The organism is Glycomyces luteolus (genome assembly GCF_027622875.1).
Classification (GTDB): domain Bacteria; phylum Actinomycetota; class Actinomycetes; order Mycobacteriales; family Micromonosporaceae; genus Glycomyces; species Glycomyces luteolus.
The window spans coordinates 1-56357 of the sequence record NZ_JAPZVP010000004.1 but is presented as its reverse complement, the minus strand read 5'-3'; the positions used below and the strand labels follow the sequence as shown (position 1 = coordinate 56357).

Sequence of the window (56357 nt, the reverse complement as noted above, 5' to 3'; positions counted from 1 at the left end):
CCGACGTCAGCCGCGCCTTCCGCACCCGCGTGCTCGACCCGCTCCTCGAATACGACGCCCGCCACCGCTCCGACCTGCTGCCGACCCTGCGGCGCTTCCTCGAATGCGACGGCTCCTGGCGCCAGTGCGCCGCGAGCCTCCACCTGCACGTCAACACCGTCCGGTACCGGATGCGCCGGGTCGAAGAGCTCACCGGCCGCGACCTGCGCAACCCCCTCGACCGGATGGACCTCACCCTCGCGGTGAGCCTGGAGTGAACATGGTCCCGAAGGGGGACCATGGAAGGGGGGAACACATGAAGAACACCGCGGGGCTGGTGCTCGCCGCGGGCGCCGGACGGCGCTTCGGCGGACCGAAGGCCCTGGCCGAGTTCGACGGCCGCAGCCTGCTCGACCGGGCCGTCGCGACCCTGCACACGGGCGGGTGCCGCCAGGTGCTCGCCGTGCTCGGCGCCGGCGCGGGGCAGGCGCTCGCCGCCGCCACCGAGGCGTTCACGCCCGTGCTGAACCGGCGGTGGGGGCAGGGGCTCTCGACGTCGCTGAAGGCCGGGCTCGCCGCCGTCCCGGAACGGTACGACGGGGTCGTCGTGACCCTCGTCGACCAGCCGCGCATCGTCCCCGAAGCGGTCCGGCGCGTCATCGCCGCCGCCGAGGAGGGCGCGGGCATCGCGGTCGCCGTCTACGCGGGGCGGCGCGGCCACCCGATGTACTTCGCGCGCGAGCACCTCGACGCGATCGCCGCCGGTGCCGCGGGCGACCGCGGGGCGCGGGACTTCCTCGCCGCGCATCCGGGACTGGTGCGGGAGGTCGAATGCCCGGGCGACCCGATCGACGTCGACACGCAGGCGGACCTGGAGGCGCTCACGCGCCGCACGTCGCCTCCGAAACTGGTGGGCCGCTGCTGATCCCGAGCTAAGGAAGGCCCGGTCGAGCTCCGCACCACTGCCAGCGCCGTCAGTGGTGCGGTCACCCCTGGGAGGCGAACCAGAGGTCGATCTCGCGCTTCGCCGACTCCTCGGAGTCGGAGGCGTGGATGAGGTTCTGCTGGTTCGACACCGAGAGGTCGCCGCGGATCGTGCCCGGCTCGGCCTTGCGCCCGTCCGTCGCCCCGGCCAGCTTGCGCACCACCGGGATCGCCTCGTCGCCCGAGACCACCAGGCTCACCAGGGGCCCGGAGGTCATGAACGTCTTCAAGCCCTCGTAGTACTCGCGGCCCACGTGCTCGGCGTAGTGCGCGTCCGAGAGCGCCGCGTCCATCGTCCGCAGCCGCAGCTGCTCGATGCGCAGCCCCTTGCGCTCCAGGCGGGACAGGACCTCGCCGATGAGCCCGCGCCGGACCGCGTCGGGTTTGATCAGGACGAGCGTGCGCTGTTCGGCCACGGGAGGACTCCTCGAAAGTGTCGGTCGGATTCTGGCTGCCATCGTAAGGGATGTTGTGTCCGTTGCATCACCCACGTACGATTCACGTTGCAACCCGGTTCTCCCAGTTGTGGATGAGGTGTCCCCGATGGCACGTGGCAGCCAACCACCAAGGCCCGCCCCCCGGGCTTCGAAAGCGCCCAGCAGGGGCGGCGCGAAAGGCGGGGCCGCACGCGGAGGCGCGAAAGGCGGCGCCCAGAAGAAGGCCGCCCAGAGCGGCGTCCGCAAGGCCGCGCCCGGCAAGGCGATGCCCCGCACCGGAGGACGCCAGCCGGCGGGCCGGGGCGCGACGGCAGAGCAGCTGCGCCAGCAGCGGCTCATGCTCGACCAGCAGCGCCGCTCGCGCGAAGCTCGCTGGTGGGCGATCAACCAGCACGCTCTGAAGGACCTCCACTCCCGGCAGCACCATGCCGCCGGCGGCGAGGCGATCGGCACGACCCTCAACGGCGACAGGCGGATGCGGTGGCGCACCTCCCACGCGGTCGGCGCGATCACTTTACTGATCCTCTCGTTCTTCCTCGCCTCCATGGCCGTCGGCGCGCAGAGCGTCTTCATCGCCGTGACCGCGTTCGCCTGCTTCGCGGGCTGCATCGCGTTCGTCACCGTAGAGCACTCGGCGCGGCGCTTCCCGCAGCCGGTCCCGGCTCCGCCGCTCATCGGTCAGCACCGGCTCGAGGACCTCATCGTCGAGGACGACCCGCCGCGCCCCGCCGCGGTCAAGGAACCGGCCCCGAGCTCGCTCGACGACCTGTTCGAGCCCGCCCCCCGAGCTGAGACGCCAGCGGCGGCACCCGTGCCCGAACCGGTGCAACCCGCCGAACCTGCGCGGACGCCGGAGCCTCTGGCCGTCGTGATCGTGGAACCCGTTGCGGCCGAGCCGGAACCGGCCGATCACGCGGTCGCGGCCGTGCCTCCCGGGCGGACGCTCATCACCGAGCCGATCGACGCCGAACTCATCGACGACGAGGACGACGAGCCCGCGGGACCCCCAGCGGTCGCCGAGTCCGCGCCGCTGCCGAACGATCCTCCGGCGAACGCGCCGTCGCGAAGCGACGTGCCGCCCGCCGAGGCGTTCACACTCCCCAGCGAGCAGATCGGCGGTGACGCCTCCGCCGCGCCCGCGCCGCCTCCCGCCGACCCGCCCTCGCCGAGGGGCCCGATCGCCGAGGCCGTCACGAAGCTCAAGAACCCGTCGCCGCCGCGGCAGCGCACCTCCACCGAGGGGAGCAGCCTCGCCGACGACCTCGCCGAACTGCTCCTCTCCGAGCAGCGGCTCGACGGCACCGACGTCACGGACGTGGCCGCCACCCTGATCGTCGCCGACCTCCAGCGATCGGTCGAGTTCTACACGGACGCTTTGGGACTCCACATCGCCGACCGCACCGAGGAGGCCGCCATCCTCGACGCCGGATTCGGCAAGATCCTGCTCTGGGAGCGGCCCGACGCGCCGCCCGGCGAGACCGGCGTCATGCACCTGACCTTCGAGGTCGGCGACCTCGACGCCACATTCGCCGAGATGAACCAGGCCGGCGTCGAGTTCCTGCACCTGCCGCGCACCGCGCTGCTCGGCCAGAACTACGAGATGCGGGCCGCGGCCTTCCGCGACCCCGACGGCCACGGCCTGGCCATCACCGAGCACCGGGAGCGCGACTAGGAAACCCGCCGGACCAGCGAACGGAGCGAACGCCGTTGCTCATCGTGGGCGAGATCCACACCGCGCTGCTGCCGCACTCGCGCCCCCTCACCCCCGAGGAGGCCCGCGCGGCCCTGTCGCTGGCCGTCGGCGAGACCGTCGTCCAATGGGCGCGCCCCGTCCCGCACACCGCCTCGCCGACGCTCCTGCACGGCGTCGACTGCCGACTGCCCTTGGGCCCCAAGCCCGACAGCCACCACACCGACGAGGACGACCGCAACGGATCGCTGTGGGCCGTCGGCTCCGTCGCCTCACGTGCCGTCCTCACCGGCGGGCATCTGCTCCAGGGCTCGGCCTGGGCGTCAGTGTCGCTCTCCAAGCATCCACGGCGGATGCCGTGGTCGCACTACCTGGCGAGGCCCGGGGCACTGGAGACGATAGGGAACTTCGACGCCCGCCGGCTCGCCGCAGGCTTCCTCGTCGCCGAGAACCGGAAAGCACGCGCGGAACTGCTCGACGCGGCCGCGATCGCGCGGCACTCGATCCACCACGTGCTCTCGCGCCCCGGTCTCGACCAGCGCCCGCCGGTCAAGACCGGCTCCACCAGACTGCGCTGGGCCGCCGTCGTCGACCCCGCCGAGAGCGGCGCCGTGGCGTTCCGCCTGGTCGGCAACGAGCGGCGACGACTGCTCATGGTCACGGGCCGCGTCGACCCCGAGGAGGTCGCGACCGCGGCCGAAGACCTCGCGATCCACGACTGGCTCCTGACCGCGGTCGCGGCGCGCATCGCGCTCGCGAAGATCGGCGACGACCTGCGGCACACTCTGCGCACGCTCCGGCCCGTGGTCGACCACCTGCTGCATCTGTGGGCGGCAGGCGCGCGGACCTCCCGTGCGATGCAGTTCATGTGGGAGGCGCTGGAGCCCCGCCCTGGCTTGAACCGGCAGTGGGCGTCGATGGTCGAACGCGTGCGCTCGCAGATCGATTACAGCGCGGCCGATCTGTCAATGCGGATGCTCGACCTGATGGAGCAGCGCCAGTGGCAGGACGGCCCGGGCGGTGCCTACCGCAGCTGAAAGGCGTCTCAGTTCGGTCCCAGGAAGATGTAGCTGAGTCGGTCGACGATCTCCTCGGTGAGGGCCATGCCCTCCCGTTCGGCGGCCTTCCGGATGACCTCGACCGCACCTGCTTCGGGGCGCACGGAACCGCAGATGACCCGCACCGCGTGCTCGACCTCGAGGTAGTTCACGGAGAGGATCGAGACGGTGCGGTACGCGGGGAACGGAGACGCCCCGGGTTCGAGCTGCAGAATCGGCGGCATCGCCGCCCACGACTCGGGGAAGCGGGCCCGCGCCGGACGGTCCGGGTCGTGGCCGTGCTCGTCGACGACGACTGCTGCGACCGCTTCGGGCACGCCGATACGGCGGCCCTGGTTGCGCAGCACGCCGAGTCGCAGCAGCTGCCAGACCGCCGCGAGCATCGGGCAGGACCAGCGGCGCCCCTGGTCCGTCTCGCTCCACAGCTCGACGTCGAGGAACACCGAGTGGTCGCGCTTCGCGTTCTGGATCGGCGGCGACCACTGGTCGGCTACGCCCATCGCGACGCCCCTCGGCTTCGGACTGGGCACGCCGTTGCACAACCAGCCCGAGCGGGCCACCGTAGGACGGGAGCCGTTCTCGCCGGGGGGCGGCTCGAACACGATCCGGTCCGCGACGAGCCCCGCGAGCTGCAAGGGGCCCATGGCGGCGCACGCCGATTCGCGCGCGAGGTAGTCGATGCGCAGCCCGGCGTCGTCCGCGGCCTCGGTGATGACGCTGATGAGCTCCTCGGGCGGCGGCATGCCCTGCTGGCTGTAGTCGTCGACGAGGTAGCAGGTGCTCACGCGCGGGCGGCGCCCGCCGAGGCGCTTCGCAAGGGCCTCAGTCGCGCCGTGCGCCCAGGCCGCTGCCGCGGCCATCTCGGCCTTGAGCGTGTCGGGCCGGGCGAGGTCGTCGGCATAGAGGTGGCCGACCTCGATCGACAGATGCGACATGCCGAACCGCTCGGTGTGCTGCTCGGCGGTTCCCTCTTCGTAGGTCATCAGAGGCTCAAACGATGTCGCGCGGGAAAGGGTCGAGACCGGGCGTGAACAGTTCCTCGGCGGCGCGCACCGCGAGCTCGGAGAACGCTTTGACGGTCTCCTGGTTGGCGATGTCGAGCGTGTCGATGTCGGCGTCGGTGACGATCTGCTCGCGCCACTGCAGCACCGGGTCGAGCGGGACCGCACCGAGCAGGTTCATGCGGCCCAGTTTGAGTCGGGCGGCCAACTGGTGCAGGTCTCCGTCGATTCTGCGCAGCCAGCGGATCTGCGTCGGTTTCAGGCCGGCGAGGTCGGCGCCGTCGGGGTCGACGACCGCGGTGCGCACGTAGCGGATCGAGGCGAGGAGCTTGCGCTGGTAGTCCTCGCCGAGGGCGCTGCCGGTGTCGACGAGGCCCCGTTCGCCGTAGACGAGGGAGTGCGCGGCTATCACGTGCTGCCTGGTCCAGCGGTGGTGGACGATCCACCGCCAGGGCAGGTTGGCGAGTTCGGGGCGGGCGGTGGCGGACATGACCAGCTCGGTGGCGTGCGAGCGGCCCGCGCTGAGGTCGATGACGACGAGGTCGAATTCGCGCGAGAGCTCTTGGAGGAGGTTCACACAGCGGTCCACTGTGGTCTCGTCGCCGGGGAATTCGGAGCCGTCGGCGTCACCGGGGCAGAGTACGAGTTCGCCCGCGCCGTCGGGCCTGGCCTGCAGTGCCTCGCGGTCGCTCATGGTCCACACCGAGTGGCGTTCGGGCTCGGAGGCGAGGTCTTGGAGGTATTCGTGGATCCCGTTGCCGTACGTGCCGTGATCGAGTTCGTCGATGGCGAATACCGCTCCGGCCGTGGGCGAACCGAAGTCGAAGTCTACATAGCACACATTGGCGCCCTGCAGCGCTCGGCGGTAGGCCAGGTTGCACGACACGACGGTGCGGCCGGTGCCTCCCTTGCCGGAGGTCGAGAAGATGATCAAGCGCGTCCTCCCATCGGGTTCAGCGAAGCTGCCGAGCCGGCTCCGGCGAACCGCCGGCCGTCGGCTTTCCATTGCGCAGCAAGGCTTCGACCCGCTCAGCGTTGCGACTACCGACCACCCTATAGAGTTCGAGCGCTTCGCTCCAGTGCTCGGCGGCCGCCGACCGGTCCGCTCGCGCCGCGAGCACGTCCCCCAGGCCCTTGCACGCGTCGGCGGTCGCGACCTTGTCCAGGGTCTCGCGGAACAGCCGCTTCGCGTTCGCGAAATGCGCGGCGGCCTGGTCGAACTCCTCCGCCTCCAGCATGATCCGGCCCTGGCTCAATGCGATCTCCGCTTGCAGGTGCACGTCGCCCGCCCGCCTGGCCTGCTCGGCCGCGGCCGCGGCGCGGGTCATCGCCGCGTCGAGCCGGCCGGCGACCCGGTCCGCCTCCGCCCGGCCCCACATCGCCTCGGCAGTGCCGCGGACCGATCCCGCCCGGCGGAAGTTGGCTTCGGCGTTGCGGAGCGCCGCGTCGGCCCATTCGAGGTCCGGTTCGTCGCACCAGACCAGGGCCATGCCGATGCCCAGCAGGCACTCTGCTTCGTCGTCACCGGACTCGAGGAGCGCGAACAGCTCGCGGGCGAAATGCAGGTAGCGGTGCGCGGAGGGGAACCGCTCCCGAAGCCGTTCAAGTTGGCCGATGCCGAGCAGCGCGGAGGCCTGGCCCTTGACGTCCTCCAGTTCCATGTAGAGCTCGTACGCCTTCGCGAGCTCCGCGATGCCGTCCTGGTAGCGGTCCCAGCGACGGTGCACGAGGGTCCCGAGCATGAGCCGGAGGTCGGCCTGGTCCTGGACGCTGCCGATGTCGGAAGCGATCTGTATCGAGGATTCCAGCAGGAGCGCGGCGTCGGCGGTCCGGCCGAGGCGGACCAGCACCGGGCCCGCGCTGAAGCAGAGTTCCAGCAGTCGGAGCTTGATGTCCACGTCCGGGAGTCCGCCGAAACGCTCGAAGAAGGCGATGAAGTGCTCCCGTTCGGCGTCGAGCCAGGCTTCCGGCTCAGGAGGCATCGGCATCGCTGGATGCGGTTCCACGGCCCGCGAACCGTGGCTGATGTCGGTGGCGCCGGTGCCGACCAGCGCGGCGAAGCGCAGGTACGCCATAACGGCCGCTTTCAGGGCCTGCTTCGAAGCGCCGGCGCTCTGCTCGTCTGCGATCGCGGTCAAGGTGTGCGGCGTCAGTTCGCAGGTGCCGTCGGGGACCCGCGTGGCGAGTCCTTCGGCGCAGTACAGATCCAGGGTCCCCCTGGCGCCCTCGATGTCGAGTGCCGGATCGAGCACGGTCAGCAGACTCGGCGTGAGCCGTTTGAAGGGCAGGTTCGCGAGGAGTTCGATGAGGTCCCGCCCAGCGGGGCCGAGGTTGCGCAGGGCGAGTCGGCTCGCGGCGGCTGCGATGATCTCGTATCTGGAGGCGTCCGGATCGGCGCCCGCCGGGATCAACTCCATCACCGACGCCACCGCTGTGTCGCTTCGCAGCCCGGTGATCAGCGGAATGAGCGCGGGCGTTCGCGCGACGTCGTTCGACAGCTCCAGCATCATCTCGGCGGCGAGCCCTTCCAGGGTCCGCGCATAGGCTCTGACGCGCTCGACCGGGAGGTCCGGCACCGCGAAGCGCTCGGCGAACACGCCCGGGAGGTTCTGGCGGCAGACGACGATGACGATGCAGTCCGCGTCGGCCGGCACGAAGGGCCAGATGTCCTCGACGCGCGCGACGTCGTCGATCACGATCGCGCTGATCCTCCTCGACCTGACGATCGACCGCCAGGTCTGGCGCAGCTCGTTCGGCTTCATCCGGTCGGCTCCCGCGACACCGCTCAGGGCGGCCAGCTCTTCGAGCAGCCGGTTCCTGCGCCTACCGAGCAGCTGGTCGCCGTCCCCCTCCGGCGGCACCTGGATATAGGGGATCGAAGCGCCGCCGCCGCCGTCGAGGAGACGCGCCAGTTCGCAGGCGAGTTCCGTCTTGCCCACACCCGCCCGACCGTGAATCCAGACGATTCCCGACGAGCCGATGTCGCGGCAGGCCTCCAGCAGCTGCTCCGCCACCGCGTCCCTGGCGATGTAGGACTCCACCGCGCGCAGCCCGAACCTGCTGCTGGAGAAGTCGATCGGTGCCGAATGCATACGCGATTCGATCCGGGTCCGCGCGGCGACCAGGGTTCGGGCGCTGAGTTCCGAAAGGCCGCCGACGCTGTTCCCGCGCCGGTGGATGCTGCGGGTCATCTGGTCGAAGAGGCCGTCGATCAGCGCCCAGCCCATGCCCGGGTGGCGCCGGAGCAGCTCCCGCCCGGGCCGGTTCGTCACCGAGGCCGCGTCGAAGGCGTGCAGTCGCTTCCAGAGCGTCTCGCGGAGCACCACGGACCCGTCGGAGTCGATGAACTCCCAGGTTTCCATCCCCTTCAGCGCGTGCTCGAGTTCGAGCGCCAACCGGCGCCTCGACTTCTCGTCGATCGAGAGTTCGCGCGTCGCGATGCGGATGGCTTCCGTGACCATGCCGTGAAGGCTGCGCTTGACCTTCCACGCGGTGAGTCTGTCCTTCACCGACTCTCCCATCAGGGAGGAAATCAACTGGATGGCGATCTCGACCAACAGGCTCAAGGGGGTTCAGGCTTTCACTCGACAATGGGGGTGTTTCGAGGGGAGCGGTCAGGTCCGGGCACCGTCTTCCACCCGTTGCCGCTCCGCCGGGGCTTTCGACACGTAGACCACGACAGGAGTACCGGTCTCGGGTACGGTCGCGGCGCGGCCCAGCACCATGCCCAGTTTCTCCATGACGCGGATCGACGCGCGGTTCCCGGCGTTGGAGATGGCGAGCACCTCGGGAATGCCCAGAGGTCCGTGGGCCCAGTCGAGTACCGCCCGGGCCGCCTCGGTCGCCAGCCCGCGATTCCACAGCTCCCGCCGAATCCGCCATCCGATGTCGGTCGCGGGCAGCAGTTCGGGCAGGAACGTCGGAGTGGCGAGGCCGACGAACCCGATGAGCGCACCCGACGCGCGCTCTTCGAGCGCGACGATCCCGTAGCCGTGGCTGCTCAGGTACCGCTGCTGCTCTTCGATCCAGCGGACGGCCTCCGGCAGCGTGTCCGCTCGGTCCTCATTGGCATAACGGAGCATGTCGGGCTGGCGGTTCATCTCGACCAGTGCGGGCGCGTCCGCGAGCCTCCATGGGCGCAGGCGGGTCCGCTCGGTGTCGAGTAGGTATGCCGTGTCGCCCATCCGGTCCCCCATGTCGAAGGAGCGCACAAGATCGGGGTGCGCAAACGCTGCTGCCGCGGTAGCCATCGTCCATCCTGGCTACGCATGTCTGTTTCACTATGGCACAGCGTCACGACGCGAACCCGATCGCGGAACGTGCGCTGTCGGTTACCCGACAGATTGGAGCGTCCGTTTCGAGGTCTACTGGCGTCCTATGAGTAGGGTCGGCAAACCGGGCGTACCGGTACCCTTCAGGCGCAAGGAGTCGCGATGGTCGAACTGGTCCTGGCGGGAGCGATCATCGGCGCCGCGTGCGTCGCCGCCGTCGTGACGAGCGTCCTCGACCGCCGCCGCAGGCGCCGCCGCCGCGGCGCCGGGCCGGGCGGTGCCACCTCCGGCGAACCGATCCCCAGCGGCTGGACCGCGAACGACGCCGAGCGGGGGACCGACGGCGAGCGCGCGGACCCCGCCGCTGGCGCGGCGGCAGTACGCTGAATCCTCGATCCTCTACCCCTAGGGAGTCCTGATGGGCGGCGCCGTCTTCCTCATAGTCCTCGTCGCCATCGCCGCGCTGGTCTCCATCGCGGCCGTGGCGACCCGCTCCTCCTCGGGCGGGCGGCGCCGTCATCACGGCGGTTACGACGGCAGCGCGAACAACTTCGGCATGGGCTGGACCGGTTCGAGTTCCGACAGCGGCTCCGGCGGCGGCAGCGACTGCGGTCCGAGCTACAGCGACAACTCGGGCGGCGGCGGGTTCAGCGGCGGCGATTCGGGCGGCGGGTTCAGCGGCGGCGGCGACTCCGGCGGGGGCGGCTCGAGCTGCTAGTGGGCCTTCAGTTCGTAGACGCTGCAAGGGACCTCGTAGCCCGGGACGATCGTTTCGCGCTCCAGGGCCATGCCGAGCTTCTCGGCCACGCGGACCGAGGCGGCGTTCTCACTGTGGATGCACGAGACGACGCGGTCGAGCCCGAGGTCGCCGAACGCGAAGCCGATCACGGCCCGCGCCGCCTCGGGCGCGTAGCCGCGGCCCCAGCGGTCGCGGCCGATCCGCCATCCGACCTCGGTTGCGGGCAGGATCTCCGGCAGGAACGACGGGGTCGCGAGGATGCCCAGGCCGACGAGGTCGCCGGTGTCGTTCTCGCACACCGCGAATGCGCCCCAGCCGTGCTCGTCCCAGTGCGACGCGACCTTCGCGACCAGCGCCTCGGTCTGCTCGAGATCGCGCGGCGCGCCGTTCCCGATGTAGCGCATGACCTCCGGGTCGGCGTTGATCGCGGCGAGCGCTTCGGCGTCGCCGGTCGACAAGGGCCGCAGCAGGAGCCGTTCGGTCCGCAGTTCGAGCGTCATCGTTTCGGCGGCTTCCCGAGGGCGACCTTGACATACCAGCAGTAGGCCCACACGAGGCCGAACACGATCCCGGCGACGCCGAGCGCCCAGTGGATCGACCAGCACGCGATCACCGCGACCTGCAGCACCGCGCCCGCCGGCCACACCCAGTCGCGCCGGGCCATGCCTGCCAGGGCGACGCAGCCGACCACCAGGATCAGGATCGCGACCACCGCGACCGTGCTGTCGTCCAGGATCATCCGCATCGGCACGATCGCCAGCAGCAGCGCCAGCGCCTCGAAACTCAACGCCATCGCCCCGAGGCTGCGCGCGGCGCGGGCCGGGTCGCGCAGGCCCGAGCGGCCCTCGTCGGGCTCGGTCCAGGGCTCCTCGGCCTCTTCGGGGGTCACATGCTCGTCGTCGTCAGCCACGGCGGCCCACCAGGAGCTGGCGCGCGTCCGCGACGGTGAACACCGAGCCGGTGACGAGCACGCCGCCGCCCGACTCGTAGATGTCGTCGGCCTCTTCGGCGAGTTCGACGCCGCGCGCGATCGCGTCCGACATGTGCGGGAGCACCGTCACGCGCTCCTCGCCGAAGACCTCCTTGGCGATCTTCGCGAGCGTCGCCGCGGGCATCGCCCGGTCCGAAGAGGACTTCGTGATCACGATCTCGTCGAGCAGCGGCTCGAGGAGTTCGAGCATGTGGTCGGTCTCCTTGTCCGCCAGCATGCCCACGACGCCGACGAGCTTGCGGAAGTTGAACTCCTCCTCCACGGCCTTCACCATGGCCTCCATGCCCGCCGGGTTGTGCGCGGCGTCGAGGATCACCGTCGGCGCCGTCCGCACCACCTCGAGGCGGCCGGGCGAGGAGAACTCCGCGAACGCCTCGCCCACGACCTCCGCGTCGAGCGCCTTCGGCTCGCCCGCGCCGAGCAGGACCTCGACGGCGGCCAGCGCGAGCGCGGCGTTGTGGGCCTGGTATTCGCCGTGGAGCGGCAGGAACAGGTCCTGGTAGCGGGCGGCGCGGGTCTCGATCGTGATGAGCTGCCCGCCGACGGCCACTTCGCGGGCCGTGACCTCGAAGCCGCGGCCCTCGGGCACGAGCTTCGCGCCGACGGCGTTGGCGCGGCGCAGCAGCGGCTCCATCGCGGAGCGCTCCTGCGTCGAGGTGACGAGCGTCGAGCCCTCGTGGACGATCCCGGCCTTCATCGCCGCGATCTCGGCGAGGGTCTCGCCGAGCCACTTCGTGTGATCGATTCCGATCGGGGTGATGACCGCGACCTCGGCGTTCAGGATGTTCGTCGAGTCGGTCTCGCCGCCGAGGCCCACCTCGATCACGCCGACGTCGATCGGCGTGTCGGCGAACGCGCCCATGGCGAGCGCCACCGTCATCTCGAAGTAGGTGAGCGGCTCGGAGGCCTCGCGGTCGACGAGCTCGGCGAGCGGCGCGATCTCGTAGTACTGGGCGGCGAGCTTGTCAGGGCTGATGGGCTCGCCGTCGATCGCGATGCGCTCGTTCACGGAGTTGAGGTGCGGCGAGGTGAACATGCCGGTGCGCAGCCCGTGCCCGCGCAGGAGCCGCTCGATCATCCGCGAGGTCGAGGTCTTGCCGTTGGTGCCCGTGACGTGCACCGAGCGGAACGCCCGCTGCGGGTCGCCCATCATGTCGAGCAGCTGCTTGATGCGGTCGAGCGTGAAGTCCCAGCGGGAGAACCCGCGGGCTTCGAGAAGCGCCTCGACTTGCGCCAGTTCGGCGTTCACTGTGGTTGTCCCCCTGCTTGCGAGCCATACGTTCGCGAAGCGTCGGGCGGCCGCCCGAGCCGGGCGGCCGCCCTTCGCCTACGCCAGTCGTTCGAGCTGCGCCGTGATGCGCGCGATGTCGGCCTCGGCGGTCGCCTTGCGCGCCTTGATCTTGTCGACCACGGCATCGGGCGCCTTCGCCAGGAACGCCTCGTTGCCGAGCTTCCCGGTCGTCCCGGCCAGCTCCTTCTCAGCGGCCTTGAGGGCCTTGTCGAGACGGGCCCGCTCGGCCGCGACGTCGATCGTCCCCGACGTGTCGAGCGCGACCGTGACCTGGCCGGACACCGCCAGCTCGGCGGTCGGCGCGAAACCCTCGGGCTCGGCGTCGAGCTTCACGAAGGAGCGGATGAGCCATTCCTGGTCGCCCAGTCCCGCCGCGTCGAGGCCGGTGATGCGCGCGGCCACCCGCTGGTTGGGCTTGACGCCCTGGTCCGAGCGGAAGCGGCGCACCTCGACGACCACGTGCTGCATCGCGGCCACGAGCCGTTCGGCCTCCTCGTCCGCACCGGACGGGGTGGGCCAGGCGGCCACGGTCAGCGAGTCGCCCTGCTCCTCAGTGCCGGTCAGCGTCAGCCACAGCTCCTCCGTGACGAACGGGATCACCGGGTGCAGCAGGCGCAGCAGCTGGTCGAAGACGTGGCCGAGCACCCGGCGGGTGTCCTCGGCGGCCTGGCCGCCCGCGGCCAGCACCGGCTTCGTCAGCTCCAGGTACACGTCGAACACGTCGTCCCACGCGAAGTGGTAGAGCACGTCCATCGCCTTCGCGAACTCGTACTGCTCCAGGTGGGCGTCCACCGTGGCGACGGTGCCCGACAGGCGCGAGAGGACCCACCGGTCGATGAGCGACAGGTCCGAGGGCAGGTCGCCCTCCACCGTGGCGCCGCTCATGAGCGCGAAGCGGGTGCCGTTCCACAGCTTGTTGCAGAAGTTCCTCGCGACCTCGGCCAGCTCGATCGAGGCGATGCCGTCCGCACCCGGGTTGGCCTCGCGCGCCAGCATGAACCGCAGCGCGTCAGCCCCGTACTTGTCGACCACCTCGAGCGGGTCGATGCCGTTGCCCAGGGTCTTCGACATCTTGACCCCGTTCTTGTCCCGGAGCAGGCCGTGCAGGACCACCTCGGCGAACGGGGCCTTGCCCATGGCATAGGTCCCGAACATCATCATCCGCACCACCCAGAAGAAGATGATGTCCCAGCCGGTGATGAGCGCGGCCGTCGGATAGAACTTGTCGAGCGCAGGAGTCTCCTCCGGCCAGCCGAACGTCGAGAACGGCCACAGCCCCGAGGAGAACCAGGTGTCGAGCACGTCCGGGTCCTGCGTGTAGCCCTCAGGAGCGGTCTCGCCCGGGCCCACGCAGATCTCTTCCCCGTTGGGGCCGTACCAGATCGGGATGCGGTGGCCCCACCACAGCTGGCGCGAGATGCACCAGTCGAGCAGGTTGTCCACCCACGAGAAGTAGCGCTTCTCCATCTCGGGCGGGTAGATCTTCGTCTCGCCGTTGCGCACCGCGTCCCCGGCCAGCTTCGCCAGGCGCTCCACCTTCACGAACCACTGGAGCGACAGGCGCGGCTCCACCGTGGTGTCGCAGCGTTCGCAGTGGCCGACGGCGTGCATGTACGGGCGCTTCTCGGTCACGATCCGGCCCTCGGCCCGCAGCGCGGCGGCGATCGCCGAACGCGCCTCGAACCGGTCGAGCCCCTGGAACGGGCCGTGCGCGGTGATCACGCCGCGCTCGTCCATGATGAGGATCGACTCCAGGTCGTGGCGCTGGCCGATCGCGAAGTCGTTCGGGTCGTGCGCCGGGGTCACCTTCACCGCGCCGGTCCCGAACTCGGGGTCGACGTGCGCGTCGGCCACGATCGGGATGCGGCGGCCGGTGAACGGGACCTCCACGGTGGTGCCGAGCATGTGGCGGTAGCGCTCGTCGTCGGGGTGGACGGCCACGGCGGTGTCGCCGAGCATCGTCTCGAGCCGGGTCGTGGCGACCACGATCGACTCGTCACCCTCCCCGTAGCGCATCGACACGAGCTCGCCCGCGTCGTCCTGGTGCTCCACCTCGGCGTCGGAGAGCGCGGTCATGCAGCGCGGGCACCAGTTGATGATGCGCTCGGCGCGGTAGATCATGCCGTCGTCGTACATGCGCTTGAACATCGTCTGCACGGCGTTCGACAGGCCCTCGTCGAGGGTGAACCGCTCGCGGTCCCAGTCGACGCCGTCGCCGATCTTCTTCATCTGCGAGGTGATGCGCTCGTGGTAGGTGTCCTTCCACTCCCACGCCTTCGCCACGAACGCCTCGCGGCCCAGGTCGTGCCGCGACAGGCCCTCCTTGTCGGCGAGCTGGCGCTCCACCACGTTCTGGGTCGAGATCCCGGCGTGGTCGGTGCCCGGCAGGAACAGGGCCTCCTTGCCGCGCATGCGCTCGCGGCGCACCATCCAGTCGATGAGGGTGTGGTTGAGCGCGTGCCCGAGGTGCAGCTGGCCGGTCACGTTCGGCGGCGGGATCACGATCGCGTAGGGGTCGCGGTCCGAGTCGTCGGAAGCCTTGAAGCGACCGTCGGCTACCCACTTCTCGTAGCGACGCGCCTCTACCTCTACGGGCGCGTACGTCTTCGGGAGATGGGTTTCCAGGTCCGGTGTCTGCTTCGCTTCGTCTGTCACCAGTCCAGTGTATGTAGCGCGGATGGCGGGACGCGAAGCGGTTTACGTGGTGTCGCCCAGCACCCTCCGGGCCGCGCTCGCCACATCCGTTTCACCGTTCGCGACCTGTTCGGCGAGCGCCTCGCTCACCGTGTACCGGCGCCGGAGCTCGGCGTCCACGCGGGCGCGGATCTCGGCGGCCGCGCGGCGGCGGCGGTGGACGGCGAGGTGGTCGCCGCCCGCGAGCCAGTCGCGGTGCTTGGTGATGGCGGCCACGAGGTCGTCGATGCCCTTCGCTTCGGAGGCGACGGTGCTGCAGATCGGCTGGCGCCATTCGCCCGGTTCGCGGCGGACGAGGCTCATGAGGGCGCGGAGGTCGCGCACGGTGCCGTCGGCGCCGGGCCGGTCGGCCTTGTTCACCACGTAGACGTCGGCGATCTCCACGACCCCGGCCTTGACGGCCTGGATGCCGTCGCCCATGCCGGGGGCGAGCAGGAGCAGCGTGGTGTCGGCGAGGGACGCGATCTCGACCTCGGCCTGGCCGACGCCGACGGTCTCGACGATGACCACGTCGAAGCCGATGCCCTCGAGGAGCCGCACGGCCGCGCCGGTGGTGGCGGCGAGGCCGCCGAGGTGGCCGCGGGTGGCGATGGAGCGGATGTAGACGCCCGGGTCGAGGGCGTGGTCGGCCATGCGCACCCGGTCGCCGAGGATCGCGCCGCCGCTGAACGGGCTCGAGGGGTCCACGGCGAGCACGCCGACGCGAAGACCCGCCTCGCGCCAGGCGGCGATCAGCGCGGAGACGAGCGTGGACTTGCCGACGCCGGGCGAGCCGGTGACGCCGACGATCGTGGCGTCGCCGCCTTTGACGAGGCGCGCGATCTCCGGGGCGTCGGCGGTGCCGTTCTCGACGGCGGTGATGAGGCGGGCGGTGGCCCGGCGGTCTCCCGCCCGGGCCGCCGCCACCAGGTCGGCGACTGGCATCAAGCTCCCTTGAGGACGATCGCGTCGCCTTGGCCGCCACCGCCGCAGAGACCGGCCGCACCCAGCCGGCCGGGGCCGAGCTGGCGGGCGAGGGTCTGCGCGAGGCGCGCTCCGGAGGCCCCGATCGGGTGCCCGAGCGCGATCGCGCCGCCGTCGGGGTTGACCTTCTCCAGGTCGACGCCCAGCGACTCGGCCGAGGCCAGGACGACCGCGGCGAACGCCTCGTTCATCTCGACCACGTCGAGGTCGGCGGCCGCGACGCCGGCCGTCGCGAGGGCCTTGGCGATCGCGTTGGCGGGCTGGTCGAGCAGCGAGTTGTCGGGCCCGGCCACGGTGGCGTACGCGAGGATCTCGGCGGTCCAGGCCCAGCCGTTCGCCACGGCGGTGGACTTCTTGGTCAGGACGAGCGCAGAGGCGCCGTCGGAGATCTGCGAGGCCGTGGCGGCGGTGATGGTGCCGTTCTCGGTGAAGGCCGGGCGCAGCTGGCCCAGGCCCGCGGCGGTCGACTCGGGCCTGACGCCCTCGTCGGCGTCCACCAGGCCCTTGCGGGTCTCGACCGAGGTGATCTCCTCGGCGAGGCGCTCGGCGGCCTTGGCGGCCCGCTGGTGCGAGTAGGCGGCGAAGGCGTCCTGGTCCTCGCGGGTGATCGAGCGGCCCTTGAGGTGGCGCTCGGTGGACTCGCCCATGGAGATGCCGTCGTAGGCGTCGGTGAGGCCGTCGTGGGCCAGGTGGTCGAGGAGCACCGCCCCGCCGTACTTGAAGCCGCGGCGCGAGCCCGGCAGCAGGTGCGGCGCGCGGCTCATCGACTCCATGCCCCCCGCGACGATCACGTCGGCGGCGCCGCCGCGCAGGAGCTGGTCGGCCAGGCCCACGGCGGTGAGCCCCGAGAGGCAGACCTTGTTGACCGAGAGCGACGGGATGCTCATGGGCAGCCCGGCCGCGACGGCGGCCTGGCGGGCGGGGTTCTGGCCGCATCCGGCCGGCAGGACCTGCCCGAGGATCACCTGGTCGACCCGTTCGGGGGCGACGCCGGCCCGCTCGAGCGCTGCTCTGATGGCAGTCCCGGCCAGATCCGTGGCGGGGATGTCGGCGAGCGCGCCGTTGAAGCGCCCGATGGGTGTCCGGGCACTGGCGAGGATGACGGTGTTGTCGTCGTTCATGGAGACCTCCGTTGGTCGATACCCTCGATGGTATGACGTTCACTGAGGGAATCGGCTTGCGGCGCATCGATCACGTCGGGATCGCGGTCCCGGACCTGGCGGGAGCCCTGGATTGGTACGTCGGGGCGCTCGGCGGCACCGAGGTGCACCGCGAGGTGAACGAGGCGCAGGGCGTGGTCGAGGCGATGGTCGCGTGGCCGGAGGGCGGGGCGCAGGTGCAGCTGCTCGCGCCGCTCCGGGAGGCCTCGCCGATCGCGAAGTTCATCGGCTCGAAGGGGCCGGGGCTGCAGCAGCTGGCGTTCACCGTGGAGGACGTCGAGGCGGCGGCGGCCGCGCTGCGGGAGCGGGGCTGCCGGCTGCTGTACGACGAAGCGCGCCAAGGCACTGCAGGCTCCAAGATCAACTTCGTGCACCCGAAGGACGCCGGGGGCGTCCTCATCGAACTCGTCGAACCCGCATAGGGCCCTTGCAGGTCCGCTGCCGGAGCGCGACGGCTCCGGCACGGTCGCTGTCGGAGCTGTGCCCGTTTCCGGCTCGCAGGCTTCGCCGGACGACGCCATTCGGGTGACACCTGGAGGACACCGAAACTTCACCGTGCACGAGTTCCGTGTCGTTTCAAGGATTTCGCCCGTTTTGCGGCTAGTGTTGCGGGTGGTTCGCCCCTCATAAACCCCTGACCTTGCTGTCGACATTCGCGGTCGCGTCTGCGAGTATTGGTCCATGTCGCAGCAGCCCTCCAGCAGTACCTTTTTCGACAACGACCAATCGGTGCCGGAGTTCCCCGTCCAGTTGCGGGGTTACGACCGTCACCAGGTGGATGAGTTCATCTCGAAGAACCTCGGCAAGCTGAAGCAGACCGAGTCGCAGCGGACCGAGGCCGAGCAGCGGATGACGGACGCCCAGCGTCGTCTGCGCCAGGCTGAGCAGCGCATCCAGGGTCTCGAGCAGCGTCTCGCCGAGCAGCAGAAGCAGCTCGAGGAGAACACCCGCCCGACGCTCTCCGGACTCGGCACCCGGGTCGAGCAGATCCTGCGGCTGGCCGAGGAGCAGGCCAACGAGCACCGCGCCGAGGCGAAGCGCGAGACCGAGGGCATCCTCTCGGCCGCCCGCCTCGAGTCCCGCGAGATCACCGACGCCGCCCGCGGCGAGGCCGGCTCCCTGAAGCAGAACGCCGAGCGCGAGGCCAACACCCTGCGCACCCAGGTCGAGCGCGAGGTCGCGGAGCTGCGGACCAACGCCCGCCGGGAATGCGAGACCCTCCGCGCCGACGCCGAGCGCGAGACCAAGCAGCTGCGCACCGCCACCGGTCACGAAGTGGCCGAGCTCAAGGCGTCCGTCGAGCGCGAGGTCGCGACCCTCCGTGCCACGGCCGACCGCGAGATCACCCAGCTGCGCGCCAAGGCCGCCCGCGAGGCGGAGGAGAAGCGCGCCGAGGCCGCGAAGCTCTTCGCCGAGGCGAAGGAGAAGCGCGACAAGGACCTCCAGGCCCTCGACCTCGAACTCGCCGAGCGCAAGGAGAAGGCCGAGCGCGAGGAGTCCGACCGCCACACCCGCGCGGTCGCCGAGACCCAGAAGCTCGTCTCCGACGCCGAGAACCGCGCCCGCGACGCCGAAGAGCGCGCGAAGGCCGCGGAGACCCGCGGCGAGGAGAAGCGCTCCGAGGCCGACAACTACGCGCAGGAGACCACCAGCAAGGCCAAGAAGGACGCGCAGAAGCTCGTCTCCGACGCCAAGTCCGAGGCCGAGCGCCTGCTGGCCGACGCCAAGTCGGACGCCGAGCGCGTCACGACCGACGCCGAGACCAAGGTGGCCGAGCTCACCGCCAAGCGGGACCAGGTGCAGGAGACCCTGCGCAATCTCAGCGGTCTGGTCAGCGGCGCCCTCGGCGGCGCCCTTGGGCAGCAGGGCGACGACAAGTAGAAAAACAGGACGACAAGTAAACCTGGCGAATCCGCGTTACCGTCAAAGTCTGCGACAGTGAACAATGATCGCAGGCGTAGGTCGACGGTGGAGGAACCACAGCTTCGGCCGCGTCCCGTCACATCCGGTCCCTTGCCGGTAGTGGCGGGACGCGGCTTACGTGAGGATGAGGGTATGGCGCGTGAAGACAGACTGGACGACTCGGAACTGCTGACCGGATTCAACGAGGGTGGACCCGTCGAGTACGAGTTCGAGACCGCCTTGCGCGGATACGACAAGGGACAGGTCAAGCGGTTCCTGCAGCAGATGCAGCTCCAGATGGACACCCTCGCAGGTGAACGGGCCGAGGCGGTCGCGCAGATCGACCGGCTGGTGATCCAGATCCAGCAGCTGCAGGCCCAGATCCAGGAGCTCAGGCGGCGCAGTGCGGCCGGCGACAAGGCCTCGTACCGGCACCTGGGCGTGCGCATCGAGCACATGCTGACCCTCGCGGAGGAGCAGGCCGAGGAGATCAAGGCCAACGCCCACGCGCAGACCCAGCACCTGCACCATCGCGCCGACAACCGCCTCCGCGAGGCCGAAGCCCAGATCGAGCAGGCGCGCAAGGATTTCGAGACCACGTTGAAGGCCCGTCGGGCCGCCGCCGAGAAGGCCGAGGCCGACCGGCGCGCGATCATCGACGCCGAGATCAACAAGCGGGCCCGCGAAGCGCAGGCCATGGTGGATCAGGCGAAGGAGCGGGCCGCCGCCCTCGTGGCCGAGGCCGAGCAGGACGCCGAGAACAAGCGCGCCGCGGCTGACGAGCAGACCCGGCAGCTGGTCGCTCACGTGGAGCGCCTCCGGGCCGAGGCGCAGCAGCTCAAGGACGAGGCCGCCCTCGCGTCCGAGCAGGCGATCGCCGAGGCGCGCGAGAAGGCCGAGCGGATCACCGCCGAAGCCGAGGCCGAGGCCGAGCGCAAGCGCGCCGAGCACGAGGCCGAACTGCGAGACCTGCGGACCGAGGCCGTCGAGAACCTCGAGAAGTTCAAGCAGGAGACCGAGACGTTCGCGCAGACCGTGCGCACCGAGGCGGAGAACGAGGCCACCCGCGTGCGGGCCGAGGCCGCCGACAACGCGACCCAGACGCGCACCGAAGCCGCCGACGAGGCCAAGCGGCTCCGCCTGGACGCCCAGCGGCGTCTCGAGGAGGCCGAGGCCGAGGCGCAGCGGCTCACGTCCGAGACGGACGCGCAGGTCGCCAAGCTCACCGCCAAGGCCGAGGAGGCCGCCCGCCTGGAGCGGGAGGCCGCCGAGGCGAGCGCGCTGCGGCTGGCCGAGGAGACCGAGCGCGAGACCCAGCGCTTGCGCGAGGAGGCGGCCGACGCCTCCCGCAATGAGCGCGAAGCCGCCGAGATCGCGGCCCGCAAGCTGAGCGAGGAGACCGCCGCCGAGACGCAGCGGCTGCGCGAGCAGGCCGCCGCCGAAGCCGAGCGGATCACCGCAGAGGCCGCCGAGGAGGCCGCGAAGCTGCGCGAGAACGCCGACCGGGCGAAGGTCGAGACCGAGGCCGAGGTGGAGCGCGCCCGCGCCCAGCTGGCCGAGATCGAGGCCGAGCGCGAGCGGCTGCTCGCCGACGCGAGGGCCGAGGCCGCCCGGATCCTCGAACAGGCCGGCCTGGAGGCCGAGCAGGTCAAGTCCGAGCGCGACCAGTACGTGACCGAGGCCGAGAAGAAGGCCGAGAACGCGAAGCGCCGCGCCGAGGAGCTCTCGAAGACCGCCAAGCAGACCGCGCGGCGCGACTCCGAGGCGATCCTCGCGACGGCTCGCGCGCAGGCGAAGAAGCTCATCGAAGAGGCCCGCGCGGGCCGCGGCGAGGAGCCCGCGAAGGCCGGCGAGCCGGACGCGAAGGAGGCGTCCGCGACGGACGCGGCCGTCAACAAGCCGACCACCGGCCGCAAGCGACCCGCGGGCGGCGGCAAGCAGACCAGCGACGCTGCGGAGAAGGTCTCGTTCTCCTAAGAACGCAGATGTGAACGGCCCCCGGTGCGGAGATTCGCACCGGGGGCCGTTCACGCTGAGGCCGCAAGGCGGATTGCAGGGCCCGGTGCGGATCTCCGCACCAGGCCCTTCGCGTATCCGCTGCTTGAAAGGTTCGTGCGGCCGAACGGTCGACACGAAAGGGCGACACGGCGACCGTCGGCCCTCGTTCGTGTCGTACCCGCGGGGGACGCTGGCCCTGCGGTCGCTTCCCCTCCAGTGGTGGGTGGGGGCTTGCGGACGGGCGGTCATGCGAAAGGCCCGCAGCGCTTTCGCGCCGCGGGCCCTGTGTCACTACCGGTGGCCGACTACGAGATCGGCTTGTCGTCAGTGGTCGCGCTGAGCGTTCCGGCCCTGGTGGGCTCCTTGTCGATGCCCTCCTTGGCCTTGGCCTTGGCGCCGCCCGAACCGCCGGGCGTGGTGCCGACGATCGGCGGCATCAGGCCGCCGCCGGTGGCGCGCTTCTTGTTCCACACGTCGAACAGGACCGCGGCGAGGACGACCAGGCCCAGGATGATCTGGACCGTGTCGGTCGCGATGCCGAGGACCTGCATGCCCTGGCGCAGGACACCCATCACGAGACCACCGATGACCGCACCGATGATGGTGCCGACGCCGCCGGTGACCGAGGCGCCACCGATGAACGAGGCCGCGATGGCGTCGAGCTCGAACGCGTTGCCCGCGCCAGGCGTCGCCGCGTGCAGGCGGGCGGTCACGATGACGCCCGCGAGGCCGGACAGCGCACCCATGATCACGAAGACCCAGAAGGTGGTCTGCTTGACCTTGACGCCCGAGAGCATCGCGGCCTTCTCGTTGCCGCCGCCCGCGTAGACGTGGCGGCCGAACACGGTGCGGTTCGCGATGAACGTGAACAGCAGGACCAGGCCCAGCAGGATCCAGCCGATGATCGGCAGGCCCTTGTAGGAGTAGAACGTGTACGCGGCGGCGAGCATGACGGCGGCGATCGCCGCGGTCTTGATCAGCCACGTCGTCTGGGAGGACGCGGCGATGCCGGCCTTCACCTGGCGGGTGCGGCTGCGCACCGAGAAGAACACGAACAGGGCCGCGCCGGCGATGCCCACCACGAGGGTCGGCACCCGCAGGTCGACGCCCATGAACTGGTAGCCGGAGGCGAGTTCGTTGAAGGTGCCGGTGGTGCCCTTGGTCTCCGCGTCCAGGACCTTGAGGGTCAGGCCGCGGAAGATGAGCATGCCGGCGAGGGTCACGATGAACGCCGGGATGCGCACGTAGGCGATCCAGAAGCCCTGCCAGACGCCGATCGCGGCGCCCAGGGCCACGGCGAAGAGCACCGCCACGTACCAGGGCCAGTCCCAGTCCGCGAGCGCGGTCGCGGACATGGCGCCGCAGAACGCGAGCACGGAGCCGACCGACAGGTCGATGTGGCCGTTGACGATGACCAGCATCATCCCGATCGCGAGGATCAGGATGTACGAGTTCTGCAGGATCACGTTCGTGATGTTCAGCGGCGTGATGAAGTTTTCGTTCTGCAGGGTCACGTTGAGGGCCTGGAACAGGATCATGATCAGCACCAGGGCGATGATCATGCCGTAGGCGCGCAGGTTGATGTTGCGCACCGCCGAGAGCAGGCTCGGCCGGGTCTTGGTCGGGACGGTGGTCATTGGCGTTGCTCTTCTCCCCCGCTGGCGGTCTCAAGGGTCATGAGACGCATCAGCTCTTCCTGTGTGGCATTGGCCCGGTCGACCTGACCGGTGATGTGGCCGGCGCTCATCGCGTAGATGCGGTCGCACATGCCGAGCAGCTCGGGCAGTTCGGAGGAGATCATGAGAACTCCCTTGCCCTGGTCGACCAGCTTGTGGATCAGCTCGTAGATCTCGTACTTGGCGCCGACGTCGATGCCTCGCGTCGGCTCGTCGAGGATGAGCAGCTCGGGTTCGGTGAAGACCCACTTCCCGAGCACGACCTTCTGCTGGTTGCCGCCGGAGAGGTTTCCGGCGAGCGAGTAGACCGACGGCGCTTTGACGCCGAACTCGGTGCGCAGCCGCTCGGAGACCGCGTTGACCTTGTCCTGGTCGACGACGCCGCGAGTGGAGAGCCTGTCGAGACCGGGGAGGGTGAAGTTCTCCCGCAGGTCGTATTCGAGGTGCAGGCCGTAGTGCTTGCGGTCCTCGGTGGCGTAGGCCAGCCCGGATTCGATGGCCTCGGGGACGTTGCGCAGGTGCAGGCGCTTTCCGTCCATCGTGGCCTCGCCCGAGATGTTCGAGCCCCAGCTGCGGCCGAAGACGCTCATCGCGAACTCGGTGCGGCCGGCGCCCATGAGGCCGGCGAGGCCGACGATCTCGCCGCGGGCGACGTTGATCGAGGCCTTGTTGACCATGACCCGGTCGCGCTGCTCCGGGTGGTGCACGGACCAGTCGTTGATCTCGAAGAAGACCTTGCCGATCTTCGGTTCGTGCGGCGGATACAGGTGCTCGAGGTCGCGGCCGACCATGGACTTGATGAGCCGGTCCTCGGTGACGGCGTCGGCCTCGGTGTCCAGCGTCTCGATCGACTGGCCGTCGCGCAGCACGGTGATCCGGTCGGCCACCGACAGGACCTCCCCCAGCTTGTGGGAGATGATGATGCTGGTGACGCCTTCCTCGCGGAGCTGGCGGAGCAGTTCCAGGAGGTTCTCGGAGTCGGAGTCGTTGAGCGCGGCGGTCGGCTCGTCCAGGATCAGGAGTTTGACGTCCTTGGACAGGGCCTTGGCGATCTCGACGAGCTGCTGCTTGCCGACGCCGATCTTCTCGACCAGCGTGGCCGGGTTGTCGTGGAGGCCGACCTTCTGCATGAGGCGGGCGGCCTCGGCGTTGGTGCGGTCCCAGGAGATGACCCCGCCGCGCTTGCGCTCGTTGCCGAGGAAGATGTTCTCGGCGATCGAGAGCTCCCCGACGAGTGCGAGCTCCTGGTGGATGATGACGACGCCGGCGGCTTCGGAGTCGCGGATGTTCTTGAACTGGGCGGGCTGGCCGTCGAACTCGATCTCGCCGTCGAAGTCGCCGTAGGCGTAGACGCCCGACAGGACCTTCATCAGCGTCGACTTGCCGGCGCCGTTCTCGCCGACGAGTGCGTGGATCGTGGCCCGCTTGACCCCCAACGCGACCCCGGACAGTGCGAGCACGCCCGGGAAACGCTTGGTGATCCCCCGCATTCGGAGGATGTCTTCAGACATTGTTCGTCCTATGTGGAAGATTGGACTGCTCTGGGGAGAGGTTCAGGGACGCCCATGGCGGGCAGGGCGTCCCTGAGAGAAGGGTCTTGCGGCGACCGATTAGGCCAGGTCCTTGGCGTCGATGTAGCCGGAGTCGACGACGACTTCCTGATAGTTGTTCACGTCCACGCTGACCGGCTCGAGCAGGTGGGCCGGGACGACCTTGACGCCGTTGTCGTACGTCTCGGTGTCGTTGACATCGGGCTTTTCGCCGGCGAGGACCGCGACGACCATGTCGACCGTGGTCGAGGCCAGCTCGCGGGTGTCCTTGTAGACGGTCATCGACTGCAGGCCGTCGATGATGTACTTCACCGATTCGACCTCGGCGTCCTGGCCGGTGATGACGGGCATCGCGGTGTAGCCGCCACCCTGGAGGGACGCGACGATGCCGCGGCTGATGCCGTCGTACGGCGCGAGGACCGCGTCGACCTTGGAGCCGTCGTTGTAGAAGTTGGACAGGATGTTGTCCATGCGCTCCTGCGCGACGGCGCCGTCCCAGTTCTCGGTGGCGATCTGCTCGAGCGTGGTCTGGCCCGACTTCACGACGAGCTGGCCGCCGGTGACGTAGGGCTCCAGGACGTCCCAGGCGCCGTTGAAGAAGTACTGGGTGTTGTTATCGGTCAACGCCCCGGCGAAAAGCTCGAGGTTGAACGGACCGGCCTGGTTGGCCAGGTCGAGCGCCTCGACGATGTAGGTGCCCTGCAGGGTACCGACCTTGGTGTTGTCGAACGACGCGTAGTAGTCGACGTCCGGCGTGTCCAGGATGAGGCGGTCGTAGGCGATGACCGTGATGTCCTGGCCCTTGGCCTGGGCGAGGACGCCGCTCAGGGACTTGTTGTCGATCGCGGCGATGACCAGCACGTCCACGTTCTGGCCGACCATGGTCTCGATCTGGCTGACCTGGTCGGCGGCCACGTCGTTCGCGTACTGGAGGGTGACTTCGTAGCCCTCGCCCTCGAACGATTCCTTCAGGTTGTTGCCGTCCAGGATCCAGCGCTCGGAGGTCTTCGTGGGCATCGCGATGCCGACCTTCTTGCCGCCCGAGCCGTCGCCGCCGCCGTCTTCAGACGCGCAGGCGGAGGCAACCATGGCGACTGCGGCCGCGCCGATGGTGCCGGTCATCAAGTGACGTCGATTGACGTTCATTAGTACTCCTTCGTACCGGGCGGTTTCGGTGCATGACCTACGTCGCCCTGGGGTCAAGACGGAATCGATAGTTCAACGTTTTTCCACAACCGTCAACAGCGGATGCGTCTCGTGTCCGAATCGTTGCTTTCCAACCTCGACGAATTCCGACACTTCGCTCCCTCGTGGCACATCGAACTCGTGATGTCTCAATGAGAATAACCGTCTGTATCGATCTCCTCACCCGATCGTGCCACATCCCTACGGCCGACTGCCACTCGACCATTCGGATGGGTTAGCCTCACATTTAGTGCCAAATCACGACACCGAACAGCTGACCCCCCGGAGGAGGTGAGGATGTCGTCCACCCAGACCGTCGGACCCGCCGCCGTGCACCGTTTACTGCACCGGGACGCGGTGTGCAGCGTCTTCAGCGGCACCGTCGCGACAGGCCCCACCGAACTGCTGTGCGTCACCGTCGCCCATGAGCGGGTCGACGGCTCCCGACGCGAGGTGTTCCTCGAATGGGCCGCGAAGCTCACGGGCCTCCCCGCCCACCCCCACCTGTCCCCCTGCACCGCCGTCGGGCTCACCGAGAACGGCCGCCCCTACCTGGCCGTAGGCACCGCCCGCCGCAGCCTCGCCGACCTCCTCGCCGAGCAGGGGCCCATGCCCCCTGGGCAGGTGCGCGCCCTCGGCGTGGCCCTGAGCGACGCCGTCGCCGTCTACCACCGCGCCGGCCTCATCCACGGCGCCATCCAGCCCTCCCACATCCTCGTCGGCGCCGGCCACCACCTCCAGCTCACCGCATACGACGTCACCGCCCCCGTCCTGGCGGCCCCCCTCCCCCCCACCCCCTACACCGCCCCTGAGCACCTCGACGCCGCCGTCGCGGGAGAGGTGGCGGCCAGCCCCTCCGGAGACGTCTACGCCCTCGCCACGGCCCTCTACGCCGCTCTTGGGGGAAGGCTCCCATGGGTCCGACACGCCCGCGAGGACGCCGCCGACCCGCTCCTGCGCGCCGCCCCCGTGCCGCACATCCCCGGCGTGGACGCCGAACTCACCGACATGATCGGCGCGGCCCTCAGCCCCGACCCCCGCCGCCGGCCAACCGCCGACGCCTTCCGCGAACAGCTCACCCGCCTCTCACTCTCGAACCCCAAAGCCCAGGGCCTGCGGCCCGACACCGTCGCCACCGGGCTCCTCCCCCGGCGCGGCCTGCGCCCCGTCACCGTCGCGGTCTCCACCGAACTCGCGCCCTACCGACCCGGCCGCGAACGCGTCGGCCTGCGCCCGAGACTGCGGTCGATCGCCACGGCCACCGCCGGAGTCGCGCTCACGGGAGCGCTGCTCGGCGGCGCCGCGCTGGCGACCTACGCCGCGACCAACCCCGAGAGCAGCGGCGCCGTCTGCTCCGACCCGGCCGTGCTCGGCGGACGCATCGACGAGCAGTTGGAAGACGGCCGGATCATCGACAGCTGGTGCGCCGAAGAAGGCGACTACGTGGCCGCCACCGTCGACTACCCGGGCGGCTCCGGCGGCGACGGCGAAGGCGCGATCCAGCGCAAGGTGTGGCGCATCGAAGGCGAGAACCTCGTCGCCGTCACCGACTGCGCCGACGCGGCCATGCCCGCCGCGATCGCCGACTTCCTCGAGTGCGCCTGACCGCATCCAGTACGGCGACCGGGGTCAGTTGCGGTTGCGAGTCTGCGGACCACCGACCCTCTTGCATGCCCTTGAGAGCGTGCCCTACCGCGCTCGGGCCGATCCCGGTCGCACCACTGAGGATCGTGCGGCTCCCGATTCGTACCGCCGCCTGCTGCGTTGCCATGTCCGCCTCCTCATCTGCGCCGGCCCTTCCGGCGTGACTCCATGATGGGCGGCCGAACCTGAAGCCAGCCTTAAGCCGCCTGAAGCCGTCTTCAGGAGCCGATGCGAGAGGCCCGGCGGGCTGCTGCGCCGCCGGGCCCTGATCGATTCGTGTGCGGACTCAGTCGCGCTCAGACTTCGGCGAGCCGTGCTCATCGCCTGCCTTCGGCAGGAACCCGCCGAAAGCGGCGACGGACTTGTCGGCGTAGGCGGAGGTGTCGCCGCGCTCCATCGGTCCGTCCCAAGTGGTCGGCAGCGGCGCGTACTCGGGGAGGATGCGGCCCACGATGCGGTCCAAGGCCTCCTCGGCCTTCCCGACCCACAGATGGCTGCCCCTCTCGATCTCCACGACCTCCGCCTGCGGCACCGAGGCGAAGCGCTGCTTCGCCTCCGGGTACTGGAGGTAGTCGTCCTGCTCGGGGACGAGCGCCAGCAGCGGGCGTCCGTCGTCGGCCCATCGCGCCAGATCGTCCTCTTTGGAGTACCGCAGCGGCGGCGAGAGCAGCACCGCGCCTTCGGCTCCCGGCTCCAGTCCGTACTTCAACGTGAGGTCGGTACCGAAGGACCAGCCGACGAGCCACACCCGCGGCAGCTCGGCGAACTCCGCGTACTCGACGGCAGCGGCAACGTCGAAGCGCTCGCCCACGCCGTGGTCGAAGGCGCCCTGGCTCTTGCCCTGCTGGGACTCGGTGCCGCGGGTGTTGAACCGCAGCACCGCCATGTTCGCCAGCGCGGGTAGCCGCCAGGCGGCCTTGCGGAAGATGTGCGAGTCCATCATGCCGCCGTGGGTGGGCAGCGGATGGACGCAGATGAGGGTCGCCTCGGGCTCGCGGTCGGCGGGCAGGGCGAGTTCGCCGACGAGTTCGAGCCCGTCGGCGGTTTCGAGCGTGAGCGCCTCGCGCTTGGCGGGGAGCATGCTCGCGGATCTGATGACAGCCACGCCGGAATTATCCCCACCCGGGCGGCCGGAGCACCACCCGCTGTGTCGCAGCTTGCAGCGAAGGGCGGGACCGTTCGGCCCCGCCCTTCGGCGTCGGTGTCCGGTCGTTCAGCGCCAGCGGCCCGGTTGGCGGCGGCCCCTGGCGTTCCAGCAGCCGGTGTGCCAGTGGCGGCGGTCGTCGCCGTCGCCGTCGTCGGCCCAGGCGACGACGTGCGGTGTGCCCGGTTGGATTTCGAGGTCGCAGCCGGGGCACCGGTAGATCTTCTCGGCGCTGGCGCCGGGGATGCGGCGGACCCGGACGGGCCCGTCCGGGCCGTCGATCAGGCTCGGGTCCTGGGCGCCCGACGTCGGCCGCCGGGGTTCGCTCTGGCGGCGGTTCTTGCGCGGCATGGTTCGGCCTTAAGCGCGGGCGGGGTCGTCTCGCCCGGCGTCGGTCGCCGCGGCGGCCTCCGCCTCGGCGGCTTCGCGCGCGACCCGCTCGTTCAGTCGCCTGACGTGCTTGTTCATCCCCCGGATGAGGAAGATGGTCACGACGACGAGGAAGACGGTCACGAACAGCCCGAGCGGCCCGGCCATCGCCTGGTCGCGCTCCGGCCCGAACTCTTGCTGCGCCAGGATCTCGATCACGGGTCAACCGTATCCCGGGATGCCTAGGACTCCTGCAGCGCCGGAAGCCGCCAGTCGACCGGCTCACCGCCCTGCTCCTTGAGGAGCTCGTTGGCGCGGCTGAAGGGCTTGGAGCCGAAGAAGCCGCGGCGGGCGCTCAGGGGCGAGGGGTGGGCCGATTCGATCGCGGGGATGGAGCCGAGGAGGGGCTTGAGTTCGCGGGCGTTGTTGCCCCAGAGGATGGCGACGGCGGCGCCGCCGCGTTCGCTGAGGGCGCGGACGGCCTGCTCGGTGACCGCTTCCCAGCCTTTGCCCTTGTGCGAGGCGGGCGTGCCGGGGGCGACGCTGAGGGAGCGGTTGAGCAGCAGGACGCCCTGTTCGGCCCAGGGGGTGAGGTCGCCGTTGGCGGGGAGCGGGTAGCCGAGGTCGTCGCGGTACTCGTTGAAGATGTTGACCAGGCTCTTGGGCAGGGGCCGCACGTCGGGGGCGACGGCGAAGGAGAGGCCGATGGCGTGGCCGGGGGTGGGGTAGGGGTCCTGGCCGACGATGATGACCTTGACGTCGTCGAACGGCTGCTGGAAGGCCCGGAGGATGTGCTCGGCGGCGGGCAGGTAGCGGCGTCCCGCGGCCACTTCGGCGCGGAGGAACTCGCCCATCTTGGCGACGTCGTCGGCCACGGGGGCGAGGGCCTTGGCCCAGCCGGGCTCCATCAGTTCTTCAAGCGGTTTCTGCATGACTCAGATGCTAGGTCCCTCCACCGACACGAAATACCCCGCGTCGCGCAGGGCCGCAACGATTTCGGTCGCGTGTTCGGATCCGCGGGTCTCGATCGAGAGGTCCACGGCGACTTCGCCCACGGAGAGGCGCGGGTCGCTGCGCTGGTGGTAGACGTCGACGATGTTGCCGCCGTAGGCGCCCACGAGCTGGAGGATCGAGGCGAGGGCGCCGGGCCGGTCGGGGCAGCGGAGGTTGGCGCGCATGAAGCGGCCGGAGGCGCCGAGGCCGTGTTCGATGAGCCGCATGAGCAGCAGCGGGTCGATGTTGCCGCCGGAGATGACGGCGACGGTGGGGGCCTCGTAGTCCACTGAGTAGTTGAGGAGCGCGGCGTAGGCGGTGGCGCCGGCGGGTTCGACGACGAGCTTGTTGCGTTCGAGGAGGGAGAGGAGGGCGCGGCTGATGTCCTCTTCGGTGACGGTGACGATCTCGTCGACGAGGGCGGCGACGTGCGCGAAGGGGACGTCGCCGGGGCGGCCGACCTTGATGCCGTCGGCGATGGTGTGCATCTTGTCGAGGCGGACGGGCCGTCCGGCGACGAGGGAGTGGGGGTAGGCGGCGGCGCCTTCGGCTTGGACGCCGATGATGCGGATGTCGGGTTTGAGCTGCTTCGCGGCGGCGGCGATGCCGGCGATGAGCCCGCCGCCGCCGACGGAGGTGACGATGGTGCCGGTCTCGGGCAGCTGCTCGAGGATCTCGAGGGCGATGGTGCCCTGTCCGGCGACGACGTCGCGATGGTCGAAGGGGTGGATGAGGGTCGCGCCGGTCTCGGCGGCGAAGCGGTGGGCCGATTCGAGGGCGTCGTCGACGGTGTGCCCGCCGAGGATCACTTCGGCGCCGTATCCCTTGGTGGCGGCCACTTTCGGAAGGGGCGCGGACTCGGGCATGAACACGGTGGAGCGGATGCCGAGCGTTGAGGCGGCGAGGGCGACGCCTTGGGCGTGGTTGCCGGCGGAGGCGGCGACGACGCCGAGGGCGCGTTCGGCCTCAGTCAGGCGGGAGACGCGCATGTAGGCGCCGCGGATCTTGAAGGACCCGGCGCGCTGGAGGTTCTCGCATTTGAGGTAGACGCCGTCGAGGACGGGGTCGCGGGAGGGTTCGAGGGGGGTGCGTCGCACGATCCCGGCGAGTTCGGCCGCCGCGGCGCGGACGTCGTTGAGTGTCACGAGTTGCGTCACGCCTCGATCGTAGTGCCCCGGCGGGCGGGTGCCCGGGACGCCGTTCTCGTGCGGTTCCCGGCGGCCCCCGCAAGGGTCGGAAAGCGGTTACTGTAGACCGATATGCCACCCTTGAACCCGCATGGGCGATCGGCCAATTCATTGAAACCGCAGGTGGCACCAAGTGTGAAGCGGCGTTCACCGTCTTGTGGACAAGGGTGACCGCCGTTACGCTTCGATTAGCGAAGGCTTAAGCTACGAAGCGTCAATCCTTAACCAGGAAGAAGCCTGCGGGTCATGCTTCACCGACCACCCGCCCGCAACCCGGCACACCACTGAGCAACCCATCCCCTTAGAACCCCCTGGAGTCAACGGTGACTGCTGTCACGCTGAAGAACGTCTCGAAGGTGTTCCCCGGCGATACCCTGGCCGTGGACTCCTTGAGCATGGAAGTCAACCACGGCGAATTCCTCGTCCTGCTCGGCCCGTCCGGCTGCGGCAAGTCCACCGTGCTCCGCATGGTCGCCGGACTCGAGACCCCCTCCGACGGCGAGATCCTCCTCGACGGCGAGTACGCGAACGACCTGCCGCCGCGAGACCGCAACGCGGCCATGATCTTCCAGACCTTCGCGCTCTACCCCCACATGTCCGTCGCCGACAACATCGGCTTCCCGCTCAAGCTCGGCAAGCAGAACGGCGCCCAGTCCGTGCCCGAGGCCGTCGGCGACATGGCCAGCGCCCTCGGCATCTCGGACCTCAAGGACCGCAAGCCGAACCAGCTCTCCGGCGGCCAGCAGCAGCGCGTCGCCATGGGCCGCGCGCTCGTGCGCCGCCCCAAGCTGTTCCTCATGGACGAGCCGCTGTCGAACCTCGACGTGGGCCTGCGGGCCGAGCTGCGCACCGAGATCTCCTCGCTGGTGCGCCGCCACGACGCGACGACGCTCTACGTGACGCACGACCAGACCGAGGCGCTGACGATGGCCGACCGGGTCGCGGTGATGCGCAAGGGGGTCCTGCAGGACGTGGGCACCCCGGACGAGGTGTACGAGCGCCCGGCGACGATGTACGTGGCCGCTTTCTTGGGCACGCCGCGCATGAACCTCCTCGAGGCGCGCGTCAACGTGTACCTGGACCGCTATGTGGCGCTTGACTTCGGCGATCAGGAGCTGCGGCTCCCGTGGCACGACCTGCGCGGTCGGGCCGTGGCCCGCTACCACGGGGAGAACATCGTGGTCGGCATGAGGGCGGAGGCGCTCGCGCCGGTCGCGGACGGGCACCCGGGCCAGTCGATCGCGGGACGCGTGCGCTTCTACGAGCACCACGGCCACGAGACGCTCGTGTTCCTCGACATCGGCGCCACGGCGGTGGTGCCGGACGGCATCGGCGACAAGCCGGACCTGGCGCGGGGCGGCTCGAAGCCGCGCCGCCGCCTCGGCGGGCTGTTCTCCGGGTTCGGGCAGGCCCCGGTCGAGCAGCACGAGGCCGACACGGGACCGATTCGCAAACCCGCCGACCTGGTCTTCCGGCTCCCCCCGCACATCCCGGTCTCGGCCGGTCAGCCGATCACGGTGGCCGTGCACATGGACGCGCTGCACTACTTCGACAAGTACGGCAAGCGGATCGACGTCGGCTGGTCCGCGCGGGCGTAGGCGAGCAGAACGCCGCGGACCCCTTTCCGGGGTCCGCGGCGTCGTCGTCGATCGGGCTCGGCGAAGCTCGCCAGCCGTGAATCAACCCAAGAACTTCTCGGCGTCGATGATCTTCACCGAGATCTCGGTGTCCCTCGGGGTCTTGTAGGCGACGGTGTCGCCGACCTTGTGGCCGAGGATCGCCGCGCCCAGCGCGGAGTCGGGGCTGTAGACCGTGAGGTCGGTGGTGGCCGCGATCTCGCGCGAGCCGAGGAGGAACTTCTCGGTGTCGTCGGGGTCGCCGTCGAAGGCGATGGTCACGACGGTCCCGATCTGGATCTCGTCGCTCTCCTTCGCCTCGCCCACCTTCGCGTTGCGCAGCAGGTCTTCGAGCTGGCGGATGCGGGCTTCCTGCTTGCCCTGCTCGTCGCGGGCCGCGTGGTAGCCGCCGTTCTCCTTGAGGTCGCCTTCTTCCCGGCGGGCGTTGATCTCGGCGGCCATGGCGGGACGGTTCGCGATGAGCTCGTCCAGTTCGCCTTTGAGGCGGTCGTAGGCCTCTTGGGTGAGCCAAGTGCCCTGGTTAGCGTCGGTAGCCATGTGATCCATATCCTCCGAATAGTGCGATCCGTAGTGCGAGGTCCTGCCTCTGCTGTAAGTCCTCGCGACCCGGGAATATCCCCGGATAGCGAAAGGCCCGCCGACCGAAACGCGGTGCGACGGGCCGAAAGTCAATAGTCAGTCCGTCTGCCAACACCTCAGGACTTCGCCGGTGTTGGGCACGCCCTCGACTGCGAGCGGGTACGACATCACCACATGGGTGGCATCGTCCGCCGGGATCTCGACTTCGGCGTACCCGATTTCGGCGCCCGCCATATCGCGGGACCTGACGGCGCAGGTGGCGCCTTCACCGGCCGGCTTGTAGACCTCGAACTCGACGGTGACCTGGCCTGCGACCGAGTCGTCGAAACCGAGCAGCCGCTCGGAGACCTCGTTCTGGCCGTACAGCTCCGAGAGGCGCCAGGCGGCCACGAGGCCCGCGAGCACGACCACGATCGTGAGGGCCGCGGTCACCGCGGGGCGGCGGCGCTCGGCTTCGCGGCGGCGACCGTAGCGACCGTCGGGAAAGGTCGCGTCAGCCGTTCGCGGCACGCGCCCATCCGTGGTCTGCATCTCAGTCATTGCGTCGCTTTCCTTCGCGATCAGCGGTTTCACGCTGGAACCCGCGGTTCTTGGCCGAACCGGGAAGTAATGATTATCGAGTATCGTTGCACAGAATGCCAGAGCCGACAACTACCGCAGTGCGCGAGTCGGTTCCAGTGCGCCGAGCCTTACCACTAGAAGCACCCGCCAGTGAGGTAGACCGACGTGACGAACCAGAGCAAGCTGCGCCTCATGTGCGTGCACGCCCACCCCGACGACGAGTCGAGCAAGGGCGCGGGCATGATGGCGCGCTACGTGCGCGAGGGCATCGAGGTGCTCGTGGTGACGTGCACGGGCGGCGAGCGCGGCGACGTGCTCAACCCGAAGATGGACCGCCCCGAGGTGCAGGAGAACCTGCCGCGCATCCGCAACGAGGAGATGGCCCGCGCCCGCGAGATCCTGGGCGTCGAGCAGCACTGGCTGGGCTTCATCGACTCGGGCCTGCCCGAGGGCTGGCTCCCCGACTCCGGGGTCGAGCTGCCCGAGGACGCCTTCTATCTGGTGCCGACCGAGGAGGCCGCCGCGCCGCTCGTGGAGATCATGCGCTCGTTCAAGCCGCACGTGGTCACCACCTACGACGAGGAGGGCGGCTACCCGCACCCCGACCACGTCAAGACCCACGAGATCTCCGTCGCGGCCTTCGCGGCCGCGGGCGACCCGGACGAGTACCCGGGCCTGGGCGAGCCGTGGCAGCCGCTCAAGCTCTACTACAACCACTCGTTCGGCAAGGCGCGCATCGAGGCCCTGCACTACGCGATGCTCGAGGCCGGTCTCGAGTCGCCGTACAAGGACTGGATGGACGCGGGCGACTGGACCCGCGACAAGAGCGAGCGGATCACGACGCGCGTCGAGTGCGCCGCGTACTTCGACATCCGCGACGAGGCCCTGAAGGCCCACGCGACCCAGGTCGACCCGGACGGGTTCTGGTTCGCGGTGCCGCGCGAGGTCCAGCAGAAGGCCTGGCCCACTGAGGATTACGAACTCGTCGAGACGCGCATCGAATCGCGCCTGCCCGAGGACGACCTCTTCGCCGGACTCCGGTAGCGCCACTGCGACAGCAGCACTTCACAACGGCCCCAGGGAACTCCTAGGGCCGTTGTTTCCACTTGCGACCGCTGCAGCCTCCTTCGCAACGGCTTCGTCGCCGGATCGTCGGGCCGCGCGCACCCTCAGTGAGGAAACAACTGTCGGGCTCCCGACACCACGGTGTATTTCCTCGGAAAGTGCGGGAACCTTGCTGCAAGCGCGCCCCCGCGGGTTACCGTGCCGGGAGAACCGGGGCGAACCCGAGTCTGGGACATATTCGCGGAGGCGGGCGCAGAACGGAGGTGGACCCATGGTCAGTCGCGAAACAACACCGGCGCGCACCAAGTCGTTCGTCGGCAGTCTCCTCGTCGCCACGCCCACGCTGCAGGACCCCAACTTCGACCGCACGGTCGTCATCGGAGTCGGGCACGAATCCGACGGGGTGCTGGGAGTGGTCCTCAACCGGGCCACCGAGCGGAAGGTCGTCCACTACCTCGATCAGTGGGCGGAGCTCGCGGGGCATCCCGCCGTCCTCTTCGAGGGCGGCCCGGTGCAGCCTGACGCGGCGATCGGACTGGGCTGGCGGAAGGCCGACGCGCCCTTCAACGACGCGTTCCGGCCCGTCCTAGGACGACTCGGCACGCTCGACCTGGCCCGGGACCCCGACGAGGTCGCGCCGCTCCTGGAGGGGATGCGGGTCTTCACCGGGTACGCCGGCTGGGCGCCCGGGCAGCTCGAGGACGAGATCGACGCGGGCGCCTGGATGGTCTTCGACGCCCTTCCGGCGGACCCGTTCTCGACGAACCCCGAGGAGCTGTGGGGCATGGTGTGGAAGCGCCAGGGCGGCCTGCTCTCCGCGGTGGCGCACTTCCCCGCCGACCCCGCGTTGAACTAAGGCACCGGGCCGCCAGGCCATGAGGATCACGACCGCGCCGTAGAAGACGAGGTTCAGCCCCGAGAGCGCCAGCAGCCGCCCCCGATGCCGCTCCAGCAGTTCGACGTCCATGGTGCCGTGCGCGTCCTGGAGATCCTTGCCGATGCGGGCGAGCACGCCCGGGATCAGCGCCGCGCCGTTGACCACTGCGACCGCGTACAGCGTAGATGCGATGACGACCCACGGGTCCGCGAACGAGTACCGCTCGCTCGTCATCATCGTCAGCACCCCGAACAGGGCGGCCACCAGCGTCAGCGCGTTGAAGGCCATGCAGCGGCGCCCGGCGCGGTGCACCAGGTCCCCGTCCCGCTCGCGCAGCGCCCGCTCCCCCAGCCACGGCATCAGCATGGCCGGACCGACGAACACGACGGCCAACAGAACGTGCAGAACCGACAACAGAGTGTGCATATTGTGATCTTACGGACAAATCACGCATCTCGATTGCCGAACCTCGGCGCCCCGCGGGCGGCGGCAGTGCGCGGGCGGCGGATAGCTAAGGACCTCGTGCATGGTTGTGGTCGGCACGCAGGGACTTCGGCGTGGATCATGGGTCCATGGTTGGGATTGGTGTGCGTGAGGCGATCGTTGGCGACCGGGGGATCACAGGGCTGACACCCGAGGCGATCGCCGCGATTGCGGCCGAAATCGCGCCGATCTGGGAGCAGCAGCGCATCGACCGGCTCGTCTCCCGGGCGCGGAGCAGGGCCGTGTCATCCGATTAGCCGGCGGCCGAAACGCTCCCGTCGAGCCGTACCAGCGCGTCGTGCTCGGGGCTGCCGGGGACGGCGAAGCAGTAGAGCAGCCGGTGCCCCGGGGTCCCTTGGATCTCCATGGCCTGGAACCCCATTTTGACCTCGCCGATCTCGGGGTGGTGGAAGGTCCTCTCGCCGTAAACGGGTTCCTCCACTTCGTATCGGTTCCAGAGCTCGGCGAACTCCCGGCTCCGGGACCGCAACTCGCGAACCAGTCCGGAATGGTCCGGAGCGGCGGGCTCGGTCGCGGTCAGCTTGCGGAGGCGGACGACGCAGCCGCGCGCCATGACCTCCCAGTCGCCGCAGCGCTTCCGGGCGACCGGTTGCATGAACAGGGCGCGGGCGAGGTTGCGCTTCTCGGGAGGCAGGTCCTCGATGCCGTCCAGCATCCGCATCCCGCTCGGGTTGGCGGCCAGCAGGTCGTAGCTGCGGGTGGTCACGACGGCGGGGTGCGGCCGCAGACTCTCGAGCATGAGTTCGATGCCCGGGGGCACGGAGCGGTTCGGCACGACCTTCGACGCGATCCGGCAGTCGGCGCGCGCCACCAGTATCCGCAGATGGCGGAGCTCGGCCTCGTTCAGGCGCAGGGCCCGCGCCAGCGCATTGGTCACCTGTGGACTCGGGCGGGTCTCCGTGCCCCGCTCGAGGCGTCGGTAGTAGCCGACGCTGACCCCGGCGAGCATCGCGATCTCCTCGCGGCGCAACCCGGGAGTGCGGCGCATGCCGGGTCCGGCCGCCAGACCGACGTCTTCAGGGGTGGTCTTCTCCCGCCGCGTGCGCAGGAACTGCCCCAATTCCGCGCCCCCGCTGTGGACTCCTGCCATGCCACTTTCTTAACACGCATGACAACGGTCTGAGGGTCCGCACCACGGCCCCTCTGCGAGCGTCGTTTGCATTGACGATGGTTCATGGTTCAAGTAATCATATTGTCAACCTGCTCCCGCTTCAGGAAGGTTCACGCCTTGTGAGTGGAACACCCCATTAAGCCGAAACATCGTGGTCTGACTGCTCCCTGTCGCCGTTCCTCCGGCTGAGGCCCGTCGTCCACGGCGCCACGGGACTCGACCCGTCTGATCTGAACTACCACTCCCCCACCGGCCCGGTACGGGTGCACCGCGCCGGCCGGAGCGCGCCCGCGGCCGGGGGGCCGGGCGCGCTCCGACCGATTCCGTGCGCGACTCCGGCGATCCGCGCCGCCCTCGACCCCCTGAAAGGAAGACACCCTGTGAGACCCTCACGACCATCCCGCGCCGCCGACCTCCGGCGGCGCATCGCCGCGGCCCTCGCCGCGACGTCCACCGCGATGGCCATAGTCGTCGTCGCCGTCCCCGCATCGGCCCGGCCGGCCAGCGCGGGCCCCTTCGAGCCCTTCAGTGGCGGTGACTACATCGTCCAGTTCGCGGACGACCCGGTCGCCGTCTATGACGGCGGCCTGCCGGGCCTGGAGCGCACCGCGCCCGCCGCGGGCGAGATCATCGAACAGCACGCCCGCGAGGTCGAGGAATACCGCGAGCACCTGGCCGAGGTCCGCGACGCGGTCCTCGCCGAAGTGCCCGCGGCCGAACCGGCGGCCGAGTATGACACCGTGTTCAACGGCGTCGCCGTCGAACTGTCCGCCTCCGAGGCCGCCGAGCTGGCCGCCGACGAGCGCGTGGCCGGCGTCTTCCCCAACACGGTCCAGCCGCTCCAGCTGGACACCTCGCCGGAATTCCTCGGACTATCCGGTTCGGACGGTTCGTGGGAGGCCGAGTTCGGCGGCCGGGAGCACGCCGGGGAGGGCATCGTGGTCGGCATCGTCGACGACGGCTACTGGCCCGAGCACCCGTCGTTCGCGGCCCTGCCCGAGCCCCGCCCCGACCAGGACGTCATCGACGCCGAATGGAACGGCGAGTGCGTCGCGGGAGAGGAAGAGGACCCGGCGGACAACGTCACCTGTAACAACAAGGTGATCGGGGCCCGCTGGTACGACACCACCGCCTTCGGCGAGGAATTCAGCGGCCGAAGGTCGCCGCGAGGCGACTGGGCGCACGGCACCCACGTCGGCAGCACCGCCGCCGGAACCATCACCGACCTTGTCCAGGACGGCGAATCCCACGGCACGATCTCCGGCCTGGCGCCCGCGGCCCGACTGGCGTTCTACAAGGCCTGCTGGGGCAGTCCCTTCAACGGCGGCGGCTGTCAGACCTCGGATACGGTGGCGGCCTTCGAAGACGCCGTCAACGACGGCGTCGACGTCATCAACTTCTCCATCGGCGGCAGCCGGGACACCGTGAACGACCCGATGTCGATCGCGATGTTCAACGCCGCCGCCGCCGGCGTCTTCGTCGCCGCGTCCGCCGGGAACGACGATGCGAGCGACGAGGGCACCGTGGCCCACCCCGCCCCATGGGTGACCACGGTTGCGGCTTCCACGCACGGTCGGGCCGTCGAAGGCTTGCTGAGCCTCGGCGACGGCCAGAGCTTCCCGTTCGGCAACATCGGCGGCTGGGTCAGCCAGGAGAAGGCGTTCGACCTGGTCATGGCCGAAGCGGTGGCGCTCGACGGGGCCGACCCCGCGGAGGCGAGGCGCTGCCTCCCGGGCACCCTCGACGAGGCCGCAGCGGCGGGCCGCGCGGTCGCCTGCGCCCGCGGTGGCGTCTTCTTCCATGAAAAAGGCCGTGAGGTCCTCGACGCGGGCGGGGTCGCGATGATCGTCTACAACGACGATCCCGAAGTGGACGATCTCCGCGCCGACCCCGCCGAGAATCCGATCCTCGCGGCGCACATCGACGTCGAGGCCGGCGACGCCCTGGAGGAGTACGCGTCCGGCAGCGCCGACGCGACCGTGACACTGCACCCGCTCGAAGCGGTCGAACGCACCGCTCCGGAGATGGCGTCGTTCTCCTCGGACGGCCCGACCGGCGTGCCGGGCGGCGGCATCCTCAAGCCCGACCTCACCGTGCCGGGCGTGGAGATCCTCGCCGGGTACACCCCGGACGCACTGGCCGGAGACGAGGACTTCGGCATCATGAGCGGCACCTCGATGTCCAGTCCGCACGTGGCCGGGCTCGCCGCGCTGCTCAAGGGCGCCAACCCCGACTGGTCGCCGATGGCGGTCAAGTCGGCACTGATGACCAGCGCGTTCCAGACCGACACCGAGGGCCGCCCGATCCAGCGCGGCGGCGAGGACGCCACGCCGTTCGACTTCGGCGCCGGGCACGCCGACGGACAGGCCATGTTCGACCCGGGCCTGGTGTACGACTCCGGCGCCGAGGACTGGGTCGCCTACGGCTGCGCCGTCGGCCAGTTCCAGGAGCTCGACGGCGGCGAGTCCTGCGCCTCCAGCGAGGCCGAACACGGCGTCGTCGGGGCGAGCGACTTGAACTATCCGTCGATCACCCTCGACGGCGTGCCCGGCACGCAGACGATCACCCGGACGGTGACCAATGTGGATGACGAGTACGCGTTCTACGTGCCTAGGATCGAGGCTCCGGCCGGGTTCGAGGTGACCGTGGACCGTCCGTGGCTGGGCATCGCCCCCGGGAAGTCGGCGACGTTCACCGTCACCGTGACCCGCACCGACGCCGCGGCCGGCGAATGGTCCTTCGGCGCGCTGACCTGGTGCGACCGGTACGGCCACGAGGTCCGAAGCCCGATCACGGCGCGAGCCGTGGACATCGTCGCTCCCCACGAGGTCCGCGGCGGCGGGTCGGAGGGTGCTGTCGAGATCGACTTGCAGACCGGATTCGAAGGGACGCTCGACATCGTCCCGTCCGGGCCGGTCGCTTCGCAGGTCGAGGAGTTCGATCTGGCGAATTCGAACGGGACCGACTTCCCGGTGGACGACCCGAGCGAGGGCGAGGCGACCGCGTCCTTCGAGCTCGCCGTGCCGGCCGACGCCGTCATGGGGAGGGCCGCGATCGTCGACGAGGAATACGAGGAGGGGGCCGACCTGGACCTCGTCGTCTACGAGAAGCTCGACGACGGGACGCTCCAGCTCGTCGACGCACCGTTCGGGGCGGACTCGGACGAGCAGGTCGACCTCGAACCGGGCCGCACGTATCAGGTCTACGTCCATGTGTGGGACGCACCGACCGAGACGGTCGATGCGAAGGTGCACACCTGGGTCCTGCCCGCGAACGCCGAGCCGGGACTCCACGTGGATCCCAAGTCGATCGAGGCCGAACTGGCTGGCGAGCACCCCGTCACCGCGAGCTGGTCCGGTCTGGACCCCGAACGCCGCTATCTCGCGGCGCTGCAGTACTTCGCGGACGAACAGCCCGCGGGGCGGACGGTGTTCGTGTTGAACTGATCATCGTCTGAGGCCGGTCCCCGCGCCTGAACTCCTGGTTGGGGGAAGTTCATACCGCGGGAGACCGTCCGGCTCGGGGAGGCGGCTCGGCCGTTTCCCCGAGCACCGAGATGATCGAAGCGGCATTCGAAAGCGACGACTGACGCCGCTTGCGAACGCCGAAGGGGCCTATGCGAAACCGCATAGGCCCCCGATTAGTGAGCCCCCTCCATCCGACCGGTACTGGTGCCGCAAGCACCGCCACCACGCGGCCACCCTCGCCGGACTCCTCCAGGAGGGGTGACGGAAAAGGCTCGCGTCAATGAATCGGGCCGCCATCGCTCGGCGGAACGGATGAGGCCGCACCGACACTTCCGCTGGAACAGCGCCATCCCTTGAGCCGTGGGCTTCAAAAATTCGAACTTCCCGGCAATAATGACCTGATAGCGAACAAATAGTGATCGCCTGTGACCGGCTACCGCTGGTCACAGGCGATCACAAGCAGTCACATGGGCCCCGCGAGGGGGCCCATGGTGATGTGGAGCTGCAGGGAATCGAACCCTGGTCCTCCGCTGCATCTGTGAGACTTCTCCGGGTGCAGTCCGCTGTGCCTTTTATCGAGCCCCACCGATCACGCGGACGAGACGGTGTGGCGGGCTCTAATCGCCGAAGATCTCGGCCTTCCGTCCCAGCGATCAAGACGTCGGCCCAGCATCCTTAAATGATGCCGCGAACCCAGGGCGGATGCGCCCCTGGAGCGGCAACTTCACGGTCGCTTAGGCAGCGAGAGCGAAGTCAGTGCGTTTTGCGTTGGCACTTATTGGTTTCCAACGTTGGTTTACGAGACAGCGTTGGCTTCCTCGACCCGCTTCCCTCACCTCAACATACGGAGTCGAAACCGATCAGCCCCGAGATTGGTGAGTGAGTGTTTCACCCTGTTCAGTTGTCGGTGTATCAGTCGTGCTGTGGAATTCTAACCCAGTCCAACGACCGGCCGCGACCCGATATTCCCCGGCTCACTTCCCGCCGCGCTTGGCGGCGCGGCCCATGGCCTTCTCGATCTCGCGGTCGGACTCGCGCTTGGCGATGGCCTGGCGCTTGTCGTAGTTCTTGCGGCCCCGGGCCAGCCCGAGCTCCATTTTGGCGTAGCCGTTCATGAAGTACACCGAGAGCGGGACCAGCGTCAGGCCGGGCTCGTCGAGCTTGTGCGCCAGCTTGGCGATCTCGCCGCGGTGCAGCAGGAGCTTGCGGATGCGCCGGGGCGGGTGGTTGGTCCACGTCCCGTAGTCGTACTCGGGGATGTGGAGGTTGTGGACGCGGGCCTCGCCGTTGTAGATCTCGGCGTACGCGTCGACGATGTTCCCCTTGCCCTGGCGGAGGGCCTTGACCTCGGTACCGGACAGGACCATGCCGGCCTCGTAGGTGTCCAGGATCTCATAGTCGTGCCGGGCCTTGCGGTTGGTCGTCACGACCGAGCGCTCGGGACCCGAGTGCTTGACCTTCTCCTGCGTTTGCTTCTTGGACACGGAGCAAGCTTAACGATCGAACAGTTGTCTGTCGAAACGTATTCGCTACCGGCATAGACAGCCGGGCAGGTAGCCGACCGGGTCGACGCGGTCGCCGCGGACGCGGACCTCGAAGTGCAGGTGCGGGCCGGTGCTGTCGCCGGTGCTGCCGACCGCGCCGATCCTCTCGTCGCGGTCGACGCGCTCGCCGTCGTCCACCCATATCTCGGACTGGTGCGCGTAGCAGGTGGAGAGGCCTCCGCCGTGGCTGATGCACGTGAGCTGGCCGTACCCGGAGCTCCAGCCGGCGTAGACGACCTTGCCCGAGTCGGCGGCGTGGATCGTGGCGCCGGTGCCCGCGGCGAAGTCGGTCCCGCCGTGGAGGCGGGTGGTGCCGTAGATCGGGTGGCGACGCCAGCCGAAGTCGGAGGACTTCCAGCCGTCGACCGGAACGACGAAGCCGCTGCCGGAGGAGCCGCCACCGGAGTCGCCGGAGTCGTCGTTGTCGTCGTCGGCCTGGCGCAGCTGGTCGGCGAGGCGCTCGGATTCGGCTTCGAGCTCGTCGTACTCGGACTGGGCGTCGTCCCTGGCGTCCTCTGCGACCGCGAGGGCCGCCTCGTGCTGCCCGACGAGCTCCTGCACGGCGAGCTGGGCGGCCTGGGCTTCGGTGTAGCGGGTCTCGGCGGCCGCGAGCGCGTCGGCGGCGGCCGTCTCGGCGGCCACCGCTTCGGTCTCGGAGAGGGACGCGGCGTTCTCGGCGTTGGCGGCCTCCCGGCGGGCGAGGGTCACCTCTTCGACCGCGAGGTTCTTGCCATCCATCATGAACTCGAGGTAGGTGAGGCCGTCGACGGCCTTCTGGGGGTCGCCGGAGGCGAGCACGGCGTCCAAGGTGAGCAGTTCGGAGCCGCGGGCCGTGGCGGCGAACAGGGAGGCGCGGGCCTCGCGGGCGATCTCGACGGCCTCGCGGGCGGCCTCGTACTCGGCTTCGACCTCCTGGAGCGCCTCGCGCGCGGCGTCGGCCTCGCGCTGCGCTTGGGCCGCTTCGGCTTCGGCCGCCGCGACCCGCCCCTGGGCGACGTCGACGGCGTGCTCGGCACCGGGCAGTGCGGCCGTGGTCCGGGCGAGCACCTGGCCGGCGGCCCGCACCTCGTCGGAGGCGTCTTCGAGCTGCGCGGCCATCTGGGCCTTCTCGCGCTCGACCTTGTCCAGGTCGGACTGGGAGACGCCGAAAGCGGGACTGCTCGCGGACCCTGCCAGGAGCAGGGCCGCGAGCAGCCAGCCGATTCGCCTCATAGGCCCAGAATGTAGTCCATCTGCGACGGACATTCAGGGTATTCGGGACAGAAGCCCGGTCGTGCGAGGTCAGACCTTGATGTTGAAGCGCAAGGTGATCCACGCCGTGATCGCGCTGATCACCGCGGAGACGCCGACGAGGATCGGGAGCAGGACGAGGATCGCCTGCATCGTGATCGGCGGCATGAGTTTGAACAGGTCCGCGAACTGGCCGTCGATGACCAGGAACTTCGCGGCGATGAGCGTGCCGAAGGCGAAGATCGAACCGATCACGGCGGCGAAGACCGCCTCGAGGACGAACGGCGCCTGGACGAACCAGTTCGGCGCACCCACCAGCTTCATGATCGCGACCTCGCGGCGACGCGAGTACGCTGCGACCTGGATCGTGTTGGCCACCAGCATGAGCGCGGCCACACCCTGCACGAGGGCGACGATCAGGGTGAGGCGCTGGGCCCCGCCGAGGATGTCGAAGACCTGCTGGAGGATCTCGCGCTGGTTGGTGACCTGGTAGACGCCGGTCATGCCCTCGAACTCCTTGATGAGCTTCGGGGCGTCGGCGATGTCGTTCATCTTCACGCGGAACGCGGACGGCAGGACATCGGCCTCGACCGCCTTCACCAGGTCAGGGGACTCCTTGAAGGTCTCCTGGAACCGCTCGAGCGCCTTCTCCTTGTCCTCGTACTGGTAGTTGGCGACGAGGTCGCTGGCCTTGAGCGCAGCCTCGATCTGGTCGGTCGTCGGCTGGTCGATGTTGCGTTCGAGGTAGACGACCACTTCGAGGTTGGTCTGGTAGAACTCCTCGATCACGTCGACCTGGTTGTACAGCATCAGGCCCGCGCCGAGCATCGACAGCGAGACGGCCATGGTGATGATCATGGCGATGGTCATGGAGATGTTGCGCCACAGTCCGAGGAAGACCTCGGACATCACGTACTTCGCGCGCATGTGTCTGAATCTGCCTTCCGCTTAGCCGTAGACGCCGCGAGCCTGGTCGCGGACGATCTGGCCGTTCTCGATCTCGATGACGCGACGGCGCATCTGGTTCACGATGTTGGAGTCGTGGGTGACCATGAGGATGGTGGTGCCGGTCCGGCTGATCCGGTCGAGGAGCCGCATGATCTCGATCGAGGTGTCGGGGTCGAGGTTACCGGTGGGCTCGTCGGCCAGCAGCAGCAGCGGCCGGTTGACGAAGGCGCGGGCGACCGCGACGCGCTGCTGCTCGCCGCCGGACAGCTCGTGCGGGTAGCGGTGCTCCTTGCCGCCGAGGCCGACCAGTTCGAGCACCTCCGGGACGACCCGGCGGGCGACCGAACGGGGCTTGCCGATGACCTCGAGCGCGAACGCCACGTTCTCGGCGGCCGTGCGGTTCGGCAGCAGCCGGAAGTCCTGGAACACGCAGCCGATGCTGCGCCGGTAGGCGGGGACCTTCCACCGGCGGAGCCTCGTCACGTCGGTGTCCCCGACCGTGATCTTGCCCTTGTCCGGAACTTCTTCGCGCAGCAGGAGCTTGATCATCGTGGACTTCCCCGCACCGGTGGGACCGATGAAGAAGACGAACTCTCCCTTGTCGATGAAGACGTTCACGTCCTCCACCGACGGGCGGTTCGACCGGGGGTAGTGCTTGGTTACACCCTCAAGCTGAATCACGAGCCGGAGTCTAGCCGCCGAAGCGCAGGGCCGGTCGGGCGGCTCCAGTACAAGCGTGGCATATTCCGCAGATTCAGCCCCATATGTCACGGCCGCGCAAGGGTTACGACGCGATTTCATCCGAACGGGGGAAGCCCGTATGGTCAGGTGGCCCATAAATGCTCGTCGGAGCGTTACCGGGCAGCCACGGAACGATCCCGTGAGGACGCCGGCCCGGGAGCCCTACTCGTTCTTCTCGCCGCTCTTGCGCCAGCGGATGCCGGCCTCCAGGAAGCCGTCGATGTTGCCGTCGTAGACGCCCTTGACGTCGGCCGTCTCGAAGCCGGTGCGCAGGTCCTTGACCATCTGGTACGGGTGCTCGACGTAAGAGCGCATCTGGTCGCCCCACGAGGCCGTGGCCGAGCCGCGCAGCTCGTCGACCTTCGCCCGCTCCTCGTCGCGCTTGCGCTGGAGGAGCTTGGCCTTGAGGACGCCCATCGCGGTGGCCTTGTTCTGCAGCTGCGAGCGCTCGTTCTGGCAGGAGACGACGATGCCCGTCGGAAGGTGGGTCAGGCGCACCGCCGAGTCGGTGGTGTTGACGCCCTGCCCGCCGGGGCCGGAGGAGCGGTAGACGTCCACGCGGATCTCGTCCTCGGGGATGTCCTCGATCTCGTCGGTCTGCTCGAGGGCCGGCACCACCTCGACGGCGGCGAAGCCGGTCTGGCGGCGGCCCTGGTTGTCGTATTTGCTGATGCGCACCACGCGGTGCGTGCCCTGCTCGACCGAGAGGTGCCCGTACGCGTACGGGCCGTTCACGGCGAACGTGGCGGAGCGGATCCCGGCCTCTTCGGCGTAGGAGATGTCGTAGACCTCCGTGCCGAAGTTGTGGGCCTCGGACCACCGCAGGTACATGCGCATGAGCTGCTCGGCGAAGTCGCACGCGTCGGCCCCGCCCGCGCCGGAGCGGACGGTGAGCACGCAGTCGCGCTCGTCGTACTCGCCGGAGAGGAGGGTGCGCACCTCGAACTCGTCGACGGCCTTGCGGATCGAGTCGAGCTCGGCGGTGGCCTCGGCGGCCGCGCCGGGGTCGGACTCGTCGTCGGCGAGCTCGAACAGCACCTCGACGTCGTCCATGCGTTCGTGCAGGCTCGCGAGCTTCTTGAGCTCGGCCTGGACATAGGAGAGGCGGGAGGTGATCTTCTGGGCCTGCACCGTGTCATCCCACAGCCCGGGGTCGGCGGCTGCGGCCTCGAGTTCGGCCAGCTCGCGGCGGAGCGCGGGGAGGTCGAGGACGGCCTCGACGCTGGCGAGCGTCGCCTTCAGTTCACGGAGATCGGCGGAAACATCGACACTGGTCACAACAGATCAGCGTACGCCTGTATTCGGGCTCATACGAAACGGGACGCGAGCCCCCGCTGGGGCCGCGTCCCGTTCCGTGCTTGATCGTCGTTCCCCGGGTCAGTGCCCGGGTGTTCCTGCTATCGCTTCTTCAGCCAGCTCAGCGCCGAACGGTGGTAGCCGATCGCGAATTCCATCGCGATGGCCGCGTTCGGGTCCTCGTCCGCGTAGTCCTTCGCAGCGGCGCGGGCCTCTGCCAAGGCCTCCTGGTGCTGCTCGGTCGCGTCGGCGAACATCTCCTCGGCGGTGTCCTTGGAGAGGTAGTCGAGGAAGGCCGTGCGCAGCGCGACGGGGTCGCGCAGCTGGCCGATCCGGGCCGGCTCGTTGAGCCAGCGGGTGAACGCCCGCTTGCCGTTGGCGCTGATCGTGTAGGGCACCGAGGCTCGGGGCCCCGGCTTCCCGACGCGGACGAGTCCGCCTTCGGCCAGCGCCGGGAGTTCGCGGTAGACCTGCGAACGCGTCATGGTCCAGTACGGACCGAGGCGACGGGTCGCCTCCGCCATGAGTTGTCCGCCGGTCATCGGTCCTTCGTGCAGCAAGCCCAGCAATGCTGCTGAGGTTGCGTTGAGTTCTTTTCCTGCCATGCCCGACAGGATGCCATGTGGATGCCCTCATGACAAGTGGACAGCTCCAATGTGTCGATAGACCGTTACCGATACTTGATTGGATGTGTTCACGGATTACGCTGCAAGCCTTGCGAAACGGTTGGGGACCTCCGCTGGATTGCAACGTCTGTTTCGAGAATTCCAATCATGTGATCCCGATCGCCCCTTGGGTTGCGATGACTCGGCGTTGCCCGGCGATCACGGATCATTATCGACTGTCGCGATCGCTTTCAGTTGCGAGGCATCGGGGATCCGATGAGATCCGATCCCGGCGAGTCGTCGTCGGAACCGCCCTCAGTGGAATCATCGTCGCCGCCTTCCGATTCGGACATTTCATCCGATTCTTGGTCAGGCAACTCGCTTTCGGCGTCCGGCCCTTGGGGAGTGGTGGTCTCCTCACCCGGCGTGGCGCTCGGGTCAGGGGCCGATTCGGTTGGCTGGGCGGAGGATTCGTCCTCGGCGGGCGCGGACTCGCTCGCGCTTTCGGACGGATCGGCCACATCATCCTCATTCGGCAGATCGGGGCGGGTAACCACCAGAAAGGCCCAGACCGCGGCGATCAGGACGAAGCATGCGGCGGCGGCGAGGCCGATGACCCAGCCGCGCCCGAGGCGCTCGGAGTCCTTGCCGTAGACGGCGCCGCGCGGGTCCCGGCTCGCGTCCGGCTCGGGGGCGGTCATCATCGCAGCGAGCGCGGCCTGCTCGATCTCCGGCGCGTTCGGGGTCACCGGGTCGTACTTGAAGGTGGCGGTCGCGTCCCGCTCCTTCAGCTCCGGGTCGATCGGCGCGGTCGCCTGGTTCGACAGGCGCGGGGCGAGGCGGCGCAGTTCGGCGGCGACCGCGTCGAGGTCGCCGCGGGCGCGCGGGTCGAGCGCGAGGAGCATCTCGACGATCCGCCACAGTTCGGGGTCGACGGCGACGGGCTTGACCGGGATCCGCGTCAGGTGGCGCTCGACCACGTCGGTGATGGAGCCGCCGCGGTAGGCGCTGTGCGCGGTGAGCGCTTCGTAGAGGACCAGCCCGAGCGCGTAGTTGTCCACGCCGGGGCTCGCGGAGTCGCCCGAGGCGACCTCCGGCGCGATGTACTCGGGGGTACCGTGCGAGGGCGCGGTCTTGGACGCGGCGGCGCGCGCGATGCCGAAGTCGATGAACTTCAGGCCGTCGCTCCCGGCCAGCATCAGGTTGCCGGGCTTGACATCCCCGTGCCGGTACCCGGCCCGGTGGATCGCTGCGAGGGTCTCGGCAGCGCTCGCGCAGCGGCGGGCGGCCTCAGCGGCGGGGAGCGGCCCGTGGACGCGCAGGTGCTCGCGGAGGTCGGGGCCCGGCAGGAACTCGAGGACGACCGCGCAGACCTCGATGGTGACGATGAAGTCCTTGACCGCCACCACGCCCGGGTGGTCGATGGTGCGCAGGATGTCGGCCTCGGCCCGGAAGCTATCGAAGATCTCCTCCTCGTCGCGCAGCTCCGGGCGGAGGATCTTCACTGCCACTGGGTCCCCGGTGACCTGGTCCAGGCCCCGCCACACGACGCCGACCGCGCCGCGCGCGATCTCGTGCTCCAGGACGTACCGGTCGGCCAGAACCGTCTGCATGGGTGCTCCTCGGGGGCTGGCAAGGCGGGCTGAATCCACTGTAAAGGTAGTGTCGTCGCAGCTCAGCGCCGGAGTCGCAGGGTGGCACGAAGGGGGGATACACACCAGCGGGGGCGAGGGCGGGCGCACCGGGATCAACGGTCGCATGCTGTGAGTGGCGGGACACTACACTTGCGCCCATGTCCCTCGAACGGCCAAGCTTTGAACAGACAGCCGAATCCCGGTGCGGAGACAGTGGTGATCGCCTGTGACCGAATTGCGTTGGCGCTACGGCGCCGCGACCGACGTGGGCAAAGTCCGCGACTTGAATGAGGACTCCCACCTCGCATCGCGGCGGCTCCTCGCCGTCGCCGACGGCGTGGGCGGCGCGGCCGCCGGCGAGGTCGCCAGCGGCGTGACCATCGCCGAGGTGACACGGCTCGCCCGCCGCTCCCCCGTCGAGGCCACCGCGGAGCTGGGCGCGGTCGTCGAGGCCGCCCGCGACCGCATCCGCGCGGCCGTCGCCGAGAACCCCGAATCGGAGGGCATGGCGACGACGCTCACCGGACTCTGGCTGGGCGACAACGCCGTCGACATCGTCCATATCGGAGACTCGAGGGCGTACCAGGTGCGCGGCGAGGACTTCGTGCAGGTCACCGTCGACGACTCGTACGTCCAGCACCTCGTCGACGAAGGCGCGATCACCCCCGCCGAAGCCCAGGACCACCCGTACAAGTCGGTGGTCACCCGCGTGCTCCAGGCCAACCCCGCCCCGGCGCACTTCGAGACGCGCCCGGCGCTCATCGGCGACCGGTACATGCTCTGCTCCGACGGGCTCAGCGACGTGGTCGACGACGCCGTCATCGAGAACGTCCTGCGCGACTTCACCGACCCCCAGGCCGCGGCGGACGAGCTCGTGCGCCTCGCCCTCGAAGGCGGCGGACCGGACAACGTCACGGTCGTCGTCGGCGACGTGGCCGAGCACCGGCAGGCGCGGCGCTGGCCGTGGGCCGTCGCCGCTATCGGCGTGGTGCTGGTGATCGCGGCGATCGTGGTGGCGCTGGCCCTGCGGGGCTGAACGCGCCGCATCAGTTGAACGGCAGCCCGATGTACGCGCCTTCGGTGCGGGCGGTGTGGTCGAAGAAGAGGGCGTCGTCGGCCGTGACGTTCGCGAGGTGGCCGTGCAGTTCGTAGCCGATGATCCCGACCAGGCGGTTCCAGGCGAGGATGAGCCGTGCGGTCTCGTCGGGGTCGAAGGCCTCGCCGGGCAGCAGCTGGAGCATCGCCGGTTCGATGGCCTCGGGCGGGCATACCGGGCCTGAGGGCGGATTGAGGCCGCCGGAGCGCTTGGCGTCGGCGCAGATCCGGGCGAGTGTGAGCGGCATGCGGCCTGCGACTTCGATGGTGATGTGCGGGGCGACGTAGCCGGGCACGGGAGTGCCGAAGATGAGCGCGTACTCGTGGCGGTGGGCCAGTGACCATTCGCGCACCGCGCGCCAGACGGCGAGCCAGCGCTCCTCCGGCGAGGCCGAGGGCCGGTCGGCGTTTTCAGCGGCTTCGCCGATCTCGGTGTACGCCTGGACGATCAGGGCCGTGAGGAGCTCGTCGCGGCTGGCGAAGTAGCGGTAGACGGCCGAGGAGGCCATGCCGAGCTCGCGGGCGACGGAGCGCAGCGAGAGCAGGGCGGCGCCGTCCTCTCGCAACTGGCGGCGGGCGGCGGCGAGGATCTCGGCGGTGAGTTCGGCCCGGGCGCGCTCTCTGGCGGTTCTGGCGCGGGCGGGTATCGGCGCGTTCATCGGGTCAGTGTACCGAAACGAGAGCACCGCTCTTGCAATGTCGGAGCGAGTGTGCAATCATTGCCCTCGACAGAGAGCACTGCTCTCGAATATGAGCAGTGACCCCCAAGGAGCAGACATGTCAATCCCCCAGACCCGCCAGGACCCGCGAGCCCGCATGGGCGCCTTGGCGTTCGGCATCGCCGGCGTCCTCTTCGTGATCTACGAGGCCGCCGCCCCGCGCGCCGACCAGACCACCCTCGAAGGGGCCGAATCCTGGACCAGCACCGGCTGGGCGGTCGGGCACCTCGCCGCGATCCTCGGCCTCACCCTCATCCCTCTCGGCTACGGAGCGCTGCGCGGCCACCTCGAAGGCACCCGGAACGAGAAGACGGCCTTCGCGGCCGCGACCATCGGCTACATCGGATCGGCCCTGACGATCTCCTACTACGGTGCCGAGGTCTACGGCCTCAAGGCGATCGGCCAGCGGGCCGTCGAGGACGGCGACGCGACGCTGACCGCGGTCGGCGACGCGTTCCGGATGGACCCGACCGCGTTGGCCGTCTTCGTGATCGGCCTCGCCCTCATCGCGGTCGCGGCAGTGCTCGCAGCGGTCGCGGTGTGGCGCTCGGGCACCCTCCGCAAGTGGAGCGGCGTGCCGCTCGCGGCGCTGCTGGTGACGATGATGCCGCAGTACTTCCTGCCGCACGTCGGCCGGATCGCCTGGGGCGCAATGGTGACGGTGGCGGCCCTGTGGCTGGCGGCCGAGCTGTGGCGCGCCGCGGCGAAGCGCCCGGAGCGGGACCTCCAGAACGCCTGACCGCCGAAACGCGGAGGCGGCCCCGCATTGCGGGGCCGCCTCCGTCTCGTTTCGTCTACGCCGACAGGGCGATGCCGTCGAGGATGTCGTGCTCCGAGATGAGCACCGAGTCGATCCCGCTGCGCTCCATGATCGTTCGCAGCACGAGCGCGCCGCCGACGATGACGTCGGCGCGGCCGGGGTGCATCACCGGGATCGCCAGCCGCTCATCGTGGTCCGCCGCCGCGAGGTCGGCGGTCACCTGTGCGACCTGCTCGTACGAGAGCCGGGTCCCGTCGATGGCCTCCGGGTCGTATGCCTTGAGCCCCAAGGCGATCGCCGCGATCGTGGTCGCCGTCCCGGCCACCGCGACGAGCTCGGTCGCCTCACGGCCCGCGTCGGCCACCGCGAGCGCGCCGTCGGCGATGGCCGTGATGTCCGCGACGGCCTCGGCGATCTCGTCCGCGTGCGGCGGGTCGGATCGCAAGTGCCGCTCGGTCATCCGCACGCAGCCGACGTTCACGGAGATCGCCGCGGCGACCTCGGCGTCGGTGCCGCGCACGAACTCCGTTGAGCCGCCGCCGATGTCGATCAGCATCCGCTGTCCTTCATGGACCGGAAGTGTCGCGACCGCGCCGGTGAAGGAGAGGCGGGCCTCCTCATCGCCGGAGATGACCTCGGGGTCCTGCCCGAGCACGGCAACGACCATGGCCTTGAAGTCGGCCGCGTTCGAGGCGTCGCGGCTCGCGGAGGTCGCGACCATGCGCACCGCCTCGACCCCGTGCTCGCGGATCTGAGCGGTGTAGTCCGCCAGCGCGACGCGGGTGCGTTCGAGCGCGGCGTCGGAGAGGCGGCCGGTCCGGTCGACGCCCTCGCCGAGGCGCACGACCTCCATGCGGCGCACCACATCGTGCAATCGCCCCGCATCGTCGATGTCGGCGATGAGGAGGCGGATCGAGTTGGTGCCGCAGTCGATGCCGGCCACGCGGCGGGTCATTCGGGGGCCTCCTGGGGTTCGGTGTCCTGCGTCCCGGCGGCGCAGCTGCTGCGCTTCCACCACTCGGGGAGCAGTTCGATGGCCTCGTCGCCCATGGGGCTGACGCCGGGTCCGGCGGCGAGCGCGTGGCCGACGAGGGCGTGCAGGCACTTGACGCGGTCGGGCAGTCCCCCGGCGGAGATGCCCTCGATCTCGGGCACGTCGCCGAGCCTGGCGCGGCGCGCCAGGTAGTCCTCGTGGGCGCGGCGGTGCTGCGCGGCGAGTTCAGGGTCGGCGCCGAGACGCTCGTTCATGTCCTTCATGACCCCGCCGCCTTCGAGCCTGCCGATGGCCGAAGCGGCTTTCGGGCAGGTCAGGTAGTACGTGGTCGGGAACGGCGTGCCGTCGGGCAGGCGCGGTTCGGTCTCGATCACCGCGGGCTGGCCGCACGGGCAGCGCCAGGCGACGGCGTGCGCGCCGCGGATCGGGCGGCCGAGCTGCTTGCGGACGGCTGCCGCGTCGGCCTCGGTGACCGGTTCGGGCTGCTGGGGCCAGTCGGCGGGTTTCACGGCGTCCCGCCCTGCAGCGCCGCTTTCAGTGCCGCGTGTCGCGGTTGCACAGCCTTCACTCTGCTGGTTCCTCTGTTTCGTCTGGTTCGAGCCGGTCGGCGTCTGCAAAGGTATCGGCCAGCTCGTCGTACCAGGCCTGGTCCTCGGCCGCTTCGTCGTCTGCGCCACCGGTGTGCTTCGGGTCGTCCTCGTCGATGACGATGACGAGGTCCTCACCGGGAGGCACGAGGAGGAGGCTGGAGCGGATCTGGGCCTTGACGTACTCGGGGTCGTCCCATTTGACGCGTTCGGCTTCGAGCTCCTCGATGTGCTCGGACTGCGCCGACTGCTCGGCTTCGAGCCGGTTGATCTCAATGCGCTGCTCGACATAGGTGCGCAGCGGGTAGGCGTAGGCGAGGGCCAGCGCGGAGAGGACGAGGGCGAGGATCGCGGCGCGGCGGGAGACCTTGCGGGCGGGGCGGTACCGGACCCGTTTGACCTCGGCGCGGCCCGTCCCGGGGGCGGGGCGTCGGGCGGCACGGGTGCGGCCGGGACCGGTGGATCGTCCTCCCGGGTGGCTGGGTCGGCGGCTCGCGTTCACGGGCCCAGCCTAGTCGATCGGGGCAGACCGAAGGCCCCCGTGCCAGCTTCGCCGACGCTTGCGCGGCGTCGATCCGCTCGGCGCGGGGGCCTTCAGAGTCGCGTGCTACTTGCCGTACTTCGGGAATGCCGAGGCGCCGGCGTAGCGGGCGGCGTCGCCGAGGTCTTCCTCGATGCGGAGCAGCTGGTTGTACTTGGCGACGCGGTCCGAGCGGGCCGGGGCGCCGGTCTTGATCTGGCCGCAGGACATCGCGACGGCCAGGTCGGCGATCGTGGTGTCCTCGGTCTCACCGGAGCGGTGGCTCATCATGCAGCCGAAGCCCGCGCGGTGGGCCATCTCGACGGCGTCGGTGGTCTCGGTGAGCGTGCCGATCTGGTTCACCTTGACGAGGAGGCCGTTGGCGGCCTTCTCGTCGATGCCGCGGCGGATGCGCTCGGGGTTGGTCACGAACAGGTCGTCGCCGACGATCTGCAGGCGGTTGCCGACCTTGGCGGTGAGCGCGGACCAGCCGGCCCAGTCGTCCTCGGAGAGCGGGTCCTCGATGGACACGAACGGGTAGGCGCCGATGAGCTCCTCGTAGTAGGCGCTCATCTCCTCGCCGGACTTCTTCTGGCCCTCGAAGAGGTAGGCGCCGTCGGTGAAGAACTCGGTGGCGGCGACGTCCATCGCGAAGGCGATGTCGGTGCCGAGCTTGTAGCCGGCCTTCTCGACGGCGACCGCGATCAGGTCGAGCGCGGCGCGGTTCGAGTCGAGGTTCGGCGCGAAGCCGCCCTCGTCGCCGAGACCGGTGGAGAGCCCGCGCTCCTTGAGGACCGACTTGAGCGCGTGGTAGGTCTCCGCGCCCCAGCGCAGGGCCTCCTTGAAGGTGGGGGCGCCGATCGGGGCGATCATGAACTCCTGCACGTCGACGTTGGAGTCCGCGTGGGAGCCGCCGTTGAGGATGTTCATCATCGGCACCGGGAGCAGGTGCGCGTTCGGGCCGCCGAGGTAGCGGTAGAGCGGCAGCTCGGCGGAGTCGGCGGCGGCCTTGGCCGCGGCCAGGGAGGCGCCGAGGATCGCGTTCGCGCCGAGGTTGGACTTGTCCGGGGTGCCGTCGGCGTCGAGGAGCGCCTGGTCGACCAGGCGCTGCTCGGAGGCCTCGATGTCGATCAGGGCCTCGCGGATCGGGCCGTTGACGTTGTCGACGGCCTTCTCGACGCCCTTGCCGAGGTAGCGCGACTTGTCGCCGTCGCGAAGCTCGATGGCTTCGAAGGCGCCGGTGGAGGCACCGGACGGGACGGCCGCCCGCTGCAGCGTGTCGTCGTCGAGCAGGATCTCCACTTCGACGGTGGGATTGCCGCGGGAGTCGAGGATCTCCCTTGCCCGGATGTCTTCAATTGCAGCCACTGTCACTCCTGAAATAGCCGAATCTGACGATCGACCCGATTACGGGGCCGTGTCCGAAGGATTTCGGCCGACCCGACACTGCGTCGGCCACAGCTCCCGAGGATACGCCCTAGGCAGGTCGGCGATGCCTCCGAGCCGCTAAAAGGGCGCGTCCTGCGGCTTCCGTGCGTCGCGAATTAGTGTTGCCCGAGACGCGGGCGCTCGTGTTACATGGGCCGTGGACGGCCCACTATATGGTGGAGCCCTATCTCAGATCAGACACCTGTGCTAGGCGTGCCCCCCGGATGCCGCCGCCGGGCGGCAGTCCCCCTCGCCTGGCGCAATGGAAGTGGAGCCCCATGATCCTGCAGAACCCCCTGCGGCGCTGCGCTGTCTTGAGCGCGGTGGCGCTCTTCGCCCTCGCCGGATGCTCGGACCAAGCCGAGGGCGGCGAGTCGGCTTCGGAGGCCCAGGCCGCGCTCACGGATTTGAGCGGCCGCCTCGTCGAGGGCGACCAGCCCGCCTACACCGCCGAGTACCTCATCGAGGGCTCGGAGGATCCGGTACTGGTGGCGGTGGACCCGGAGGCCGGGACCGCCGCGGTCGTCGTCGGCGACCGGCCCAGCCTGTGGGCGGGCGAGGACCCCGCAGAGCTCAACGTGTGGCTGGGTCAGGAGCTCGACGGCTTCCTGCCCGCCGAGGAGACCGTGGCGTCATGGCTCTCCTCGACCGCGGCCGACCAAACGGCCTCGACCGAGTTCTCCGACACCACGCTCGCCGGCGAACTGGCCGACTGCGTCGTGGTGCAGGGCGCCGAAGACTCGCCCGTGGGCGCGTACGAGGTGTGCGTGACGACGGTGGGCGTCATCGCCAGCGTCACCGCGAAGGTCGGCGACACCGCGTACGCCGCGAAGCTCGTCAACTACCACGACGGCGTGGACGCCGCCTGGCTCGACGACATCACGGGTCAGACCGAGACCGCCAACCAGTAGGATCCGCCGCCGTGCGGCGGCGGATCGCGTTACAGTCGCTCGGCGGGCCGGGGCCCGGCGCCACGGGGGTTCACCTGAAAAGGTGTCGGCGCCGACCCGGTCCGCACTCGTATCCGAGCGGGCACGAGGTAGGCCGCATCACATGCGGTATCCCGGTTGTGGACCCCCGGCACCATCCATGTATAGTTGTCGTCGTTGCCGCGGCAAGCCGCGATCGACACAGGCCAAGCTCCCGTCGTCTAGGGGCCTAGGACGCTGCCCTCTCAAGGCGGAAACGGCGGTTCGAATCCGCTCGGGAGTACAAGTAGATACACAGCATCGAAGCCTCGGCCCTGCCGGGGCTTCGATGCTGTCAGGACCCTATGGGGCACTGAGTGGCAGGCACTTTCGCTCCCCCTCCAGACTGAAGCATGCATGAGCGGGCGGCCCGAAAGGCCGCCCGCTCGATCGTGTTCTCAGCGCGTTCGCGTCAGAGGATCAGTTGAACTGCCACCGCTGACTGTTCCCTCCGTAGCAGGTCCACAGGTGCGCGAGCGCACCGTTCGCCGTCGACGCGCCCGCGACATCCAGGCACAGGCCCGACTGCGCGTTGACGACGGAGCCGTCGGCGTTCAAGGTCCACTTCTGGTTCGCGCCGC

The 56357-nt window shown here is 69.7% G+C and carries 53 protein-coding genes, 1 tRNA gene, 1 other RNA gene and 1 pseudogene (1 of these 56 running past the window's edge); 19 read left to right on the top strand and 37 right to left on the bottom strand.

Annotation, left to right across the window (positions count from 1 at the left end; translation table 11 throughout):
- Both O1R50_RS05905 and O1R50_RS05900 read left to right on the top strand, forming a co-directional pair.
- On the top strand, positions 1-257 hold the 3' portion of the coding sequence (locus tag O1R50_RS05905; RefSeq protein WP_270108978.1) for a PucR family transcriptional regulator. Its footprint begins 1261 nt before the window's first position; only the last 257 of its 1518 coding nucleotides appear in the window; its start codon lies off the left edge, out of view; the stop codon is at positions 255-257.
- 38 nt (positions 258-295) lie between these two features.
- Complete coding sequence (locus O1R50_RS05900; protein WP_270108977.1) at positions 296-904, top strand: nucleotidyltransferase family protein; 609 nt, start codon at positions 296-298, stop codon at positions 902-904.
- A 61-nt stretch (positions 905-965) separates the two neighbouring features.
- Here O1R50_RS05900 and ndk read toward each other — a convergent pair whose 3' ends face one another.
- Positions 966-1421: a nucleoside-diphosphate kinase gene (gene ndk / locus O1R50_RS05895; protein WP_408612611.1), complete on the bottom strand. Its 456-nt coding sequence runs from the start codon at positions 1419-1421 to the stop codon at positions 966-968.
- Positions 1422-1506: 85 nt separating this feature from the next.
- Here ndk and O1R50_RS05890 point away from each other — a divergent pair, with 85 nt between their 5' ends.
- Together O1R50_RS05890 and O1R50_RS05885 are read left to right on the top strand one after the other, a co-directional pair.
- Entirely contained in the window at positions 1507-3072 is a 1566-nt protein-coding gene (locus O1R50_RS05890; protein ID WP_270108975.1) for a VOC family protein, read from the top strand.
- A gap of 44 nt (positions 3073-3116) precedes the next feature.
- Positions 3117-4127 (top strand): SCO2521 family protein, encoded by a 1011-nt coding sequence (locus O1R50_RS05885; RefSeq protein ID WP_270109244.1) that lies wholly within the window; start codon positions 3117-3119, stop codon positions 4125-4127.
- An 8-nt stretch (positions 4128-4135) separates the two neighbouring features.
- On the opposite strand, the gene O1R50_RS05880 is transcribed toward O1R50_RS05885, so the two are convergent.
- From O1R50_RS05880 to O1R50_RS05865, 4 genes are all read right to left on the bottom strand, one after another.
- Positions 4136-5131, bottom strand: coding sequence for an SCO2522 family protein (locus O1R50_RS05880; protein ID WP_270108974.1), 996 nt, complete (start codon positions 5129-5131; stop codon positions 4136-4138).
- Positions 5132-5138: 7 nt separating this feature from the next.
- Positions 5139-6083 carry an SCO2523 family variant P-loop protein gene (locus O1R50_RS05875; protein ID WP_270108973.1) on the bottom strand — a complete coding sequence of 315 codons (945 nt, stop codon included), beginning with the start codon at positions 6081-6083 and terminating at the stop codon, positions 5139-5141.
- A 19-nt stretch (positions 6084-6102) separates the two neighbouring features.
- A complete protein-coding gene (locus O1R50_RS05870) occupies positions 6103-8658 on the bottom strand; it encodes an AAA family ATPase (protein ID WP_270108972.1) in 2556 nt (851 codons plus the stop codon).
- Positions 8659-8763: 105 nt separating this feature from the next.
- A complete protein-coding gene (locus O1R50_RS05865; protein ID WP_270108971.1) occupies positions 8764-9399 on the bottom strand; it encodes a GNAT family N-acetyltransferase in 636 nt (211 codons plus the stop codon).
- A gap of 183 nt (positions 9400-9582) precedes the next feature.
- Between O1R50_RS05865 and O1R50_RS05860 the strand changes: the two genes are divergently transcribed.
- Together O1R50_RS05860 and O1R50_RS05855 are read left to right on the top strand one after the other, a co-directional pair.
- On the top strand, positions 9583-9807 hold the full coding sequence (locus O1R50_RS05860; protein ID WP_270108970.1) for a hypothetical protein: 225 nt from the start codon (positions 9583-9585) through the stop codon (positions 9805-9807).
- A 31-nt stretch (positions 9808-9838) separates the two neighbouring features.
- Positions 9839-10138 (top strand): hypothetical protein, encoded by a 300-nt coding sequence (locus O1R50_RS05855; protein ID WP_270108969.1) that lies wholly within the window; start codon positions 9839-9841, stop codon positions 10136-10138.
- Here O1R50_RS05855 and O1R50_RS05850 read toward each other — a convergent pair.
- The 6 genes from O1R50_RS05850 to O1R50_RS05825 form a co-directional block, all read right to left on the bottom strand.
- On the bottom strand, positions 10135-10659 hold the full coding sequence (locus O1R50_RS05850) for a GNAT family N-acetyltransferase (protein WP_270108968.1): 525 nt from the start codon (positions 10657-10659) through the stop codon (positions 10135-10137). The two genes, O1R50_RS05855 and O1R50_RS05850, sit on opposite strands and share 4 nt — an antisense overlap.
- Positions 10656-11069 (bottom strand): DUF4233 domain-containing protein, encoded by a 414-nt coding sequence (locus tag O1R50_RS05845; RefSeq protein ID WP_270108967.1) that lies wholly within the window; start codon positions 11067-11069, stop codon positions 10656-10658. Before O1R50_RS05845 ends, O1R50_RS05850 begins: the two co-directional genes overlap by 4 nt.
- Positions 11062-12399 (bottom strand): bifunctional folylpolyglutamate synthase/dihydrofolate synthase, encoded by a 1338-nt coding sequence (locus tag O1R50_RS05840; protein WP_270108966.1) that lies wholly within the window; start codon positions 12397-12399, stop codon positions 11062-11064. Before O1R50_RS05840 ends, O1R50_RS05845 begins: the two co-directional genes overlap by 8 nt.
- Before the next feature lie 78 nt (positions 12400-12477).
- Positions 12478-15096 (bottom strand): valine--tRNA ligase, encoded by a 2619-nt coding sequence (locus O1R50_RS05835; protein ID WP_270108965.1) that lies wholly within the window; start codon positions 15094-15096, stop codon positions 12478-12480.
- A 42-nt stretch (positions 15097-15138) separates the two neighbouring features.
- Positions 15139-16059, bottom strand: coding sequence for a methylmalonyl Co-A mutase-associated GTPase MeaB (meaB, locus tag O1R50_RS05830; RefSeq protein WP_270108964.1), 921 nt, complete (start codon positions 16057-16059; stop codon positions 15139-15141).
- Positions 16059-17219, bottom strand: coding sequence for an acetyl-CoA C-acyltransferase (locus O1R50_RS05825; protein ID WP_270108963.1), 1161 nt, complete (start codon positions 17217-17219; stop codon positions 16059-16061). The genes meaB and O1R50_RS05825 overlap by 1 nt, the downstream gene beginning before the upstream one ends.
- Positions 17220-17251: 32 nt before the next feature.
- Between O1R50_RS05825 and mce the strand changes: the two genes are divergently transcribed.
- The 3 genes from mce (at position 17252) to O1R50_RS05810 (ending at position 21137) form a co-directional block, all read left to right on the top strand.
- Positions 17252-17680 (top strand): methylmalonyl-CoA epimerase, encoded by a 429-nt coding sequence (gene mce / locus O1R50_RS05820; protein WP_270108962.1) that lies wholly within the window; start codon positions 17252-17254, stop codon positions 17678-17680.
- A gap of 259 nt (positions 17681-17939) precedes the next feature.
- Positions 17940-19139 carry a coiled-coil domain-containing protein gene (locus O1R50_RS05815; protein WP_270108960.1) on the top strand — a complete coding sequence of 400 codons (1200 nt, stop codon included), beginning with the start codon at positions 17940-17942 and terminating at the stop codon, positions 19137-19139.
- A gap of 174 nt (positions 19140-19313) precedes the next feature.
- Positions 19314-21137 (top strand): DivIVA domain-containing protein, encoded by a 1824-nt coding sequence (locus O1R50_RS05810; protein ID WP_270108959.1) that lies wholly within the window; start codon positions 19314-19316, stop codon positions 21135-21137.
- Between the two features lie 326 nt (positions 21138-21463).
- On the opposite strand, the gene mmsB is transcribed toward O1R50_RS05810, so the two are convergent.
- From mmsB to chvE, 3 genes are all read right to left on the bottom strand, one after another.
- Positions 21464-22795: a multiple monosaccharide ABC transporter permease gene (gene mmsB / locus O1R50_RS05805; RefSeq protein WP_270108958.1), complete on the bottom strand. Its 1332-nt coding sequence runs from the start codon at positions 22793-22795 to the stop codon at positions 21464-21466.
- Entirely contained in the window at positions 22792-24345 is a 1554-nt protein-coding gene (gene mmsA, locus O1R50_RS05800) for a multiple monosaccharide ABC transporter ATP-binding protein (protein WP_270108957.1), read from the bottom strand. The genes mmsB and mmsA overlap by 4 nt, the downstream gene beginning before the upstream one ends.
- A 99-nt stretch (positions 24346-24444) precedes the next feature.
- Complete coding sequence (gene chvE / locus O1R50_RS05795; protein WP_270108956.1) at positions 24445-25530, bottom strand: multiple monosaccharide ABC transporter substrate-binding protein; 1086 nt, start codon at positions 25528-25530, stop codon at positions 24445-24447.
- 336 nt (positions 25531-25866) lie between these two features.
- On the opposite strand from chvE, the gene O1R50_RS05790 reads away from it, so the two are divergent.
- The gene (locus tag O1R50_RS05790) at positions 25867-27174 is read left to right on the top strand and encodes a protein kinase domain-containing protein (RefSeq protein WP_270108955.1); all 1308 of its coding nucleotides are present in this window, start codon (positions 25867-25869) and stop codon (positions 27172-27174) included.
- A gap of 325 nt (positions 27175-27499) precedes the next feature.
- Here the strand turns inward: O1R50_RS05790 and O1R50_RS05785 are convergent, their stop codons facing one another.
- From O1R50_RS05785 to ilvA, 5 genes are read right to left on the bottom strand one after another with little or no spacing between them, the layout of a single operon-like run.
- On the bottom strand, positions 27500-28369 hold the full coding sequence (locus O1R50_RS05785; RefSeq protein ID WP_408612624.1) for an alpha/beta hydrolase: 870 nt from the start codon (positions 28367-28369) through the stop codon (positions 27500-27502).
- Between the two features lie 57 nt (positions 28370-28426).
- Complete coding sequence (locus tag O1R50_RS05780) at positions 28427-28708, bottom strand: hypothetical protein (protein WP_270108953.1); 282 nt, start codon at positions 28706-28708, stop codon at positions 28427-28429.
- Positions 28709-28717: 9 nt separating this feature from the next.
- A complete protein-coding gene (locus O1R50_RS05775) occupies positions 28718-28945 on the bottom strand; it encodes a hypothetical protein (RefSeq protein ID WP_205326592.1) in 228 nt (75 codons plus the stop codon).
- A 23-nt stretch (positions 28946-28968) separates the two neighbouring features.
- Positions 28969-29658: a uracil-DNA glycosylase gene (locus O1R50_RS05770; RefSeq protein ID WP_270108952.1), complete on the bottom strand. Its 690-nt coding sequence runs from the start codon at positions 29656-29658 to the stop codon at positions 28969-28971.
- A gap of 3 nt (positions 29659-29661) precedes the next feature.
- Complete coding sequence (gene ilvA, locus O1R50_RS05765) at positions 29662-30876, bottom strand: threonine ammonia-lyase (protein WP_270108951.1); 1215 nt, start codon at positions 30874-30876, stop codon at positions 29662-29664.
- Between the two features lie 353 nt (positions 30877-31229).
- On the opposite strand from ilvA, the gene O1R50_RS05760 reads away from it, so the two are divergent.
- A complete protein-coding gene (locus O1R50_RS05760) occupies positions 31230-32504 on the top strand; it encodes an ABC transporter ATP-binding protein (protein WP_270108950.1) in 1275 nt (424 codons plus the stop codon).
- An 81-nt stretch (positions 32505-32585) separates the two neighbouring features.
- Here the strand turns inward: O1R50_RS05760 and greA are convergent, their stop codons facing one another.
- Positions 32586-33080, bottom strand: a complete 495-nt coding sequence (gene greA / locus O1R50_RS05755) for a transcription elongation factor GreA (RefSeq protein ID WP_270108949.1) — start codon at positions 33078-33080, stop codon at positions 32586-32588.
- A gap of 138 nt (positions 33081-33218) precedes the next feature.
- Positions 33219-33662, bottom strand: a complete 444-nt coding sequence (locus O1R50_RS05750) for a DUF4307 domain-containing protein (protein ID WP_270108948.1) — start codon at positions 33660-33662, stop codon at positions 33219-33221.
- 213 nt (positions 33663-33875) lie between these two features.
- Here O1R50_RS05750 and mca point away from each other — a divergent pair, with 213 nt between their 5' ends.
- Entirely contained in the window at positions 33876-34727 is an 852-nt protein-coding gene (gene mca, locus O1R50_RS05745; RefSeq protein ID WP_408612623.1) for a mycothiol conjugate amidase Mca, read from the top strand.
- A 292-nt stretch (positions 34728-35019) separates the two neighbouring features.
- Positions 35020-35604 (top strand): YqgE/AlgH family protein, encoded by a 585-nt coding sequence (locus tag O1R50_RS05740; protein WP_270108946.1) that lies wholly within the window; start codon positions 35020-35022, stop codon positions 35602-35604.
- 18 nt (positions 35605-35622) lie between these two features.
- On the opposite strand, the pseudogene O1R50_RS26290 reads toward O1R50_RS05740, so the two are convergent.
- Positions 35623-36051: pseudogene (locus O1R50_RS26290) on the bottom strand (DUF2269 family protein); the annotation flags it as partial.
- A gap of 146 nt (positions 36052-36197) precedes the next feature.
- Here O1R50_RS26290 and O1R50_RS05735 point away from each other — a divergent pair.
- Positions 36198-36365, top strand: a complete 168-nt coding sequence (locus tag O1R50_RS05735) for a hypothetical protein (protein ID WP_270108945.1) — start codon at positions 36198-36200, stop codon at positions 36363-36365.
- Here O1R50_RS05735 and O1R50_RS05730 read toward each other — a convergent pair.
- Positions 36362-37219: a helix-turn-helix transcriptional regulator gene (locus O1R50_RS05730; protein WP_270108944.1), complete on the bottom strand. Its 858-nt coding sequence runs from the start codon at positions 37217-37219 to the stop codon at positions 36362-36364. The two genes, O1R50_RS05735 and O1R50_RS05730, sit on opposite strands and share 4 nt — an antisense overlap.
- Positions 37220-37620: 401 nt before the next feature.
- Between O1R50_RS05730 and O1R50_RS05725 the strand changes: the two genes are divergently transcribed.
- Entirely contained in the window at positions 37621-40686 is a 3066-nt protein-coding gene (locus O1R50_RS05725; protein ID WP_270108943.1) for a S8 family serine peptidase, read from the top strand.
- Positions 40687-41201: 515 nt separating this feature from the next.
- Here the strand turns inward: O1R50_RS05725 and ssrA are convergent.
- The 8 genes from ssrA to O1R50_RS05685 form a co-directional block, all read right to left on the bottom strand.
- Positions 41202-41575: a transfer-messenger RNA gene (gene ssrA, locus O1R50_RS05720) on the bottom strand.
- A gap of 106 nt (positions 41576-41681) precedes the next feature.
- Positions 41682-42191, bottom strand: a complete 510-nt coding sequence (gene smpB / locus O1R50_RS05715; protein ID WP_270108942.1) for an SsrA-binding protein SmpB — start codon at positions 42189-42191, stop codon at positions 41682-41684.
- Positions 42192-42236: 45 nt separating this feature from the next.
- Complete coding sequence (locus O1R50_RS05710) at positions 42237-43463, bottom strand: M23 family metallopeptidase (RefSeq protein WP_270108941.1); 1227 nt, start codon at positions 43461-43463, stop codon at positions 42237-42239.
- Positions 43464-43532: 69 nt separating this feature from the next.
- Positions 43533-44408 (bottom strand): permease-like cell division protein FtsX, encoded by an 876-nt coding sequence (ftsX, locus tag O1R50_RS05705; protein WP_270108940.1) that lies wholly within the window; start codon positions 44406-44408, stop codon positions 43533-43535.
- A gap of 21 nt (positions 44409-44429) precedes the next feature.
- Complete coding sequence (gene ftsE, locus O1R50_RS05700) at positions 44430-45110, bottom strand: cell division ATP-binding protein FtsE (protein ID WP_205326604.1); 681 nt, start codon at positions 45108-45110, stop codon at positions 44430-44432.
- Positions 45111-45332: 222 nt separating this feature from the next.
- Positions 45333-46448 (bottom strand): peptide chain release factor 2, encoded by a 1116-nt coding sequence (prfB, locus tag O1R50_RS05695; RefSeq protein ID WP_270108939.1) that lies wholly within the window; start codon positions 46446-46448, stop codon positions 45333-45335.
- 119 nt (positions 46449-46567) lie between these two features.
- Positions 46568-47071, bottom strand: a complete 504-nt coding sequence (locus tag O1R50_RS05690) for a PadR family transcriptional regulator (protein WP_030155315.1) — start codon at positions 47069-47071, stop codon at positions 46568-46570.
- A 251-nt stretch (positions 47072-47322) separates the two neighbouring features.
- Positions 47323-48684: a serine/threonine-protein kinase gene (locus O1R50_RS05685; RefSeq protein WP_270108938.1), complete on the bottom strand. Its 1362-nt coding sequence runs from the start codon at positions 48682-48684 to the stop codon at positions 47323-47325.
- A gap of 247 nt (positions 48685-48931) precedes the next feature.
- Here O1R50_RS05685 and O1R50_RS05680 point away from each other — a divergent pair, with 247 nt between their 5' ends.
- Positions 48932-49741 (top strand): PP2C family protein-serine/threonine phosphatase, encoded by an 810-nt coding sequence (locus O1R50_RS05680; RefSeq protein ID WP_270108937.1) that lies wholly within the window; start codon positions 48932-48934, stop codon positions 49739-49741.
- Between the two features lie 10 nt (positions 49742-49751).
- On the opposite strand, the gene O1R50_RS05675 is transcribed toward O1R50_RS05680, so the two are convergent.
- The gene (locus O1R50_RS05675) at positions 49752-50459 is read right to left on the bottom strand and encodes a TetR/AcrR family transcriptional regulator (RefSeq protein ID WP_270108936.1); all 708 of its coding nucleotides are present in this window, start codon (positions 50457-50459) and stop codon (positions 49752-49754) included.
- A 118-nt stretch (positions 50460-50577) separates the two neighbouring features.
- On the opposite strand from O1R50_RS05675, the gene O1R50_RS05670 reads away from it, so the two are divergent.
- Positions 50578-51258 carry a hypothetical protein gene (locus tag O1R50_RS05670; protein ID WP_270108935.1) on the top strand — a complete coding sequence of 227 codons (681 nt, stop codon included), beginning with the start codon at positions 50578-50580 and terminating at the stop codon, positions 51256-51258.
- A gap of 55 nt (positions 51259-51313) precedes the next feature.
- Here O1R50_RS05670 and O1R50_RS05665 read toward each other — a convergent pair whose 3' ends face one another.
- The 4 genes from O1R50_RS05665 to eno form a co-directional block, all read right to left on the bottom strand.
- Positions 51314-52234, bottom strand: coding sequence for a Ppx/GppA phosphatase family protein (locus tag O1R50_RS05665; protein ID WP_270108934.1), 921 nt, complete (start codon positions 52232-52234; stop codon positions 51314-51316).
- Positions 52231-52782 (bottom strand): DUF501 domain-containing protein, encoded by a 552-nt coding sequence (locus O1R50_RS05660; protein ID WP_270108933.1) that lies wholly within the window; start codon positions 52780-52782, stop codon positions 52231-52233. The genes O1R50_RS05665 and O1R50_RS05660 overlap by 4 nt, the downstream gene beginning before the upstream one ends.
- A 55-nt stretch (positions 52783-52837) precedes the next feature.
- On the bottom strand, positions 52838-53362 hold the full coding sequence (locus O1R50_RS05655) for an FtsB family cell division protein (RefSeq protein WP_270108932.1): 525 nt from the start codon (positions 53360-53362) through the stop codon (positions 52838-52840).
- Between the two features lie 105 nt (positions 53363-53467).
- Positions 53468-54748, bottom strand: a complete 1281-nt coding sequence (gene eno, locus O1R50_RS05650; protein ID WP_270108931.1) for a phosphopyruvate hydratase — start codon at positions 54746-54748, stop codon at positions 53468-53470.
- Between the two features lie 338 nt (positions 54749-55086).
- Between eno and O1R50_RS05645 the strand changes: the two genes are divergently transcribed.
- Together O1R50_RS05645 and O1R50_RS05640 are read left to right on the top strand one after the other, a co-directional pair.
- The gene (locus O1R50_RS05645; RefSeq protein ID WP_270108930.1) at positions 55087-55719 is read left to right on the top strand and encodes a hypothetical protein; all 633 of its coding nucleotides are present in this window, start codon (positions 55087-55089) and stop codon (positions 55717-55719) included.
- A 228-nt stretch (positions 55720-55947) separates the two neighbouring features.
- Positions 55948-56020 (top strand) — tRNA-Glu (locus O1R50_RS05640).
- Positions 56021-56196: 176 nt separating this feature from the next.
- Here O1R50_RS05640 and O1R50_RS26285 read toward each other — a convergent pair.
- On the bottom strand, positions 56197-56357 hold a 161-nt coding region (locus O1R50_RS26285), incomplete at its 5' end, for an RICIN domain-containing protein (protein WP_408612622.1).

Coding starts and splice junctions, on each gene's coding strand:
- O1R50_RS05900 (WP_270108977.1), top strand. CDS start 296: ATGAAGAACACCGCGGGGCTGGTGCTCGCCGCGGGCGCCGGACGGCGC.
- ndk (WP_408612611.1), bottom strand. CDS start 1,421: ATGGCAGCCAGAATCCGACCGACACTTTCGAGGAGTCCTCCCGTGGCC.
- O1R50_RS05890 (WP_270108975.1), top strand. CDS start 1,507: ATGGCACGTGGCAGCCAACCACCAAGGCCCGCCCCCCGGGCTTCGAAA.
- O1R50_RS05880 (WP_270108974.1), bottom strand. CDS start 5,131: ATGACCTACGAAGAGGGAACCGCCGAGCAGCACACCGAGCGGTTCGGC.
- O1R50_RS05865 (WP_270108971.1), bottom strand. CDS start 9,399: ATGGCTACCGCGGCAGCAGCGTTTGCGCACCCCGATCTTGTGCGCTCC.
- O1R50_RS05860 (WP_270108970.1), top strand. CDS start 9,583: ATGGTCGAACTGGTCCTGGCGGGAGCGATCATCGGCGCCGCGTGCGTC.
- O1R50_RS05855 (WP_270108969.1), top strand. CDS start 9,839: ATGGGCGGCGCCGTCTTCCTCATAGTCCTCGTCGCCATCGCCGCGCTG.
- O1R50_RS05850 (WP_270108968.1), bottom strand. CDS start 10,659: ATGACGCTCGAACTGCGGACCGAACGGCTCCTGCTGCGGCCCTTGTCG.
- meaB (WP_270108964.1), bottom strand. CDS start 16,059: ATGCCAGTCGCCGACCTGGTGGCGGCGGCCCGGGCGGGAGACCGCCGG.
- O1R50_RS05825 (WP_270108963.1), bottom strand. CDS start 17,219: ATGAACGACGACAACACCGTCATCCTCGCCAGTGCCCGGACACCCATC.
- mce (WP_270108962.1), top strand. CDS start 17,252: ATGACGTTCACTGAGGGAATCGGCTTGCGGCGCATCGATCACGTCGGG.
- O1R50_RS05815 (WP_270108960.1), top strand. CDS start 17,940: ATGTCGCAGCAGCCCTCCAGCAGTACCTTTTTCGACAACGACCAATCG.
- O1R50_RS05810 (WP_270108959.1), top strand. CDS start 19,314: ATGGCGCGTGAAGACAGACTGGACGACTCGGAACTGCTGACCGGATTC.
- mmsB (WP_270108958.1), bottom strand. CDS start 22,795: ATGACCACCGTCCCGACCAAGACCCGGCCGAGCCTGCTCTCGGCGGTG.
- mmsA (WP_270108957.1), bottom strand. CDS start 24,345: ATGTCTGAAGACATCCTCCGAATGCGGGGGATCACCAAGCGTTTCCCG.
- chvE (WP_270108956.1), bottom strand. CDS start 25,530: ATGAACGTCAATCGACGTCACTTGATGACCGGCACCATCGGCGCGGCC.
- O1R50_RS05790 (WP_270108955.1), top strand. CDS start 25,867: ATGTCGTCCACCCAGACCGTCGGACCCGCCGCCGTGCACCGTTTACTG.
- O1R50_RS05780 (WP_270108953.1), bottom strand. CDS start 28,708: ATGCCGCGCAAGAACCGCCGCCAGAGCGAACCCCGGCGGCCGACGTCG.
- O1R50_RS05770 (WP_270108952.1), bottom strand. CDS start 29,658: ATGCAGAAACCGCTTGAAGAACTGATGGAGCCCGGCTGGGCCAAGGCC.
- greA (WP_270108949.1), bottom strand. CDS start 33,080: ATGGCTACCGACGCTAACCAGGGCACTTGGCTCACCCAAGAGGCCTAC.
- O1R50_RS05750 (WP_270108948.1), bottom strand. CDS start 33,662: ATGACTGAGATGCAGACCACGGATGGGCGCGTGCCGCGAACGGCTGAC.
- mca (WP_408612623.1), top strand. CDS start 33,876: ATGTGCGTGCACGCCCACCCCGACGACGAGTCGAGCAAGGGCGCGGGC.
- O1R50_RS05740 (WP_270108946.1), top strand. CDS start 35,020: ATGGTCAGTCGCGAAACAACACCGGCGCGCACCAAGTCGTTCGTCGGC.
- O1R50_RS05735 (WP_270108945.1), top strand. CDS start 36,198: ATGGTTGGGATTGGTGTGCGTGAGGCGATCGTTGGCGACCGGGGGATC.
- O1R50_RS05730 (WP_270108944.1), bottom strand. CDS start 37,219: ATGGCAGGAGTCCACAGCGGGGGCGCGGAATTGGGGCAGTTCCTGCGC.
- O1R50_RS05710 (WP_270108941.1), bottom strand. CDS start 43,463: ATGAGGCGAATCGGCTGGCTGCTCGCGGCCCTGCTCCTGGCAGGGTCC.
- ftsX (WP_270108940.1), bottom strand. CDS start 44,408: ATGCGCGCGAAGTACGTGATGTCCGAGGTCTTCCTCGGACTGTGGCGC.
- O1R50_RS05690 (WP_030155315.1), bottom strand. CDS start 47,071: ATGGCAGGAAAAGAACTCAACGCAACCTCAGCAGCATTGCTGGGCTTG.
- O1R50_RS05685 (WP_270108938.1), bottom strand. CDS start 48,684: ATGCAGACGGTTCTGGCCGACCGGTACGTCCTGGAGCACGAGATCGCG.
- O1R50_RS05675 (WP_270108936.1), bottom strand. CDS start 50,459: ATGAACGCGCCGATACCCGCCCGCGCCAGAACCGCCAGAGAGCGCGCC.
- O1R50_RS05670 (WP_270108935.1), top strand. CDS start 50,578: ATGTCAATCCCCCAGACCCGCCAGGACCCGCGAGCCCGCATGGGCGCC.
- O1R50_RS05665 (WP_270108934.1), bottom strand. CDS start 52,234: ATGACCCGCCGCGTGGCCGGCATCGACTGCGGCACCAACTCGATCCGC.
- O1R50_RS05645 (WP_270108930.1), top strand. CDS start 55,087: ATGATCCTGCAGAACCCCCTGCGGCGCTGCGCTGTCTTGAGCGCGGTG.